This window comes from Saliphagus sp. GCM10025317 (assembly GCF_042663665.1).
Taxonomy (GTDB): Archaea; Halobacteriota; Halobacteria; order Halobacteriales; family Natrialbaceae; genus Natronosalvus.
In genome coordinates, this window is the sequence record NZ_JBHTAQ010000005.1 from 282,583 (window position 1) to 336,442 (window position 53,860).

57 protein-coding genes and 2 tRNA genes (2 of these 59 running past the window's edge) are annotated in these 53,860 nt (G+C 59.9%); 28 read left to right on the top strand and 31 right to left on the bottom strand.

What is annotated here, in order from left to right:
* A protein-coding gene (locus ACFQS4_RS03530) for a pentapeptide repeat-containing protein (protein WP_500192136.1) crosses the window boundary here: on the top strand, positions 1 to 596 show its 3' portion. The gene continues 454 nt to the left of window position 1, outside the view; 596 of the gene's 1,050 nt are visible here — the last part of the coding sequence; the start codon falls outside the window, past its left edge; its stop codon occupies positions 594 to 596.
* Between the two features lie 13 nt (positions 597 to 609).
* Here the strand turns inward: ACFQS4_RS03530 and ACFQS4_RS03535 are convergent, their stop codons facing one another.
* The gene (locus tag ACFQS4_RS03535; RefSeq protein ID WP_497902322.1) at positions 610 to 1,317 is read right to left on the bottom strand and encodes a DUF2270 domain-containing protein; all 708 of its coding nucleotides are present in this window, start codon (positions 1,315 to 1,317) and stop codon (positions 610 to 612) included.
* 352 nt (positions 1,318 to 1,669) lie between these two features.
* Between ACFQS4_RS03535 and ACFQS4_RS03540 the strand changes: the two genes are divergently transcribed.
* Both ACFQS4_RS03540 and ACFQS4_RS03545 read left to right on the top strand, forming a co-directional pair.
* Positions 1,670 to 2,593, top strand: coding sequence for a DMT family transporter (locus ACFQS4_RS03540; protein ID WP_497902323.1), 924 nt, complete (start codon positions 1,670 to 1,672; stop codon positions 2,591 to 2,593).
* Between the two features lie 347 nt (positions 2,594 to 2,940).
* Positions 2,941 to 4,119 (top strand): calcium:cation antiporter family protein, encoded by a 1,179-nt coding sequence (locus ACFQS4_RS03545; RefSeq protein WP_497902324.1) that lies wholly within the window; start codon positions 2,941 to 2,943, stop codon positions 4,117 to 4,119.
* A gap of 369 nt (positions 4,120 to 4,488) precedes the next feature.
* Here the strand turns inward: ACFQS4_RS03545 and ACFQS4_RS03550 are convergent, their stop codons facing one another.
* Positions 4,489 to 4,941 carry a methyltransferase family protein gene (locus ACFQS4_RS03550; protein ID WP_497902325.1) on the bottom strand — a complete coding sequence of 151 codons (453 nt, stop codon included), beginning with the start codon at positions 4,939 to 4,941 and terminating at the stop codon, positions 4,489 to 4,491.
* Positions 4,942 to 5,358: 417 nt separating this feature from the next.
* Between ACFQS4_RS03550 and ACFQS4_RS03555 the strand changes: the two genes are divergently transcribed.
* Positions 5,359 to 5,913 carry an OsmC family protein gene (locus ACFQS4_RS03555; protein WP_497903137.1) on the top strand — a complete coding sequence of 185 codons (555 nt, stop codon included), beginning with the start codon at positions 5,359 to 5,361 and terminating at the stop codon, positions 5,911 to 5,913.
* Positions 5,914 to 6,189: 276 nt separating this feature from the next.
* Here the strand turns inward: ACFQS4_RS03555 and ACFQS4_RS03560 are convergent, their stop codons facing one another.
* From ACFQS4_RS03560 to ACFQS4_RS03570, 3 genes are all read right to left on the bottom strand, one after another.
* On the bottom strand, positions 6,190 to 6,543 hold the full coding sequence (locus ACFQS4_RS03560) for a DUF7344 domain-containing protein (RefSeq protein WP_497902326.1): 354 nt from the start codon (positions 6,541 to 6,543) through the stop codon (positions 6,190 to 6,192).
* A 75-nt stretch (positions 6,544 to 6,618) separates the two neighbouring features.
* Positions 6,619 to 7,284, bottom strand: coding sequence for a helix-turn-helix domain-containing protein (locus ACFQS4_RS03565; RefSeq protein WP_497902327.1), 666 nt, complete (start codon positions 7,282 to 7,284; stop codon positions 6,619 to 6,621).
* Positions 7,285 to 7,600: 316 nt separating this feature from the next.
* Positions 7,601 to 7,870: a DUF7571 family protein gene (locus tag ACFQS4_RS03570; protein ID WP_497902328.1), complete on the bottom strand. Its 270-nt coding sequence runs from the start codon at positions 7,868 to 7,870 to the stop codon at positions 7,601 to 7,603.
* 180 nt (positions 7,871 to 8,050) lie between these two features.
* Here ACFQS4_RS03570 and ACFQS4_RS03575 point away from each other — a divergent pair, with 180 nt between their 5' ends.
* Together ACFQS4_RS03575 and ACFQS4_RS03580 are read left to right on the top strand one after the other, a co-directional pair.
* Positions 8,051 to 8,257, top strand: a complete 207-nt coding sequence (locus ACFQS4_RS03575) for a cold-shock protein (RefSeq protein ID WP_004978121.1) — start codon at positions 8,051 to 8,053, stop codon at positions 8,255 to 8,257.
* Between the two features lie 267 nt (positions 8,258 to 8,524).
* Positions 8,525 to 9,328 (top strand): alpha/beta fold hydrolase, encoded by an 804-nt coding sequence (locus tag ACFQS4_RS03580; RefSeq protein WP_497902329.1) that lies wholly within the window; start codon positions 8,525 to 8,527, stop codon positions 9,326 to 9,328.
* A gap of 153 nt (positions 9,329 to 9,481) precedes the next feature.
* On the opposite strand, the gene ACFQS4_RS03585 is transcribed toward ACFQS4_RS03580, so the two are convergent.
* Positions 9,482 to 10,210 carry a hypothetical protein gene (locus ACFQS4_RS03585; protein WP_497902330.1) on the bottom strand — a complete coding sequence of 243 codons (729 nt, stop codon included), beginning with the start codon at positions 10,208 to 10,210 and terminating at the stop codon, positions 9,482 to 9,484.
* 421 nt (positions 10,211 to 10,631) lie between these two features.
* Here ACFQS4_RS03585 and ACFQS4_RS03590 point away from each other — a divergent pair, with 421 nt between their 5' ends.
* Positions 10,632 to 11,387: a hypothetical protein gene (locus tag ACFQS4_RS03590; protein WP_500192143.1), complete on the top strand. Its 756-nt coding sequence runs from the start codon at positions 10,632 to 10,634 to the stop codon at positions 11,385 to 11,387.
* 422 nt (positions 11,388 to 11,809) lie between these two features.
* On the opposite strand, the gene ACFQS4_RS03595 is transcribed toward ACFQS4_RS03590, so the two are convergent.
* The 4 genes from ACFQS4_RS03595 to ACFQS4_RS03610 all read right to left on the bottom strand — a co-directional run bounded on the left by ACFQS4_RS03595 (position 11,810) and on the right by ACFQS4_RS03610 (position 15,867).
* Positions 11,810 to 12,946, bottom strand: a complete 1,137-nt coding sequence (locus ACFQS4_RS03595) for a flavin-containing monooxygenase (protein ID WP_497902332.1) — start codon at positions 12,944 to 12,946, stop codon at positions 11,810 to 11,812.
* A 158-nt stretch (positions 12,947 to 13,104) separates the two neighbouring features.
* Positions 13,105 to 13,917, bottom strand: coding sequence for a helix-turn-helix transcriptional regulator (locus ACFQS4_RS03600; RefSeq protein ID WP_497902333.1), 813 nt, complete (start codon positions 13,915 to 13,917; stop codon positions 13,105 to 13,107).
* A gap of 383 nt (positions 13,918 to 14,300) precedes the next feature.
* Positions 14,301 to 15,236, bottom strand: coding sequence for an alpha/beta hydrolase (locus ACFQS4_RS03605; RefSeq protein WP_497902334.1), 936 nt, complete (start codon positions 15,234 to 15,236; stop codon positions 14,301 to 14,303).
* 223 nt (positions 15,237 to 15,459) lie between these two features.
* Positions 15,460 to 15,867 carry a VOC family protein gene (locus ACFQS4_RS03610; protein WP_497902335.1) on the bottom strand — a complete coding sequence of 136 codons (408 nt, stop codon included), beginning with the start codon at positions 15,865 to 15,867 and terminating at the stop codon, positions 15,460 to 15,462.
* Positions 15,868 to 16,376: 509 nt separating this feature from the next.
* Between ACFQS4_RS03610 and ACFQS4_RS03615 the strand changes: the two genes are divergently transcribed.
* Complete coding sequence (locus ACFQS4_RS03615; protein WP_497902336.1) at positions 16,377 to 16,595, top strand: hypothetical protein; 219 nt, start codon at positions 16,377 to 16,379, stop codon at positions 16,593 to 16,595.
* A gap of 220 nt (positions 16,596 to 16,815) precedes the next feature.
* Here the strand turns inward: ACFQS4_RS03615 and ACFQS4_RS03620 are convergent, their stop codons facing one another.
* A complete protein-coding gene (locus tag ACFQS4_RS03620; RefSeq protein ID WP_497902337.1) occupies positions 16,816 to 17,430 on the bottom strand; it encodes a class I SAM-dependent methyltransferase in 615 nt (204 codons plus the stop codon).
* A gap of 452 nt (positions 17,431 to 17,882) precedes the next feature.
* On the opposite strand from ACFQS4_RS03620, the gene ACFQS4_RS03625 reads away from it, so the two are divergent.
* Positions 17,883 to 18,440, top strand: coding sequence for a lamin tail domain-containing protein (locus ACFQS4_RS03625; RefSeq protein WP_497902338.1), 558 nt, complete (start codon positions 17,883 to 17,885; stop codon positions 18,438 to 18,440).
* A 332-nt stretch (positions 18,441 to 18,772) separates the two neighbouring features.
* On the opposite strand, the gene ACFQS4_RS03630 is transcribed toward ACFQS4_RS03625, so the two are convergent.
* Both ACFQS4_RS03630 and ACFQS4_RS03635 read right to left on the bottom strand, forming a co-directional pair.
* Entirely contained in the window at positions 18,773 to 19,243 is a 471-nt protein-coding gene (locus tag ACFQS4_RS03630) for a DUF8162 family protein (RefSeq protein ID WP_497902339.1), read from the bottom strand.
* Positions 19,244 to 19,941: 698 nt separating this feature from the next.
* Positions 19,942 to 20,298, bottom strand: a complete 357-nt coding sequence (locus tag ACFQS4_RS03635; protein WP_497902340.1) for a hypothetical protein — start codon at positions 20,296 to 20,298, stop codon at positions 19,942 to 19,944.
* Positions 20,299 to 20,659: 361 nt separating this feature from the next.
* Here ACFQS4_RS03635 and ACFQS4_RS03640 point away from each other — a divergent pair, with 361 nt between their 5' ends.
* Positions 20,660 to 21,571 (top strand): DUF7972 family membrane protein, encoded by a 912-nt coding sequence (locus ACFQS4_RS03640; RefSeq protein WP_497902341.1) that lies wholly within the window; start codon positions 20,660 to 20,662, stop codon positions 21,569 to 21,571.
* A 294-nt stretch (positions 21,572 to 21,865) separates the two neighbouring features.
* Here the strand turns inward: ACFQS4_RS03640 and ACFQS4_RS03645 are convergent, their stop codons facing one another.
* Positions 21,866 to 22,744, bottom strand: coding sequence for a hypothetical protein (locus ACFQS4_RS03645; protein WP_497902342.1), 879 nt, complete (start codon positions 22,742 to 22,744; stop codon positions 21,866 to 21,868).
* Between the two features lie 162 nt (positions 22,745 to 22,906).
* A complete protein-coding gene (locus ACFQS4_RS03650; protein ID WP_497902343.1) occupies positions 22,907 to 23,104 on the bottom strand; it encodes a hypothetical protein in 198 nt (65 codons plus the stop codon).
* 1,056 nt (positions 23,105 to 24,160) lie between these two features.
* Between ACFQS4_RS03650 and ACFQS4_RS03655 the strand changes: the two genes are divergently transcribed.
* Together ACFQS4_RS03655 and ACFQS4_RS03660 are read left to right on the top strand one after the other, a co-directional pair.
* Positions 24,161 to 25,288 carry a tyrosine-type recombinase/integrase gene (locus ACFQS4_RS03655; RefSeq protein ID WP_497902344.1) on the top strand — a complete coding sequence of 376 codons (1,128 nt, stop codon included), beginning with the start codon at positions 24,161 to 24,163 and terminating at the stop codon, positions 25,286 to 25,288.
* 343 nt (positions 25,289 to 25,631) lie between these two features.
* Positions 25,632 to 26,027 carry a DUF7522 family protein gene (locus tag ACFQS4_RS03660; protein ID WP_497902345.1) on the top strand — a complete coding sequence of 132 codons (396 nt, stop codon included), beginning with the start codon at positions 25,632 to 25,634 and terminating at the stop codon, positions 26,025 to 26,027.
* Positions 26,028 to 26,268: 241 nt separating this feature from the next.
* On the opposite strand, the gene ACFQS4_RS03665 is transcribed toward ACFQS4_RS03660, so the two are convergent.
* Positions 26,269 to 26,550, bottom strand: coding sequence for a hypothetical protein (locus tag ACFQS4_RS03665; RefSeq protein WP_497902346.1), 282 nt, complete (start codon positions 26,548 to 26,550; stop codon positions 26,269 to 26,271).
* A 161-nt stretch (positions 26,551 to 26,711) separates the two neighbouring features.
* On the opposite strand from ACFQS4_RS03665, the gene ACFQS4_RS03670 reads away from it, so the two are divergent.
* On the top strand, positions 26,712 to 26,918 hold the full coding sequence (locus ACFQS4_RS03670; RefSeq protein ID WP_254159118.1) for a dodecin family protein: 207 nt from the start codon (positions 26,712 to 26,714) through the stop codon (positions 26,916 to 26,918).
* Between the two features lie 43 nt (positions 26,919 to 26,961).
* Positions 26,962 to 27,543 carry a deoxyuridine 5'-triphosphate nucleotidohydrolase gene (locus tag ACFQS4_RS03675; protein ID WP_497902347.1) on the top strand — a complete coding sequence of 194 codons (582 nt, stop codon included), beginning with the start codon at positions 26,962 to 26,964 and terminating at the stop codon, positions 27,541 to 27,543.
* Between the two features lie 22 nt (positions 27,544 to 27,565).
* On the opposite strand, the gene ACFQS4_RS03680 is transcribed toward ACFQS4_RS03675, so the two are convergent.
* Positions 27,566 to 28,447 carry a hypothetical protein gene (locus tag ACFQS4_RS03680; protein WP_497902348.1) on the bottom strand — a complete coding sequence of 294 codons (882 nt, stop codon included), beginning with the start codon at positions 28,445 to 28,447 and terminating at the stop codon, positions 27,566 to 27,568.
* A gap of 142 nt (positions 28,448 to 28,589) precedes the next feature.
* On the opposite strand from ACFQS4_RS03680, the gene ACFQS4_RS03685 reads away from it, so the two are divergent.
* The 3 genes from ACFQS4_RS03685 (at position 28,590) to ACFQS4_RS03695 (ending at position 30,219) form a co-directional block, all read left to right on the top strand.
* Positions 28,590 to 29,141 (top strand): metal-dependent hydrolase, encoded by a 552-nt coding sequence (locus ACFQS4_RS03685; RefSeq protein WP_497903138.1) that lies wholly within the window; start codon positions 28,590 to 28,592, stop codon positions 29,139 to 29,141.
* A 58-nt stretch (positions 29,142 to 29,199) separates the two neighbouring features.
* Complete coding sequence (locus tag ACFQS4_RS03690) at positions 29,200 to 29,679, top strand: copper resistance protein CopD (protein ID WP_497902349.1); 480 nt, start codon at positions 29,200 to 29,202, stop codon at positions 29,677 to 29,679.
* 105 nt (positions 29,680 to 29,784) lie between these two features.
* Positions 29,785 to 30,219 carry a hypothetical protein gene (locus tag ACFQS4_RS03695; protein ID WP_497902350.1) on the top strand — a complete coding sequence of 145 codons (435 nt, stop codon included), beginning with the start codon at positions 29,785 to 29,787 and terminating at the stop codon, positions 30,217 to 30,219.
* 12 nt (positions 30,220 to 30,231) lie between these two features.
* Here ACFQS4_RS03695 and ACFQS4_RS03700 read toward each other — a convergent pair whose 3' ends face one another.
* The gene (locus ACFQS4_RS03700; protein WP_497902351.1) at positions 30,232 to 31,803 is read right to left on the bottom strand and encodes a Cdc6/Cdc18 family protein; all 1,572 of its coding nucleotides are present in this window, start codon (positions 31,801 to 31,803) and stop codon (positions 30,232 to 30,234) included.
* Between the two features lie 539 nt (positions 31,804 to 32,342).
* Here ACFQS4_RS03700 and ACFQS4_RS03705 point away from each other — a divergent pair.
* Complete coding sequence (locus tag ACFQS4_RS03705; protein WP_497902352.1) at positions 32,343 to 33,140, top strand: alpha/beta fold hydrolase; 798 nt, start codon at positions 32,343 to 32,345, stop codon at positions 33,138 to 33,140.
* An 84-nt stretch (positions 33,141 to 33,224) separates the two neighbouring features.
* On the opposite strand, the gene ACFQS4_RS03710 is transcribed toward ACFQS4_RS03705, so the two are convergent.
* Both ACFQS4_RS03710 and ACFQS4_RS03715 read right to left on the bottom strand, forming a co-directional pair.
* A complete protein-coding gene (locus ACFQS4_RS03710) occupies positions 33,225 to 33,779 on the bottom strand; it encodes an NUDIX domain-containing protein (RefSeq protein ID WP_497902353.1) in 555 nt (184 codons plus the stop codon).
* Between the two features lie 178 nt (positions 33,780 to 33,957).
* On the bottom strand, positions 33,958 to 34,500 hold the full coding sequence (locus tag ACFQS4_RS03715; RefSeq protein ID WP_497902354.1) for a hypothetical protein: 543 nt from the start codon (positions 34,498 to 34,500) through the stop codon (positions 33,958 to 33,960).
* A gap of 358 nt (positions 34,501 to 34,858) precedes the next feature.
* Here ACFQS4_RS03715 and ACFQS4_RS03720 point away from each other — a divergent pair, with 358 nt between their 5' ends.
* Positions 34,859 to 36,178 carry a DUF2238 domain-containing protein gene (locus ACFQS4_RS03720; protein WP_497902355.1) on the top strand — a complete coding sequence of 440 codons (1,320 nt, stop codon included), beginning with the start codon at positions 34,859 to 34,861 and terminating at the stop codon, positions 36,176 to 36,178.
* Between the two features lie 147 nt (positions 36,179 to 36,325).
* Positions 36,326 to 37,831: a PQQ-dependent sugar dehydrogenase gene (locus ACFQS4_RS03725; RefSeq protein WP_497902356.1), complete on the top strand. Its 1,506-nt coding sequence runs from the start codon at positions 36,326 to 36,328 to the stop codon at positions 37,829 to 37,831.
* On the opposite strand, the gene ACFQS4_RS03730 is transcribed toward ACFQS4_RS03725, so the two are convergent.
* Both ACFQS4_RS03730 and ACFQS4_RS03735 read right to left on the bottom strand, forming a co-directional pair.
* Entirely contained in the window at positions 37,743 to 38,261 is a 519-nt protein-coding gene (locus ACFQS4_RS03730; RefSeq protein ID WP_497902357.1) for a metal-dependent hydrolase, read from the bottom strand. The genes ACFQS4_RS03725 and ACFQS4_RS03730 overlap by 89 nt on opposite strands.
* Positions 38,254 to 38,835: an OB-like fold-containing membrane protein gene (locus ACFQS4_RS03735; RefSeq protein ID WP_497902358.1), complete on the bottom strand. Its 582-nt coding sequence runs from the start codon at positions 38,833 to 38,835 to the stop codon at positions 38,254 to 38,256. Before ACFQS4_RS03735 ends, ACFQS4_RS03730 begins: the two co-directional genes overlap by 8 nt.
* A 324-nt stretch (positions 38,836 to 39,159) precedes the next feature.
* On the opposite strand from ACFQS4_RS03735, the gene ACFQS4_RS03740 reads away from it, so the two are divergent.
* Positions 39,160 to 39,612, top strand: coding sequence for an RDD family protein (locus ACFQS4_RS03740; RefSeq protein WP_497902359.1), 453 nt, complete (start codon positions 39,160 to 39,162; stop codon positions 39,610 to 39,612).
* Positions 39,613 to 39,945: 333 nt separating this feature from the next.
* On the opposite strand, the gene ACFQS4_RS03745 is transcribed toward ACFQS4_RS03740, so the two are convergent.
* From ACFQS4_RS03745 to ACFQS4_RS03755, 3 genes are all read right to left on the bottom strand, one after another.
* Positions 39,946 to 40,797 carry a hypothetical protein gene (locus ACFQS4_RS03745; RefSeq protein ID WP_497902360.1) on the bottom strand — a complete coding sequence of 284 codons (852 nt, stop codon included), beginning with the start codon at positions 40,795 to 40,797 and terminating at the stop codon, positions 39,946 to 39,948.
* A 512-nt stretch (positions 40,798 to 41,309) separates the two neighbouring features.
* Positions 41,310 to 42,170 carry an aldo/keto reductase gene (locus tag ACFQS4_RS03750; protein ID WP_497902361.1) on the bottom strand — a complete coding sequence of 287 codons (861 nt, stop codon included), beginning with the start codon at positions 42,168 to 42,170 and terminating at the stop codon, positions 41,310 to 41,312.
* A gap of 282 nt (positions 42,171 to 42,452) precedes the next feature.
* Positions 42,453 to 42,526: transfer RNA gene (locus tag ACFQS4_RS03755), tRNA-Phe, on the bottom strand.
* A gap of 123 nt (positions 42,527 to 42,649) precedes the next feature.
* On the opposite strand from ACFQS4_RS03755, the gene ACFQS4_RS03760 reads away from it, so the two are divergent.
* Together ACFQS4_RS03760 and ACFQS4_RS03765 are read left to right on the top strand one after the other, a co-directional pair.
* Complete coding sequence (locus tag ACFQS4_RS03760) at positions 42,650 to 43,507, top strand: DUF502 domain-containing protein (RefSeq protein WP_497902362.1); 858 nt, start codon at positions 42,650 to 42,652, stop codon at positions 43,505 to 43,507.
* Between the two features lie 450 nt (positions 43,508 to 43,957).
* Positions 43,958 to 44,395, top strand: coding sequence for a DUF7344 domain-containing protein (locus tag ACFQS4_RS03765; protein ID WP_497902363.1), 438 nt, complete (start codon positions 43,958 to 43,960; stop codon positions 44,393 to 44,395).
* Positions 44,396 to 44,836: 441 nt separating this feature from the next.
* On the opposite strand, the gene ACFQS4_RS03770 is transcribed toward ACFQS4_RS03765, so the two are convergent.
* A tRNA-Val gene (locus ACFQS4_RS03770) sits at positions 44,837 to 44,910 on the bottom strand.
* A gap of 63 nt (positions 44,911 to 44,973) precedes the next feature.
* On the opposite strand from ACFQS4_RS03770, the gene ACFQS4_RS03775 reads away from it, so the two are divergent.
* Entirely contained in the window at positions 44,974 to 45,474 is a 501-nt protein-coding gene (locus tag ACFQS4_RS03775) for a DUF192 domain-containing protein (protein WP_497902364.1), read from the top strand.
* Between the two features lie 161 nt (positions 45,475 to 45,635).
* Positions 45,636 to 47,564, top strand: coding sequence for an ABC transporter ATP-binding protein (locus tag ACFQS4_RS03780; protein ID WP_497902365.1), 1,929 nt, complete (start codon positions 45,636 to 45,638; stop codon positions 47,562 to 47,564).
* A 9-nt stretch (positions 47,565 to 47,573) separates the two neighbouring features.
* Here the strand turns inward: ACFQS4_RS03780 and ACFQS4_RS03785 are convergent, their stop codons facing one another.
* Positions 47,574 to 47,918, bottom strand: coding sequence for a DUF5789 family protein (locus ACFQS4_RS03785; RefSeq protein WP_497902366.1), 345 nt, complete (start codon positions 47,916 to 47,918; stop codon positions 47,574 to 47,576).
* Between the two features lie 129 nt (positions 47,919 to 48,047).
* Here ACFQS4_RS03785 and ACFQS4_RS03790 point away from each other — a divergent pair, with 129 nt between their 5' ends.
* Positions 48,048 to 48,785: a creatininase family protein gene (locus ACFQS4_RS03790; RefSeq protein WP_497902367.1), complete on the top strand. Its 738-nt coding sequence runs from the start codon at positions 48,048 to 48,050 to the stop codon at positions 48,783 to 48,785.
* Between the two features lie 58 nt (positions 48,786 to 48,843).
* On the opposite strand, the gene ACFQS4_RS03795 is transcribed toward ACFQS4_RS03790, so the two are convergent.
* The 3 genes from ACFQS4_RS03795 to ACFQS4_RS03805 all read right to left on the bottom strand — a co-directional run bounded on the left by ACFQS4_RS03795 (position 48,844) and on the right by ACFQS4_RS03805 (position 50,669).
* Entirely contained in the window at positions 48,844 to 49,284 is a 441-nt protein-coding gene (locus ACFQS4_RS03795; RefSeq protein ID WP_497902368.1) for a DUF5790 family protein, read from the bottom strand.
* A gap of 269 nt (positions 49,285 to 49,553) precedes the next feature.
* Positions 49,554 to 50,084: a hypothetical protein gene (locus ACFQS4_RS03800; RefSeq protein WP_497902369.1), complete on the bottom strand. Its 531-nt coding sequence runs from the start codon at positions 50,082 to 50,084 to the stop codon at positions 49,554 to 49,556.
* Between the two features lie 207 nt (positions 50,085 to 50,291).
* Complete coding sequence (locus tag ACFQS4_RS03805) at positions 50,292 to 50,669, bottom strand: dihydroneopterin aldolase family protein (RefSeq protein WP_497903139.1); 378 nt, start codon at positions 50,667 to 50,669, stop codon at positions 50,292 to 50,294.
* Between the two features lie 141 nt (positions 50,670 to 50,810).
* On the opposite strand from ACFQS4_RS03805, the gene ACFQS4_RS03810 reads away from it, so the two are divergent.
* Positions 50,811 to 51,650: a PspA/IM30 family protein gene (locus tag ACFQS4_RS03810; protein WP_497902370.1), complete on the top strand. Its 840-nt coding sequence runs from the start codon at positions 50,811 to 50,813 to the stop codon at positions 51,648 to 51,650.
* 276 nt (positions 51,651 to 51,926) lie between these two features.
* Here ACFQS4_RS03810 and ACFQS4_RS03815 read toward each other — a convergent pair whose 3' ends face one another.
* Positions 51,927 to 52,583 carry an FxLYD domain-containing protein gene (locus ACFQS4_RS03815; protein ID WP_497902371.1) on the bottom strand — a complete coding sequence of 219 codons (657 nt, stop codon included), beginning with the start codon at positions 52,581 to 52,583 and terminating at the stop codon, positions 51,927 to 51,929.
* Positions 52,584 to 52,835: 252 nt separating this feature from the next.
* On the opposite strand from ACFQS4_RS03815, the gene ACFQS4_RS03820 reads away from it, so the two are divergent.
* A protein-coding gene (locus ACFQS4_RS03820) for a DUF7972 family membrane protein (RefSeq protein WP_497902372.1) crosses the window boundary here: on the top strand, positions 52,836 to 53,860 show its 5' portion. It continues 40 nt past the right edge of the window; the window shows 1,025 of its 1,065 coding nt (coding positions 1-1,025); it begins with the start codon at positions 52,836 to 52,838; the stop codon falls past the right edge of the window.

Below are 53,860 nucleotides of genomic sequence, written 5' to 3' on the forward strand. Positions count from 1 at the left end.
TGGACCGGAAGACGAGGTTCGGCGAACGCGTCGTCTATGAACAACGGCTCGGCGACGTGGGTGACCGACAGCGCTGGACTGATCTCGTCGAGGCAGCGGCGTGGTCGTACCGTGAACTTCAACAGCTTTTCGACGACAACGCCATCCCGGAGCGATCGCTCCACTATTACCGACAGGAGATGGATCTTCGACGTCGGGTCGCCTGGGCCACAAAAGACTGGGCTCGGGCGTTTACGCTGGCCGGCTCCCACTGGATCATGCGTTACGGGACGAGTCCCTGGCGCGTCGTCGCGAGTTCGCTGGTACTAATACTGGTCTGTGCCCTGCTGTATCCGTTGACGGGGGGTATTCAGGCAGTCGGGGTTAATCAGGCGATCACGTATACGCTTGACGACCCGAGCAGGGCATCGGTCGAAACGATTGTTACAGTGTTTCTTGAGAGCCTCTACTTCAGCATCGTCACGTTCGCGACGTTAGGGTACGGAGATATTCAACCGGTTGGGACCTGGGCAAGGCTTCTGGCTGGATTCGAGTCGCTAACTGGGTCTCTATTAATGGCCCTTCTTGTATTTGTGCTCACACGATCCGTGCGGTGATTTGAAGCGCCAATTACATTTCCTTCCATTCGCCGTACGCGGTTTCGTTGACTTCGCCTTTGGCTCGCCGCTTGCGAGGCCAGACGGCAAGGCCCGCTGCGAACGCATAGACCAAGCCGACGAAACTCAGTACGACCGCTCCTGGGATTCGAGGTAGCGATGCAGCATGTACGAATGCCTGATCAGAGTAGGCACCAATCCGGAAAACCCAGCTGACTAGCATAATGGCTAGTAGTGGAAGGTACACCCGTCGAAGCCTTCGCCCGAGCGCTTCGTGATACGGGATTTTTATCGACGGATTTCGGTAGTCATCGCTCAGTTCCGCCCGCCACCGCGGTCGCTCGACGCCGGCTGACGGGTCAAGCGCGTTCGCGAAGAGATTCTCCTGTAATAGACGGGCGCGTGAGCGCCACACGTCGTAGCTCTGGTAGCGCCGTGCCTCGATGCAGAGAAACACAGTCATCACGAGCATTCCGACGAGCAGAATGGCGTGAGAGGTCCCATCGCTCGAGAACGCGTAGACGAGGATTGCTGCCATAACGGTGACCGCCCAGTTGGTCGTCTCGTCGAGTCGCTCGCGCCAGGTCGTGACGCGCTCAACCTCGCCCCGATAGAGGTGTGCAGCCACCGAGCCGAGGCCGGTGCTCTGGTCGACCATTTCCCGACCGATTTCCCGTTGTTCAGGTGCTTCTGGGTCGAATTCACGGTCCTCTTGAGTCATTGGAACAGATACAGTCAGTGAGGAGATAACGCGCACGCCTACACTAGAGGGTATGATGCGCCTTTTTCGGCGTAAATAGAGAAATGGTGGTCTCTGGTCCTTCTGCAGGGCAAGCACTCCTGCTTTCGTTAACTGATAGCCACCTCTGCTTAGTATACTGATTGATCTGTATCACTACACTAAGCGGCTCTCTCACTGCTGCATTTGCGCTGTGTATCTTGCACGACCCGAATCATCTACCGAGAATCTGTCAAAGAGAGAGATTACTGAATACAGAGGACGAGTTCAGGATCGCTCCACGTTCCCTTCATCGCGCCGACAGGGGTATCTCCTCGGGGAGCATACCGTGCCTATGTCTGCCCAGAGAGCTGCTGGGCTCTTTCTGTTCATGGGGGTGGCGTTCGGCGCCGCCTTCCCGGCGATCAAGGCTGGATTAGCCGACGCGCCGCCACTGCTGTTCGCGGCTCTGCGGTACGACCTGGCGGCGCTGCTGCTGCTCGCCTACGCTGCGTTCGTTCTGCGGGACTGGCGGCCCCACCGGCGCGCCGACTGGCTGGCCGTTCTCGCGGGAGGTGTGCTGTTCTTCGGGTCATCAGGCTTTCTCTACCTCGGTCAGCAGTACACGACCGCCGGCGTCGCGGCGATCATCTACAGTCTCGGCCCCATCCTGACGGTCGTCCTCGCGTGGGTGCTATTGCCCGCCGAGCGTCTCTCCCGACGGGCGCTGGTCGGCGTCCTCATCGGCCTAGTGGGGGTCGTCCTCGTCGTTCGCCCGACTCCTGAAGCGCTGTTCAGCGACGGCTTCCGGGGCAAGCTGCTGGTGTTGACGGCCATCACGGGCGTCACGCTCGGATCGATCGGGATCCGCAAGAGCGGGTCGCACATGCCCGCAGCGACGACTACGGGCCTCTCGCTGGCGCTGGGCGGCGCAGTGCTCCACGTCGGGAGTCTCCTGTCGGGCGAACCCCAGGCGGTCGCCCTCACCCCGACGTTCATCGGATCGTACCTCTACCTCGCGATAGTCGCCACCACGATGGGTTTCGTGGCGTACTTCTCGCTGCTAGACCGGGTCGGGCCCCACCAGGCGAACCTCGTCGTCTATGTCGTCCCCGTCGTCGCCACCATCGTCGGGTGGGCCTGGCTGGGCGAGCACCTGCCTGCGGTCACGTTAGCCGGGTTCTTGGTGATCTTCGGGGGCTTCCTCGTGGTCAAGTGGTCCGAACTGTCCCGGAGCGTCCAGTCCGCCTGGATCAGAGCGCGGGCCCAGCACGCCTGACGCTGATCCGGCCATTCGATAGAGTACCAGTATGTAGGTGATAATGCGGCGGATGAGTGCTGGATACACGCCCTGAGTTCAGCACACACCAAATGAATTGCCCGGCTCCTTTCAGAAACGACGTGAGCGACTCAGAGGATGTATGCAGCACAGCCAGTTCAATTATTTCGCCATCTCTGGGAGGAACCAACCGATACATACGGATGCTTACTTTCGACGCAATCCCTGCACCTGTATACGATAATTATAAAGAATTTCGCCCTCTAAAGAGCGTGCATGTAGACTTTTCCAACGGGAGAGTATACATGCATCTGTAGTTTCATATTCGGGCCCCGCGTGTGTCTCCTATGGATCGAACACGGGTACTAACCACGGGGTTCATCGTACTACTCGCCGTCTGCCTAATCGTCACCCCAGTACTCGCGCAGGAACAGGGCGAAGACGCAGAAGAAGTGGGCGGTATTGAAGGGCTCATCGAGGGCTTCGTCGAAGGTCAAGGACTACTGGGTGCATTACTCGTCCTCGCTGGCGGTGGGATCTTGCTGACGGTTTGCGTCGAGAAACTCATCAGCTATCTCACGCGCACGGCGTTCGGCTTGAAAATCTCGTTGTTCGCCCTCGCGATTCTTTTCACGGGATTCGAATTCGACGATACGATCCTCGCGCTCGTTCTGTCTGGCGGTGGTCTCGAGGGAGCGGCGCTCGGGACGGCGCTCGGAACCGGCTTAGCGATTATCGGCGTAACGCTCGCACTCGCGGCGATCATCAAGCCGTTCCCGGTCGATCTCCCGCCTGATTACGTCGCCCTCTTTGCACTGGCACCCCTTCTGTTACTTCCGTTCGTCCTTGCCGGGACACTGACCCTCGTTCACGGACTCTTACTACTCAGCGCATTTGTCGCGCTCTTCGGCTATATCATCGTCCGCGAATATCAGCGCGACATGCCCGTGTTCCGGAACACCGAACTGGGCAAGGAGATACAGGCCGATGGTGGCATAGCCCTCCCGTCAGCAGTCTCGACAATCCCCGAGGATCGCCTCTTTGGCGGTCGATCTGCCGCGGGCTGGATCTGGCTTGCTCTTTCTATCCTCGCGTTGGCGGGCATCGTAGTGGCGTCGATGATGCTGGAGGCGGGATCGGAAGTCGTGATTGACGGATTCGGCATCGAAGAGACCGTTTTCGGAGCGACCGTGCTAACGGTGATCCTCACCTTCGAGGACGTAATGCTGACGGTCGAACCGGTTCGTCGAGGGGTCCCCGAGATCGGCGTCGGGAACGTTATCGGGAGCGTTCTCTTCTCGGTGACCGCCAACGTGGGGGTGATCATGTTTGTGAGCGATCTCGAAATCTCCCGGTCGGTGCTGACGTTCCACCTGCCGTCGGTAATTCTCATGACGGCACTCGCCGCGTACTTCCTCTATGCGGGCGAACTGAAGCGGTGGCACGGGTATCTACTCGGCGGGCTTTACGTCGCCTATTGGCTGATCGCGATCCTCATATTTGGTGGCGTACCAATTAGCGGGTAGGGTACATCTTCGGTGTTCAGCGGTCGAAGTCAACGCTTCCCATGCTATTCTAGCCACCCTCTTCGAGAGGCCTAAGGCGACTCGATATAGATTGTGAGGCTTCGTTTTATTCGAGGTCACCGCGGTTGATCGCCACGATCACTACTTCGCCTGTACTGATCGATTACCTCTTCGGAGATCGAGTTAAATCTCGTGCTGCATTCGCGCTCTGTATTCAGCAAATCGTGATTGAATTATCGGGGCACTGTCAAAAATAGCGTGCTGAATACAGAGGATGTATGCACCAGTAGTGTTCGCATCTCGACTGCTTCCTCAATTCGCGCCGAAATTGAAGTGGCTATCAGGAAAGTCAGGCAAATCTCGATTTGCTTATAGATACGGGGGAACGCGTCGACGGTACGCACGATATTCCTCGCCGAATTCCTGTTCTAACCACTGCTCCTCCCGATGAGTAGCCCAGTGAGTTATGGCAATCACCGCTGGAAGAAAAAGAGCAATCCACCCGTTGTTCTTGAGCAACGCGAAGCCTGCGTAGAGCATCGTCCACCCAACGTAGATGGGATTTCGGCTGAATGAATACGGACCAGTCGTGACGAGCTGTCGCTCCCCACGACCGATAGTCTTGGCGATCGAATAGAAGGCCCACCCATTGACGAACACCCCCCATCCGATCAGTGCGAGTCCACAAATCCGGGTAATTAACCGATAACGAGTTATTCGCCACGGCCGGCGAGCATGCAGCGCACTCCCCACAACGATCCCAGCAACGTGAGGCTCCGGCAACGGAGTGTACTCCCAATATTGCCGAATAATTTGGTACATCAATCGGTATCCACGTATTCGGTCCGCAAGTCGCTTCCGCCTGCCAGGCCATACGACCCGATATTGGTCACCGGTACTATACAACTGGAGTAGGTTGAGTTCGACCTTTTCGACGATTCGACGTGAAAGATTCGCGCCTTGTATCCTAGCAGAGACTCGACTAACTACTGGACTGTTGTCAGAAGCGACATGCAAGATATAGAGGCTGTATTCATCATTGACTTACTTATTGAGAAAACACAGCGAAAACACTCGGTCATTCGCTGTGGGAAGAAAGGGTTCAACAGGAATACCTGCCCAATCCCTCATATAATATTATCAGTAGTATGGGGCTTTATACGTGCGAGTCATAGTAGTTGTACGCAATTTTACCCAACCTGGCAGGGGGTGAGAAAGTGCAAAGAGAGATACTTCAAAATGTCAATCAATAATGGCGTAGATGTAGAGCAACTCGGCCAAGCAGTCGAAGCAATTACAGCGGAATCAGCGGCCGGCCAATTCAGATTCCGAGCGGAAACCGAATGGACTGATGGCCTGCAGTGTGTCACGTCGATCAACGATTTCGATCAGGCGGGCGAGCAAATTCATACCCAGGAATTCAAAATCGAGGGTGACGAGCCGGAACAAATCCTCGGGAAGCGAGCGGCACCCAACGCGGTGGAACTCCTGCTCGCCGCTCTCGGATCGTGCCTGAGCGTCGGGTATGCAGCGAATGCCGCAGCCATGGGTATCGAACTCAATGAACTCCGGTTCGAGCTTGAAGGAGACGTTGACCTTCGGAGATTCCTCGGTATCTCCGACGATGTCCGTGCCGGGTACAACACAGTGACCTACACAGCGTACATCGACGCTGACGCATCGGATGAGGAACTCGCCGAGCTGCGTGACCGGGTCGAAACCACGTCACCGTTGATGGACAACCTCATGAACGCTGTCCAGGTCGAAACTGATCTGGTCTCGGTACAGGGATGAATATCATGTCAAAATCACTCGATGTTAGCAAACTCGAACGAGAGGTTAAATCCGTCTATTGAGATGTCGCAGAGGCGCCGACCGAAAGGTATCATTTCGAGATGGGCCGCCCGTTGGCGGAACGACTCGGCTATTCATCGGAGGGCCTTGAACGATGACGCCCCACATCGGCAGCCATCTTTCCGTCCGATGACGTGGATGGTGCCATCGAGCAGTCTCCACGCCGAATACACACCTCCACACTCATCACACATCGCCGCCACTTTCTCGCGTTCGTCACTCCCGGCCATAGGAATCGACTGTGAGCAGTTCGTGCAACTGCTCGTGGTGCGAAGCACGCTTTGAGAGCGAGACGACATTCCGGTCTCGATCGTAGCAAACGAGTTGCTCATCCGCTAATTTCGGGATTTGTGCGTGGAAGAGTTCAAGATAGATTCGCGTTACTGCATCCGCCGAAACGTCCGAAGAGGACGACCCCGTCTCTCGAACGGCGACTTCGTTGGCCAGATCAGCCAGCGCCATTGGCTTTTCGGTGGTCGACAGACTGCGGAGGGCGTGCCGACGGTGGCGATTCGCGAGCATCCTCAACACCGTATCAGCAGTTAGATGTGCCTGTTCGCACTCAGACATACTACCAACTACTCTTTCGTTTTGGATAGAGAAGAGGGTTGTATATACCGATCTATTATATATGGCGGGTCTTGGTTAGCTCTCGTCGTCGGGATGACTTACAGTCAGCGTACTCGTAATAAGATTGCGGTGCCCGTCGTGGAAACGCTTCGAGAGTGCCTGTTGTGAAATCTCCATCTGGCCTGCTAAGTCGCTCATTGTCACTGCCTGTGGGACGTCGTAGTACCCCATTTCGAGCCCTGTGACCAGTGTCTCGCGTTGTTTCGAGGTGAGTTCGTACTGGGCGCTCGCCATCGGCTGTTCCTGTTCTTTGAGACTGGTGAGGTCGAACGAGATGCCTCTGTCTTCACAGTAGGCGCGAAATTCGGAGAGTTTGTCCTGATCGTCGAACCGCATTCGAATTTCCCAGTTTTTGTCTCGACCGACCGCGCGGAGGATCGTTGCGCCGATCTCGATGTACGCATAGACGATTGTTTCGATGTTTTCAGTCCACTCAGCCCGATACAGTCTGGCTCCCTCGATCTCGTCGATCGCGGCGATGTTCTGAACGGACTCGTCGTGGTGAAAGGCGTCTTCGAACTCTGCGTGATCACCGCCACTGACCCAGAAGTAGGGCATGACTTGATCTTCGAGCGTGGCGACGACACGTTCAATCTCGACGACCATCTCCGGCGCAGCCGTCAATGAATGGTGCAGAGCGAAATCATCCGATTTGATGGAGAACTCTCCGATGACGCTCATGGGGTGACTGCGGTCCCGAGAGGAATAAGTTCGCGGGCACGAACAACTACCTCGAGCGTGGTAACTGATTCACCTGAGTTGACCGTTCTCCGATTCTCGTGGATCGTCTCTCATGTTGTGCAGCATTCGCGCCCTGTATTCAGCCGATCGTGATCAAACTACCGAGGCGCTGTCAAAAGTGGCGTGCTGAATACAGAGGGTGAGTTCAGCACGACGACTCCATCTCCTTCAGACATTTCCCACCGAACCAACGCTCAGTATGCATACCTATCGAACGATCACCTTGACGAAAATAGTGTTCGAGAGCAACTGCTGTTCAGGTGGACACGTGGCCACACGTCCAACCAGGGTCGTGACCGGTGCGGTCTATGAGATCGGACCGACACGCTGGACAGTAGTCAGGGGTAACGGATTCGCTTCGGGGAACGTACACCGCGCCGTCACACTTCACGCACGCATCCGCGACGATAGTCGCACAATCCGCACAGACGTTGAAGTCGTCAGCCGTGAGGTCGCGCAGGGGTTCGAGTTGTTTATCGAGGAGATACTCGTTGATGACCGTCTGGCAGTTCTGGCACGGTTTCATGGCGATGCATGTTATGCCTTGTGACCACACGGTAAATATCTGCCTCCGAAACCATGCTGACTGCCAGAATCCGAACGAACTGGACGCCGACCGAACCGTTCCACGTCTGTATTAAAACAGAGTCGTGGTACCGCGACGCTCGGAAGTGTTATCAGTTACCGGAGACAATGTTTGTTTGCAATGGCACACGGAAAAGTTGATTTCTTCAACGACACTGGCGGCTACGGTTTCATTTCGACTGACGACGGCGACCTCGACGACGACGAAGACGTTTTCTTCCACATGGAAGATGTCGGCGGAGAGGACCTGACGGAAGGAACTGAGGTAGAGTTCGATATCGAGTCCTCACCGAAGGGGCCTCGCGCGGCGAACGTCGTCCGGCAATAACACCGAGACACACTCGTCGCTCACAGCGGCAAACAATATTCTCGATTTTTCAGACAGTCACACGTCCCAGCTGAGGCTGTCTGTACAGCCCAGAAACACCGACATCAAAAACGTTGCGTGACCGATTCGCGCTTTGTCTCTTACAGAGACACAACGAACCGCCGAACTGCTGTCAGAAATAGCGTGCAAGATACAGAGGATGTATTCACCACCTCTCATTAGCCTGTGGCGTAGGCTTATCATCGAGTGAAGCGTACAATCATCGTTATGCCGTACGTCCAGTGTAACGGGGCAGACCTCTATTACGAGGACCACGGCGAGGGCCAACCGATCATTTTTCTTCACGGCGTGATGTGTGGTCTCAGGTTTTTCGAGCCGCAGTTAGCCAGTCTCTCGAACGAGTACCGCACAGTCGCCGTCGATTTCAGAGGGCATGGCCGATCTGAGAAGACGGAACTCGGACACACAGTCGCACAGTACGCCCGTGATCTTCACACGTTCCTCAAACAGCGAGCCCTCGAAGAAGTTGTCATGGTGGGGTGGTCGATGGGTGCGTTCGTCTCGTGGGACTACGTGAATCAATTCGGCACAGAGCGGATACGGGGACTAGTTGATGTCGATATCGAGGCATCGCGTTTTCAGTGGGATGATTACGACTACGGACTCACCGATTTGGTGGGACTGAAAGATACGCTCGCACTGGTCCAGGAAGATCAGACGAGTTTCATCCAACGCCTCACGGAGCAAGTCTTCTCAAACCCCACCACGGAGATGAGAACGTTGCAGGTCGACGAGACGTCTCGGACTCCGACCCCCATCAAAAGCGCCATCCTGTCCGATGCGCTCACACGTGATTACCGAGCAGTCCTCCCCGAGATTGATGTTCCGATGTTGGTGTGCGCCGGCGGGGACGAAACACGGGGAACGGGAACCGTCGAAGCGGTGAGACACGTCACAGACCTCGTCCCGGACGCCACGTTCGAACTCTTCGAAAACTGTGGCCACTGTCCGCCTATAGAGCAACCCGAGCGGTTCAACCGGGTAGTGAGCCAGTTCATCAACTCACTGTGACCGATACGCGCTCTGTATTCAGCAGACACTTGACGAACTACCGAACTGTTGTCAGAAATAGCGTACGAGATACAGAGGATAATCCAGCGCGACAGCGTTGCCTCTCCCACTTTGAAGTCAGTGAACTAGCCGTTTGGTAGAACGGCGAATTGATCAAAAGCATTCGAGGAGGTCGCCGTCTTCGACTGGATCGGGCGTCTCTTTTACGACCGCTCTCTCATCGCCGAAATACCGTTCATGGAGGCGGACGACTCCGGTCTCATCGACCCCGTAGACTGCCTCGTCGCTGAAATTATCATCACCGACGAAATTCCCGTCGTGTGATCTGTAATTTACGGGTGGAGCGAAACGGATGCCGATGACCGTAATCTCATCGTAGAGCTCAAGAACTCGTGTCGGATCTCCCCAATTGTCAAGGGTCTCTGCTCCAGCACCAATTACTCGGTTCCCGTACTCCGATACGGCCTTATTTTGCTGGTAGGCATCTTCGTACTCGTACACGTACTCCGTCAGCGACTCCTCGTCGAACGTACTCGGTGGCTCCGGATACGGCTTGATACCCACGCTGTGTAACTCGTCGATTTCACCGTTCGGCTTCTCTAACTCGAACGTCTCACAAACATCCCCGGTAGGTTCGGGGCGATCCGCGTTCGCACAGTTGCGACGACCGGCGATCGAGTCTGGATCGGGAAACGGCCCGTTGGTATTGTCATCTATCCACTCCGCTTTCGACGTACAGCCCGGGACAGCGTTCTCATCGGGGGAGTTTTTATCGTCCAAATTGGCTGAATTTTCACCCTGTGGATTGAGGTTGGCGATGCAGCCACCCGTCCCGAGGAGGACACTCACAGCACCCGCAACGAGGAGTTCCCGACGATTCATACTGTATTGTCTGTCAGTACGATAAGGTGTCTTAAATAGATACTCCAACCTCAAGGAGTGATTTGAGCCACAACTAATCGATACGTATCTCACCTATACTGACCGTTCGCTACCCCTCGTAAATTGCGATAGACCCTGCGACGTTCACGCCTTGTTTCTTGCAGAGACCCGACTAACTACCGAACTGTTGCTAGAAGCGTCGTGCAAGATACAGAGAATGTAACCATCACAACGACTGCGTTCTCTGTATTCCCGCTCACTCAAGACAGGCCTGTAGTAGACGATACGATTCTACCAGGGTTTGTACGTAAAACCAGTAACTATTCATTTTTGGCTAATGGAATGGCAATTGTTAACATCCCACATACCCAAGTATTACTCGGCGTTCTCTGCGAACCCCTGCTGGAAACGAGGGGTCGAGATGAACGCGCTGGAGGAGACTATGGCAACAACAAATGAAGGAACAGTCAACCAGTTGACGTCGAACACAGATACGAGTATACGGGTGGGAGGAGCCGGACTTGCGATCGGCGCCCTGCTGTTGGCGGTCGGATTCGCTCTTCACCCACCGCCCTCTCCCGATCCGGCCGAGTTCATGGCGACTATCGCCGACGCGCCGACCCAGTGGGTAGCTGCACACGCAGCAACCGCGATTGCACTTTCCATGTTCACGATAGCAGGATTGATCATGCTGACGGCCGGATCACGGCTCACCCAAACTTGGTGGACGACAACGGCGTGGGCCGTTTTAATCGTGAGTGCACTCTGGGTCACGACGGCCGCCGTAGTCGAGGCAACCGTGATTACCGAGGCCGCCATTGCCGGAGACACGGCAATGTTCGAGGCGTGGTCGAACTTCGCCGAAGCACATAGTGCTGCGTTCCTCTTCTTTGTCCTGGCGATCGCCGTGATCGCCGGCAACGAGGCCCGGAGCGTGTACCAGACGACACCCGGGTGGGCATCGTGGGTCGGTGCCATCGCGGGAGTTACAGCCTTCGGTGGGATGGTCCTCGTGTTCGGACTCGGGATCGCTCTGGGCGGCCTCGTCTGGGTGGTTTCCACGGTCGTGATGAGCCTGTGGCTGGTCTGGTTCGGCGTCACCCTGGCGCGATCCGAGGCCGGCGCGTGGACCATGTCCGAGGAACCAAAAGTCGGCGGACACGGGCCCGTTCACTGAGCACCACCCACGAACTCTCGGTGCTGGTCGATGCTGAATACGCGCCCTGGGCTTTGTATTCAGCGCGGCTGCTAAAACCTATCACCGCGTGAGGGTTTTAACGAGTCCTAATATTCACAAAACCGGCTGACGGCGGGCGTTGAGTGCAATTCACTCTAAATTTGCATGCCTGCATTCAGTAGAGCGCTTCTGGCAGTCCGTTAGTAGATCGCTGATCGCCTGCTGAAAGTAGGGTTACTTGTCTCAATGGACGGGGACTAGTGATTGTTGTCAATAGGCACCGGCGAGCAATCGTGAGGCTCGGCCACTCACCGTTCGGTTCGATCGCGAGACCCCTGCAAGTGTTCAGGGCGAACCCACCGAACCGACCTGTCTGCTCGCGACTCGATTCGGGACCGAAACCGGTCCGACGCCGAACTCGACTACGTCTGCTGTGGAAGTCCGTCCACCGATTCACTGTAGCTCGGACGAGGTGGCTGCCGTGTCCTCGACGTCAGGTGATCGACGGCGTACTCCGCGTCCCGTCCGACGCCGGTGAACAGTCCCGACGTCATCGCGTACAGGAAGAATAGGCCGACGAAGTACAGGCCTGGCTCGTTCGGGACGACGCCGCGTTCGTGGACGGGCTCTTTGGGCTGTTCCTTCCCGTCGAAGATCGGGAGGTCTATCCACGAGAAATCCGGGCGGAAACCGGTGCACCAGATGACGTTCTCGACGTCGAGGACGTCGTCGTCCCCGATGACGGGGAGACCGTCGCGGACGCCGGTCGTTCGAGGCACCCGTTCGACGCCAGCAGCGGCTAAGTCGCTCGGTTTGACCCGGACCAACTGGATGCCCTGGGACAGCATCTTCGGGCGCTTCCGGCGACCGATGGGCGTCCCCGTCGTGAAGATCCGGTGAAAGAGCACGCGCATCACGAACGGGACCCCTAGGTGACGGCCGACCCACGAGTCGATCTGGAACGGTACGTGGCCAACGTCCCGACCCGATAGCCACGTCTCGTGTCCGTCTGCGACATCGAGGGCGATCTCGGCACCGGAGTTGCCCGCCCCGACGACGAGCACGTCCCCGTCCTGGAGCTGATCGGGATTGCGGTACTCGCTCGTGTGCAACTGGACGGTATCGTCGGAGAGTTCCGCCGCGAAATCCGGGACCATCGGGATCTGATAGCTCGCCATTGCCACCACGACGTTGTCCGCCTCGATCCGTCGGTCGCCAGCGCTCACGAGGAATCTATCGCCGCTCCGTTCCAACCCGTCCACGCGGACGCCGAGTTCGACGGGCAGGTCGAACCGCTGAGCGTAGGTCTCCAGGTAGTCGGCCACCTCGTCCTTCGTGGGGAAGGCGTACGGTGAGTCCGGGACGTCCATCCCCGGCAAGCTCGAGTAGCGGGCGGGCGTGAACACCCGGAGGGAATCCCAGCGGGCCCGCCACGCGTCGCCGACGCGATCGCTCGCGTCGAGGATGACGAAGTCCTGGTCGTGCTGCTGCAGGTAGTACCCGGTCGCCAGTCCGGCCTGGCCGCCGCCGATGACGACGGTGTCGTATTGTTCGCTCATGTCTTCATTCCTCAGTAAACGTACGCGCCGGAGGGACGTGATGATGCCGCGTGCAGGATTTCACGCCCTGAAATCTTGGGTAAGCCGGGTGCCTGCGACGCCAGCGGCTCTCGGCTTACCGGTTTGCCAGTCCGATGGTAGTGGTCGTCGCGAGGGCGTCACGACGGCGCAAGGGATCCGAAGGCGGCGGGGTCTACCTGGGTCGCCTCCGCTCGAACCTGCTCGAAGGCCGAGATGGCCCACTCGCGGGCCTCTGGGGCGTCGGTGTCGATGATCGCCGTCAGTGCCCCGGTTTCGACGTCGTGGCAGCAGATGCCGGTCCGGTCGTCCACAATGCCGAGGCCACAGCGATCACCGTCGGGGAGGTGGTCGTGGACGAGGACAGTCGCGTTCTCGCAGGAGGCGATCTCCACGATCCGGTCCGGATTCCAGGCGAACGTCCCCTCCAGGGCCTCGGGCGTGAACACGTACTCGAGTGCCATTCCCTCGAGGACCGCACCGCAGGCCGTCTCGAGGTTGCTCGACTTGAAGACGATGTTGTCGAACCCGCGCAACGACGAGGTCGACGCGATGAGTTGACTGAGACGCTCGACGGGCTCATAGGGGTAACCCGGTCCGGGGTAGGAAATCACCGCGTCGGCGAAGAGGTCGACGGAGAAGTCCGGCATCTCGACCGGCAGCCACTGCCAGACGTCGCGGAGCTTCTCCTCGATCTCCATCGCGTCCCGGAGAGCCAGAAACCGGTCGGCGACGTACTCGCCGAGGGGGGTCAGTCCGTACGTGGAACCGTCTCTAACGAGCCACTTCCGCTCTTCGAAGTCGGCGAGCACCCGCCCGACGGTCGGCGAGGAGGCGCCAGTGGCCTCACACAGCTCTCGACGGTCGGTCGGTCCGTCACGCAACGTTTCGAGGACACCGATTCGGTGGGCCGATACGGCCAAGAACTGGATGTTGTCGATTCTCGCAGTCATAGACTATGTAGGCGGGCGAAGAGCTTAGCGTTTCTACCGTGGGGAGAAACAGGCGACTCTCCATTGGGGGGCCTCGGGAGAATCGAGTGGCGTGTCCTACACCTGCTTCCCGGCCCGCCCCAGTGATGGCGACACATCTCGGTCGCGGTGCTACCGTGGCAGTCGCCATTTGCTGCAATCGCGCTCTGTATGCAGCACCATCTCAGCATGCTATCGTTTTTCTGATAGCTCGAGGCTGCTGAATCCAGAGAATGGGTTCACCACGCCAGTTTCGTTCGGTTCTCGCTGATGGCAGTGAACCAGGCTCAGTATCCTCGCGAATCTATCGCGGTCACCACGTCAATCATCGATACGGAGCACGCTCGGTCGTTCTTGCCGAAGTGTTACTGTATACGCGATCGATCAGGCCGAGGAGACGGTACAAGGTGGCGGTCGAGGAAATCAACCTGGTCGCTGACCACTTCTTCGAACGCATCGCGGAACCCGTCGAAGTGTCCGATAGGGTAGCGACGCAAGTCGCTCTGCGGTGCACGGTCGGCGGCTCGCTCAATCGGCCCGACTGGCGCTATCGTGTCCTCGGTCCCAAGACAGAGTAACAGCGGGCAGCGGACGTTGGATGCCTCGCGTATCGGGCGAATCTCCACGATGGGTTGGCTCGGCTTGGCGAGGAACTCGTTGCGCCAGCGCGAGTCCTCGGCACACACGGCGTCGAATCCGGGCTCCGCCTCCGGCTGCGTCAGCATCGCCGGTGCCCCGGGCGGTCCCGTCACGGCCATCTGGATTGGCCGTCGGCCTACACTGGCGCGGACCGCAGCGGCCATGTACCGCGCGTTGTTGCGTAGGCCGTACTCCCGCGCCAGCGCTAGGCCATCGAGAATCGGGAACATCGAGACAGCCGCCGCCAGCCAGTCGTCGTGCGCCGCGACATGGACGACGTGCCCGCCGGCGAACGAGAATCCCCACACCGCGATCCGGTCGGCGCCGATTCCCTCGAGCGTTCGTGCGAAGTCTACCGCGGCGGCGAGATCGGTGCGCTGGCGCTGGTAGTCGACCAGTTGGCGGGGCTCACCGTCGCTGTCCCCGAGGTGACGGAAGTCGAACGTCAGTGTCGCGATTCCCGCGTCCACGAAGCGTTCGGCGAAGCGGGGCAACCCGTCGCGGCGGGTCAGACTGAAGCCGTTACCCATCACAACACAGGGGGTGACGTCCTCGATGCCGTCAGGACGATACAGCGTGGCAGCGCACTCCTCGTCGTCTGAGCGGAAGCGTAACTCCTCCGAGACGACTTGGCTTACATCCTGCTGTGTTGGATTTGCCATAGTTAGTCCTCCCTATTGCTGTAAATTCGTCGGTACAGCCACCGCACCTCCCGCTTGATACCGACGAATGTTGGAGCCCCATACACCATGAGGGGTGTTAACCTTTCCCACTATCCGACGAGATGTCTACGTTCCCGAAGCAGAGGGTCCGCTTGAATTGCGATGACCGTCGTGCGAGATACAGAGGATGGATGCAGCAAACCAACCCCATTTCGAATACCGTTTATTGTTCTGGCGGTGACTGCACGCAAAAGCCGTTCCCCTCGGGGTCGCGCATAACTGTCCAGGTCTCAGTGTACGGACCAGTGGTTTCGGTCTTGGTTTCTACAATAGACGCGCCGAGTTCAGCGAGTCGTTCGACCTCTCCCTCGCGGTCAGCAGCGTTGAGGTCGAGGTGGATCGGAATATGTTCAGGCGACGAGCGGGGTATTTTCTTGAAAAACAGTCGGGGACCATGCCCCTCCGGATCGATTGCTGCCGCAGCTGCGTTTGGATCGCCACCCTCAGCCTCTATTGCCTCGAGAAGCCCTGGCGGGGCCTCCTGCAGCTCGTAGTCGATTGCTGCGGTCCAAAACGTGGCGAGGCGACCAGGGTCCTCACACGCAAACGTAATGTTGCTGATAGACGCCATGAGCTCTAGACGGCGCGCTCCTCGCTAACTGTTCATGCCGGATGGTTTTGAGGTAAAATCTGTTAGAAACGCTGCAACATTCGCGCTTTGTATTCAACACCAGCTCAGCAGACTTTCGTTTTTCTGGCATCTCGAGGCTGCTGCATACAGAGGATGGATGCAGCACGGTAGCACTGTTTATTTCACACACTCATCCCAGAACCAATCGCCACATACGGCTGCGAACTGAACACCGCATTTGTACCAAAAGGAAGATCGGATGCCACTGAAATAACGTAGGACCGTTGTCCCAAATAACTCCTTAGGCTCCAACCACATTGTGGAGCGGCCGCTGTGCTATAGTGTCCCACGGCATAAAAATGCACGTTCGTAAAGGGATTTCAGCAAACGATCAGTCCGTCCCGACCAGTACCTCTGCAAACATATCAATGGGGAAAGTACTATAAATCTATATGCCAATATGTCGGGCTATGTACTCGATTCCGCTGTCGTACTCTGGTGCACCCGCTATGGATGAGTTGATGATCCTCCTCTTTATTTTTGGTGTATTCGGGGTTGTAATCGGCGGGTGGATCTACCGTGATGCCAGATCGAGAGGAAGTACGTGGGCGTGGCAGTGGGCTGTGGGTGTATTCTTCCTGTTCCTCACAGGGTTCGTACCGGGCTTAGTTGGGCTGGCTATCTACTTCGATAGGCGCAAAGAACAGGTACAGGAGATACCAGTGTAAACAGCCTGTTGTCACCTGTACTGAGCGACCACTGTCTTCGCAAGTTGAGCCAAGCCTCGTTCCACATTCGTATCCTGAGTTCAGCACACACTAAATGAACTACGCGGGTCTTGGCAAAAACGACATGACCGATTCAGAGGTTGCGGTCAGTAACCTCGTTTGTTTCGCCTTCGGGTGGGTGAATACGCTGACAGACAAAGTGCACGCCGGTCACCAACGCTCAGACTCGCTCGACAATCGCGAGTAAACCTGGGAACGAGGTTTCGCGTGTTTCGAACGCTACTTCCCGCGTTTCCAGGACGTTCCACTCTCTTGCAAAGGCGGTGGATACGTCATCAGGAGTGAGCGGGTTCGGTCCTCCATCCTCCGGAGCACCTGCACCAAATCCGACAAGGAACACACGACCCCCCACGGAGACGATATTGGCGAGTTCGCGAGCGTAGTTCTCGCGCTCTTCGCTCTCGAACGCGTGGAACAGACCACTGTCCAGCACGGTATCGAACGTTCCGATGTCGTGGGGAAAGTCCAGTGCATTTGCGACTCGGAACGTCGCATTGAGACCTCGTTCTTCGGCGTTCCTCTGTGCTTGCTCGATTCCCTTTTTAGAGAAATCTATGCCCACAGCTGTGTGTCCCTCGGTTGCTGCCCAGAGTGCATGTATTCCAGTTCCGCATCCAACATCAAGGACGCGACCGGATAATCCGTCACTCCCGACGGCGTTCACGAGAGCTGGCTGTGGCTTGCCAATATCCCAGGGAGGGGCGGTCTCGCTCTCGTATACGCCGTTCCACCACTCCGCTGGACCACCTGTTTCAGAATCCGATTGGTCCGACATGGACTGGTATTCAATTCAACCACAGACAATAATTCTGTTGAAATAAAACGGAGGTGACTGTGTTGCTGTGGGCGTGGACTCCCGTTTCTCAGTCGGACTCATACAGGACTCTCGTTGCTTTGCTAATCACGTCTCTGAGTTAGTCGAACCAACCACTACCCTTCTGCCGGTGTTCAGTACCCGATTCGGGCTATGAGTTCAGCATTGGTTGTTCGAACTACTCGGTTTCTGTCAAGAATGATGTGATCGGCTCAGAGAATGGATACAGCACGACAGTCTTCTTTATTCTTTGAGTCTTACCCTGGTTTAACGGTCGAAATCCACTCACTGAACGGTTTTCCTACCTGATTGTTTAGTGGCCTTTCCAGAGCGATCACGGGAGTATCATTGGTGGGTAAAATAATCACTTGACCTTAGACAGGTGTTTTGCCCATGGTTGATGATGATCGGGTATGAACCGACGTGAACTCCTTGCGTTGAGTTTTGCGGGGATAGCTGTAGGACTCACCGGTTGCCTCAATGCCACTGAGCGGGGTAATTTATCCAATCCGGATGAGAACGAGTCTGAAGATACTGAGAACGGCGACGCAACTGTCGGATTACGTTTTGTCGGCATCTACGCTGATGAAGCAGACCGGGAGTTTATTGACGGTGAGTATATCCTTCTCCAAAACGAATCTGAAAATTCCCTGGATGTGGCAGAATACACTATTGAGTATCCTTCTGATCATACGTATCAGATAGATGAACTCGTGGTTGAGCCGGGTGCACAGCTCGCTCTTTTAAGCCGAAGCGGCGAAAATGCGACTCTGCAGTCAAGTCCACCGGTCTATCTTCGGTATGCAGGATTTGATGAGGGAGTCGCCACATCAGTACTCGATGAGAACGGTACTGTACGCGTGAGAGATACTCAGGAATCTATTGTTATTAGCGCTGACTATGAGAATTTTGGCTGTGATGGTGGTACCGTTACCACTAGATCAGATGACGAGGTCGACTGTCTTCATTAAGAATAGCTGTGTAATTGACTGAAATACTCCTGAGAAGGCTCTCCGTCTAAATACCTGATTTGTCGTCCAGTCCTTCGCCTGTGAAAGACGTAGAATTAGTTGAGTATCAACTGCGAGGAGGAGCAGCGCATTGCTACACGTGGCTGTGGAACCGTAAAAATCCATAAGTGGTGGGTAGACCGGTCTGGTTCTAGACAGTCAGTTCTCGTGTTCACCCGCTATCGGCACATGCCTCTGCCTCGAGAGAACGTCGCGAGAAGTGGCTGATTCGACGGCACGAGACTCTGTAGAAGCCCGGTTTTTCACCTTAGCGCCCCACTTCACCAACTGTTCTACCAGCCGCCTGGAAGCGAGAGCACGATTCCCAGGACGACCAGCGGAATTGCAAAGATCAGCGCGTACCAGAACCCGCCGATGGCCAACAGCGCCCACGTCCCGAGCCCGTAGCCGTTCGGGTCCCAATCGACACCAACGCGCGGCAAGACGAGCGCCCCCAGGATCGGTAGGCCGATCACGTAGGCGACCGACACCAGCAACGTCATCCCGAGGATCGGCGGGCCCCAGATGCCGTTCTCGCCGGCGAGGGCGATCACTACTCCGACACCGACGACGTAGGGCACCGATCCCGCGAGCCCGTACAACGGGTAGGTCACCACAAGTGAATCGAACGGTGGCAGGTGCTCGAAGAGCGAGCGGAAACGACTCGAGGCGAGCAGGGGCGTCCAGGCGACCGTCGCGACGGCGCCGGGGATGAGCAATAGACCGATGGTGAACAGCCAGCCGAGGAGGCGCTCGAGGACCATAGCGGAAAAGGTGAGCAGTGAGGTAACTATCTTCTGGTAAATATTCTGGCCGTATCAGTATCGATCGCCTCGTAGGTCGTATTCCTGCCGTACAGGCCTAACCGATACACAAACATCCTATATCTTGCAAAGACTTGACCAATTATCGGATTATTTTCAGGAACGGTTACAAGAGACGGAAGTTGTATGCAGCATAGCGGAGAGAGTTTATTCCACTCTCTCGGGAGGGGCCAGCCGATACATACGAATGCGTATTGACCAAATGTTATATAGTATCAAACTCCAAGCTGTCACTATGAAAACTTTACTCTCTGTTATCGCTATACTGTTCGTCATCGGTGTAAGTTACTCGTTCGTTCGATTATTCTGGGATGGCGGGATGCCTAATTGGATTGGCTGAGACGCGATGTGAATAACAGTACTAATGTAACGCTTTGCTCTGTACTGAGCGTTTGTGCTCCCGTGTTGAATACTTCTCAGGCAATACGACATTCGCGCTGTGTATGCAGCACCAATTCAACAGACTATCGTGACACTGTCAGTTCGGGGCTGCTACATACAGAGGATGAATTCAGCGAACCAATCTCGTTTGTTTCGATCGATTCGTGCTGAATCAGGCGCACGGTAGCTCCGCATACCGAGCGGCTATTGCACATGAGAACTCAGCCGAAACGGACGGTCAACGTCACCAATGGAGCTTACTCTCCGTCATCAGTCTCGTCCTGCGATTCGGTTACCTTGTCGGATTCCGCCGCCGCCGATGATTGGACCTCATCCATGTCGACCGGCGTATCCAACGCGTCCTCGTTTATGGCATCGTCAAGTGTTCCTCTGTCTTTCACCGCATCGATGCCCTTTTCGTCGACCGTGCGCTTAATCTCCTGTGCGTCGATAGCTGACGTGACGTTATTGGAGTCCGTGGACGATTTGAGAGCGCGCCGCACGACGACGTATCCAGCGAGCGCGACCCCACCCGACGCGACTGCCCCAGGGATGCCATAGCGTTTGTACCCGAACTTCAACGCTTTCTTGCCGATCGTATAAGCACCAATCATGAATCCTGCTTGGAGCGTGAGACGGAAGAGGCTGTTCTCTACTTGAAATCAATGTCTGCGTCAACTACCTCTCCTCTGGGGAGCAATCCAGCCTGCACATCGGGTGGAGACTATCCGTGCCACATTTACGCTCTGTATTCAGCAAGATCTGGTCGAACTACCGAACCACTGTCAAGAGGGCCGTGCTGGATACAGAGCGCGAATGTGGCATTGTCCGAGGAACGATTAACACGGAAGACCAAACGCTCAGTACAGGGGGCACAAGGATCGTTCGTAATCGGAGAATCAAATCCGGATACAGAGAGAAGTGAAGAGAGGCACCACACCTTTTCTGGCTGACCGACGAAGTACCAATCAACGAATGGACGACCGATTCAGTCAATGGCTCCTCCTCTCAGGGAATCGATTCAGCGTCGCGACTGGGATACTCTTCACCATGGCTGTGGTGGTACTTATCCCTCTCTTCTCCCAATTCGCCATCCGCAATCTCACGCCGTTGATCTATATCGCGAGCGCGTTGATCGGGGGAAATATTACGCTCATCACCCTTGTGGTCGCGATCAACCAGGTGATTCTCTCCCAGGAACTGGAGTCACCGGGATCGCTCCGAGACGAGATTGACCAATCAGCCGACTATCGGCAGGCAGCACTCGACCAGCCAGCACCACCGACCGATCCAGTCGACTTTCTGCAACAGCTCCTTCAGCAAACTCAAGAACACGCCGGTTCGCTCGCGGAATTTCTCCCCGACTCGACCAGTGAACCGGATACCCACCTTATCGATGAACTACCGGAGGAATGTGCCCAGATTAGCGAGCAACTCGGGACAGGAACGGATAAGCTCTCTTCGGTGATCGTTCCCCTTCTCGGTATCGAATACGCGACCCACATTCATGAATGTCATCAGCTTGAATCGGCTTACGAGGGGGGTGAGCATGAAAAACTGCTCTCCACGCTCGATGCTTTGAGCGCGGATTTGAAGAATCTCGACATTGCTCGACAATACTTTACGACCGCGTTCATGAAGGAGGAACTCGCGAAGCTCTCTCGCTCGCTTCTGTATGTCGGTGTGCTGGCTATTTCTCTCCCAGTCGCGTTACTCATCCAGCTTGCTACCTTTCCCACGGCAGCTACCCCTATGCCAACGGTATTCGCTTTCATTCTCCTGACGGTTGTGGTTGGTCTCATCCCTCTTGCGCTCCTGATAGCGTTTATCCTCCGGGTAGCAACAGTGGCCCAGCATATTGCGTCAATCACCCCATTTATGACGTAGCAACAACCGCGACTGGGATTGATTTCGCCGCCGTACGGGAGGACGAGTTAGGTGTATCACGCTTACCAAGAGAGAAAACATCAGTTGGTTAATAGCGCAGATTTCGATCAGTAAGCAGCCGTATGTAGCGGTTGGTTCCAGTCTGAGTGCGTGATATAAATAGCACCATCGTGCCGCATCCATCCTCTGTATGCAGCACGACTGCTGAAATCTATCACCTAATGAGGGTTCCAAAAAGGCCAACAGGATAGCAAAACCGTCGCTGGTCTACGGTTGTCTCGTATATGCAAATCATCAAATTGTAAGGGTAAAGCGGTCATCAACCCAGGCGAACCGGTCACGGAGATCCAGAACCAACGAGAGGATCCCGGGAAACATGAATCCGGAGACGTATCCGATAAAGTGGGCGTATACGTTGACGTGAGGGCCAACGTTAACGAGGATCCTGTACGACATGAAGATGAATGTAAAGGTTGTGATGAGCACGAGGAACAGGTTCGTGCTGGACGATACAAGTGCCCCCCAATCACCACGGGTATCCCATAGCATCACCCCGAGCCCGAGAGTGCCGAGGATAACGAGGGCAATTACTGAGATAGAAACCCCAGACCACGAAAAGAGGATGACCGCCAGTTCGAGAGCAACGAGGGCGAGACTATAGTGGATTCGAATAGATGGGCTGACCTCCCTCTGAAAGAATGCGAACAGGAGGATGGGAAAGAGGCCGAGAAATGCCACGACGACACCTGAGAACCCCACCGTTGTCTCAACACCCGTTCCGTGTAGCGTCCACACGGAGTAGTAGGATACAACAAATGGGACAACGGTAATGTAGAAGAAAATTGTAATATACAGCTCGCGCTTCCAATCCGCGAAGATGGCGAGAGGGAGAAGGATAGCCATCAGGAATACGTATGCTTGGAGATTACCACTAAGATGCGAGACGCTACTGTGGATAAAATTCGTCAGATATGCATCCCAAAAAGACGGGGAACCAAGATGCAACGTCCACGATTCTTGAATATTTTGAGGAAGTGTGGCAATCATGAGGAAAACAATTGGAACGAAAACGAAGATAGTGGTTCGCTCTCCAAACGAGGTCTGGCTCTTAGTTCGGTACCAGATCTCTCCAATTAGTTCTTCCCACAAATCCTCCTTAAGCTGCCGTACCATAAGATGATATGTATGTGAAACATTAAAAAGACATTCCTCATATAGGTCGGCCGGGCCGCTTATTCAGGGTACTACTGCGGGTCTCATGTGCCGTGATTATTGCTCATTCAAGCGCATTGAGGCACCTCTCGCAGTTTGAGGAGTCGATGGCGCCAGATTCTGTTACCGCAAGTCGGGGTGAACCCACTCCAGTTCGTTGTGATTGGTCTCGAGCCACGCCCCTGGGCCATCAGGTGCGTCGTAGCTCACCTCAGTGGGCTCGAGAAACCCGGTGCGCGGCAGTTCGTAAACGACGATCGATTGTTGTGTGCGCCAGTTGACCAGCACTTCGCGTCCGCCACTCCGGAGGACGACGACCATTCGTGGTTCAAGATGCTCTCGAGGGTGTAGTTCACCATCGCCCGGACGTCACCGTCTCGGAGACTGAGCAGGCGCTCGCCGAGTTCGTAGCGCAACACACGGCGTTCTACCTCGATCCCAGCTCACGCAACCCACGTTCTGACCCCATACCAGAAGGGGTTGTGACCGCTCCAGATAAGTCTGCATTCGCCCGGAACGGCCGAATATGTGCGGTAAGCTATCCAGCCATCACCCGTTGACCAGACCCTCATCTCGGCGCGGGTAGCGAATTCAATGACATGGGCGGACCGCAGATTAGATTGAGTATCTGATCCACTCTCTCTATATAACGGATAAAATATATTTTTATTATTGAATACCTCTAAAACCTCTCAATCAGGGGTATATAATGCGTACGTGATTAGGTACACATTATGTGGGGTCGGTAATTCAGCGCGACCTTCAAGTACACCCCTCGGTTATAATGTTCGAGAATCAGGGTCAGCAGGAAATGGTTAGGTATACAACAATAGGGCTGCATGCGGGCTCAAATATCCGAACCCGACTCACCCACTACCGTGACGATCACGACCTCGGCAGTATGCATGAGGCCGTGGAGCTGTTACTCGAGGAATCTGGGTACTAACCATGGCTCTGATCACTCATGAGGTATCGGACGACCCGCGCATGAAATGGGGCGTGGTGGAAACACACCCCGCGCAGGGCCGAATCAACGCTATCCCGACCGCCTTCCGACGGACGAGACCGACACCGAGTTGGTGTCATCTATACTCTACAATTCGAGAGAGTATAGCCGTTTCGTCAGTTCGGCGGGTTCGGGATTGACATCCGACCAATGACAACCGATTCGAAAACCCCCAATCCGCACGAAACGACCGCATTCAGTTGCGAACTCTGCCCACGTCCCGCGACAACCACAATCAGCTCAGATGGGTGTGACCCTATGCTGGTGTGTGGGATCCATGCCTCATCTCTCGAGGCTATTTCAGAGCCAGGTGCCTCGAACAGTTGGGACCACCCAAGCCAACAGAGCAGGCCCCAGAATGGGTGGGAGCTATGAGTTCGACTTCAGACAACGCTGAGGCATCCCCGGACGAGCCACCCAGGTACGAAGTCCCCATCGAGGGAACAACGGATGGGGGCGACCGCGTCCCCGACCTCTCTCCGCGGGAAGCCCTTAAGCGATGGCTCAACAAACTCCGAGTGTCCAACCGCGAGTCCACCGTTTCGTCGTACCACTACCGATTGAAACATTTCATCGAGTGGTGTGAGGAGGTGGGCATCTCCGAGATTGGCCAGGTGAACGGGTGGGACATCGAGTCCTACGAAACCACCCGGCGGGAACAGGGGTTAGAGCCGATTTCCCTCAACAACGAGTTGGGGACCCTGAAAAAATTCTTCGAGTACTGCGTTCGGGTGGAACTCGTCGACGAGGGACTCCCAGACAAGGTTGATCCACCGATCGTTCCCGCCGGCGACCAGGTGAGCAAGGTGCGGCTCCACACCGACCGCGCCCACGCATTACTCACCCACTACGAGGCCACCGAGTACGGTTCACGCGCGCATACGTTGCTCGCGCTGGCGTGGTATACCGGCGCACGTTTGGGCGCACTTCGCGGCCTCAATCTCGAGGACTACGACCGAAAGCAACAGTGCCTCGAGTTCGCCCACCGCCCGCGCGAAGAGACCCCACTGAAAAATGGAGCCGATGGTGAACGCATCGTTGGTCTCCCGGAGCAAACGTGTGACGTTGTCGACGCGTACATTCAGAATCACCGCCTCGAAAAGTACGACGACTACGGTCGGCAGCCGTTGCTGACGAGTGAGCAGGGTCGCCCCTCGACGAATGCCGTTCGGGCCTGGATGTACCTGGCCACTGTCCCGTGTCTCCACTCGCCGTGCCCGCACGGAAACAACCCGGACACGTGTGATTTTCTGGATTACTCGGAGGCGAGCAAGTGTCCCTCGTCGCGGAGTCCTCACCAGGTTCGCACTGGCTCGATCACGTGGCAACTCAATCGGAAAATCCCCCCCCCAGAACGCGTCGCCGAACGGGTGAACACCTCGATCGAGGTCCTCCTCCGACATTACGATCAACCGACCAGGATGGAGGAGATGCGCGAGCGTCGCCGGCCATACCTGGGTCGCCTCTCATTCGACGACGAGGGAGGTGATGACCGATGAGGTTGAAACCCGGGCGGTCCCATTTCTGTCGTCGCGAGCAATCTCGCGAGCGACGCCAACGTGAAAAGCCGGATTTGAACAAGGGAGGAGCTCCGCTCCGACCGTGGTTCACAATCCGGGCGGTCCAATCCTCTGAATTCAGATCGAGTCATCACACTCTTACTTTCACCTCCACCAGCGTCGGCCCTCAACCGACCGGGGCGGTATTGGTGGCCCTTCCCGTCAAACTCGTGGCGCCCAGCGAGCCCAGCGGATGCTTCGCCAGGCTAACCCGGAGATGACCTCGAAGTTGTACTCTCTACCACTAGCACTTATAGCGCGAGATGTCGTGTTATATATTACCATGGGCGACGGACTTGAGTCAGCGTTCGCAGATGCAATACTCAGCGTGTGTCGGACGGCAGTCGGGGATGAATTACGAAGTATCACGTATTTCACCGAGGATCAGGTTGAACAAATATACCTCCGGTCTGATCTCGGTCGGACGGCTGATCTCATTGGGTTCGCCGAGTTGGAACGGAACGGCTTTCGAGCGGACGAGCTATACCGAGATACGCAGTTGGGAGAGTACCAGGCCACTGTTCGAATGTTCGAATACGGGTATCTGACACGCGTTATTCACGACCGCTATGGTGCCTGGGTGACGACTGACTCAATGTCGATGGATCGGTTCGAAGAACTCACCACTGCTCTCAAATCGGTCCTGGTAACGCATACGGGTGACACTACTGAGGAGTGAGTGACCCTCCTTATTTCGTCTCGTCGCGAACAAACCCGCGAACGACGCGGCGTAATGAGTCCGAATTTGAAGGAAGGAGAACGTCCGACCCGGCCGTAATTCCCGATGGGTGGTCCTGTCCTCAACCCGCTAGTGCGAGTTCTCCCTTCACCGGACTACAACGCAATCGATCGTGGACCGATGCGACGATCATCACCAGGTGGCGCCCCCTGTGCAACTCCTGTGTCGAGGACGAGTCGCGTCACTCCGTTAGCTCCGCCTCGAGCGAGAGCCACCAGAGGTGCCACCGCCCCTCCACGTACAGGTGCTCGAGCGTTCCGTCCTCGACCATGGCCGATAGCTGTTCGTGCATCTCCTCGACCGGAACCGAATACTGGCCGGCCAGGTACTGCGTGTTGACGACGGGCACAGGTGCGGCCCGGATCGAATCGACGATTGCCTGTGAGGTGACCGGACTGTCGTCGCTGTCGACGGAATCTGAGCCTCCGTCCGCCCGCAGTTGAGGTTCGGTGTCAATTGGCATAAACGAACTACTCCCCCGAGCGTGTTGAATCCGCTACCTAGCTGTCACCGTCGTATCGTCCACCGCCCGCGTCGTCACCTTCCACGGACGAGTCACCTGGCGTGAACGTCATCGCGAGGGCGAGTAGGCATTATCAGTGCGACGGTGGTACGACGGGTGCCATGACAGCAGTCAAAGTCATCCGCGTGATGGGTACGTCAGAGGAGTCCTGGGAAGAAGCCGCTCGAGAAGCGTTCCGTGAGGCGAGTCAGACGGTCGACGACATCTCCGGAATCAACGTCGAAAACTGGACGGCAAACGTCGAGGACGGCGAAATCGTGGAGTACAAGGCGACGACGGAGATCGCGTTCCCGGTCGAGCACTCGTAGTCGGACTCGAGGGGTGCGTCGTCCGCCGACGCCTCGAGGCGAGATGGCCCGTTGGTGTCTAGTCGGCTCGAACGCCGATGGGAGCCGAGCGACCGGCCATCGCGACGCGACACGTTTTTCTCACCGCCACCGCCTCTTCGATACTATGTTCCGTTCTGGCGCGTTCGTCGCCGAGCACGTCTCGCCGGCGATCGACGAACAGGTACAGCCCAACGGCGTCGACCTCACCGTCGACGTCGTCTTCGACCAGCTCGAGCCGGGCCGGATCACCCGTGACGACAAGGAGATCGGTGATCGGGTCGCCCGCCCGCTCGAGGAACTCGAGCGCAAGGACCCCGACAAGTACTACCTGCCGGTCGGTTCCTACATCGTCCGATATGGTGAGCGAATTCGGATCCCGGAGGGACACGTCGGGTTCGTCTACCCGCGTTCGTCGCTCATGCGAAACTCGTGTATGCTCAACACGGCCGTCTGGGACGCGGGCTACGAGGGTCGCGGCGAGGGGCTGTTGCAGGTTCACCACGACGTCGAACTCGAGCGCGGGGCGCGGATCGCCCAGCTCGTCTTCGCACAGGCCGACCACGACGAGACCTACGACGGGAGCTACCAGGGCGAGAATCTCTGATTGAGAGCGTCTTCGGCACCAATCACCGTTTCCTGGTCGTCATTCCGAGCGCGTTTCTCGACATCGCCACCGGCCGACTCATCGCTCGAACCACTTCGTCGGCGGCCGAGCGAACGCGCCCCTGTGCCCGGTGGAGCGGCACCACGGCTCGTTTTCCGGCCTCGGCGGCGACGTCCCAGCTCACTCGCTCGACGAACTCGCCGCGCGAGCGCGCCCACCGGCTCGGGTGTGCGAGGACGTACAGCCGTGGACAGGCACCCGACTCGAGCAGCTCGATGAGATCCTCGGTAGTGTCGATGCGGCCCATAGTCGGGTCGACGACACCCCAGTGGCGACCGGTATCCGAGACGTACGTCGGCTTCCGCGAATCCGTGTCGTCCGTTTCGATCGAGCCGTAGGCGGTCCCGACGAGTCCGTACTGCTCGGGCGGGCGCGCCTCGTCCCACATGTCGGTGTTGAGGTGGGGCGAGAGCGGACTGCCGTGAGAACACGCCGTCGTCACGTCGACGTGGGCGCGAAATTGCTCGAGGTTCCGCTCGAACGCCTCGTAGGCGAGCTTCCGATTTCCCCTCGCCCGTGCGAGGTCCTCGTAGTGGTAGCCGACCTCGTGGCCGAGGTCGACGAGGGTACGCGCGAACTCGGGACTGAACGTCGACGTGCGGAGGTAGTAGGTCGCCTCGATGCCGTACTCGGACTCGAGGTGAGCCATCGACCGGGCGATGCTTGGCCGTCGGTCGACGTCGTGGCGAACGATTGCGCACCGTTCGGGGACCGTCCCCGTCTCGAGGACCGACGCTACGGAGTACGTCTCGTACCCCCGTTCGTTCAGGGTCTGGAGCAGCCGTTCGTACGCATCGAACGTAAAGTCCCGAACGACGAACTGTCCGTCTCCAATGAGGCTCATGTTCTGGCGATACTTTCTTCCCCGTGATAATTATCGACACACTACTCTCACGTCAGGTGAGCGTATGGTCTCCGTTCCGGGCGAACGAGCGGGGCAACGGTGGCCGCCCTTTTTACGCACCGACTCCTTCCGTCCGAGCATGATGGCCACGACCCACGTTTTCGTTGGACTCGCCCTCGTGGCCCCTGCGGCCGTCGCGGTCCCTGAACTCGCGACGCCACTCGCTCTCGGCGCAGTCGTCGGCGGCCTTCTCCCGGACGTCGACCTCGTGTTGACCCACCGGAAGACGTTTCACTTCCCCGTCTTCGGATTCCTCGCCGCCGGTTTGGCCGTCGGACTCGCGGCGGTCGCGCCTTCCGCGATAACGGCGGGTATCGCTGCCAGTATCGTCAGCGCCTGGGTCCACGCCGCCAGCGACGCCCTGGGTGGGGGCCCGGAGATGGACCCTTGGCAGAATCCGAGCGACCGCGCCGTCTATGACCACGCTCGAGGGACGTGGATTCGGCCGCGACGGCTGATCCGGTACGACGGTGCACCGGAGGACGCCCTCCTCGCGACGGTGCTGGCCGTTCCCGCGCTCGTCGCCTTCTCGGGCCCGGTTCGATGGCTAATCGTCGCCAGTGTGGTCGTCTCCCTCGCGTACACGCTCTGCAGACGCCGACTGGTCGACTGGGTCCCGGATTGGATCGAGTGACTGTCCGCGGCGCCGACGAGTCGCAACGCTGATACGCTCGGTCGCCGACCGAGCGAATATGCTCGTGGACATCACCTCCCGGATCGCCCACCTGCTGTTCGCCGCAATCTGGGCCGGGAGCGTCTTCTACGTCGCGTTCGTGGTGTTGCCGCTGGCTCGAGACGGCGCGTTCAACACGACGAAGCCTCTCGAGGGAATCACGACCCGACTCACGACGATCTCGCGCGTGAGCACGGTCGCACTCTTGCTCACTGGCGGGCACCTCGCTGGGACCGGTTACTCGTTCGACGGTGTCGGTAAACCGAGCCTGTTCTCCTCGCCGAACGGGCGACTCGTCGTGCTCATGGTCGTCTGCTGGCTGCTCCTCACTGCGCTGGTCGAGGTGGGTACGAAGCGCCTCGAATCGGGACTCAACGGCAAGAAGCTCCGCGAGCCGGCCCAGCGCGCGCTTCCGCTGTTCCGGGCTGGAGCGGTCGTCGGTCTGCTCTTGCTCGTCATCGGTGGCGTCATCACCTCGGGCGCTGTCTACGTCCTGTAGCACCGTCTACCGCCGTCTATCCCTGATACGGCTTCTTCTAAATATGTCAACCGCGTGAGTTCTTGCCGAAAGATACTTAGTCAGTTACTGTTAGGTAGCTTCATAATGATTAGAGGAAAGGACGTGGCCGTGTCGCTTCTCTTCGTTGGCTCCGCGGCCGCCGCTGGCTATCTCCTTCGATCCGCCGGGAGACGCGACCCCGAAGCCCGGTCGAAGGCCGACGTCGGAGCGCGAATCGTCGACAACGTTCCCCGAAACGCGACCGTCGTCGATAGCTCGAGCCGCCAACTCCGTCGCCTGCCCGGCGTCTCGCGAGCGATTCGTCGCGCGGTCCGTAACGACGCCCGCGAGGAGTGGGAACACGTCACGCTCGAGCGCGACGGCTCCTGGGAAATCGTCGACGCGATTCGCCGTTCGTTCCCGTACTACGATGGGCGCGATGGCGAGTACAACGGCGTCTACGTCAGACACGGCGACCACGTGATCGTCCTCGACGCGATCGGCTGGGCGCGTATCGAAGGGCAAGAACCGGTACAGTAGCGTGAGCCAGTACTAGTTTTCGAAGCGCGCCTGCACGAACGGCTGGACGTCGTCGATGTCGGAGAGTCGAGAGTCCGAAATGAGGACCGCCTCGGTCTCCTCGAGCGGGACCGAGAGGCTAATTTCTTTGGTGCGGCCGTACCGCCCCTTCGAGACGACGACAGCGTTGACGATGCCGAGCATGTCGAGTTCGCTGATGAGGTCGGTGACCCGCCGCTGGGTCAGGATGTCGGCGTCGATCTCGTCGCACAGGCGCTTGTAAATGTTGAACACCTCGCCGGTGTTGATGCTGTGGACGCCGTTTTTCTCGAGGGAGATGATCGCGAAGAGGACGAGTTTGCTCTGGGTCGGGAGGGTGCGGACGACCTCGACGACGCGGTCGAGTTCGATCTTGTCCTGGGCCTGGCGGACGTGTTCCTCGACGATGGTTTCGGCCTGGGAGCGCTCGGCGAGTTCGCCCGCGGTCCGAAGCAAGTCGAGCGCGCGTCGGGCGTCGCCGTGTTCCTGGGCGGCGAAGGCCGCACACAGCGGGATGACGTCCGTCGACAGGGCGTCTCCCTTGAACGCGACCTCCGAGCGGTGCTGGAGGATGTCTCGAAGCTGGTTGGCGTCGTAGGGCGGGAAGACGATTTCCTCTTCCCCGAGACTGGACTTGACGCGGGGGTCGAGGAAGTCCGTGAACTTCAGGTCGTTCGAGATGCCGATGATCGACACTCGCGAGTTGACGAGTTCGGAGTTCATCCGGGAGAGGTTGTAGAGCGTGTCGTCGCCCGACTTCTCGACCAGTTTGTCGATCTCGTCGAGCATGATGACGACGACGCGTTCGGAGTAGTCGACGGCGTCGAAGAAGACACTGTAGACGCGGTCGGTCGGCCAGCCGGTCATCGGAACCTCCTCGAACTCCTCGCGGTCGGCCTCGAGCGAGTCGATCTCCTCGTTCACGTCTTCGATGGAGTCGAACGGTTCGTCCTCGAGGGCTGGTGACGCTTCGTCTCCCGTCTCGCTCGAGTTCTCGTTCGTCCAGTCGACGTCGTCTTCGTCCGTCACGTCGACGCCGTCATCGTTCGTCTCCTCGAGAGCCTCTCGAATCGACTCCAGTTCCTCGATTCGCTCGTCGATTCGCGCCTCGTTCTCCTCGATGAACTTGTTGGCGAGCTGGGCGAGCACGCGGTACTGCGTGTCGGTGACTTCGCAGTTGATGTACTCGACGTCACACGGGACGCTGTACTTCTGGGAGGTGCTCTCGAGTTCCTTGCTGACGAACTTCGCGCTCGCGGTCTTGCCGGTCCCGGTCTTGCCGTAGATCAGAATGTTCGACGGGGTCTCTCCCCGAAGGGCCGCGACGAGAATCGTCGCCATTTTGTTGATCTGGTCGCTTCGATGGGGCAGTTCGTGGGGCGTGTACGACGGTCGCAGCACTTCCTTGTTCTCGAAAATCGGTTCGCCGCTGAGCAGGTCGTCGAACAGCCCCTGATTCGACTCCTCGCCCTCGGTGGCGCTCTCGAGGTCTGCCATGAAGCCAGCCGGCAACTCTCGATCGCCCGAACGGCCCGAATTCGTGGTATCTGATTTCTCGTCTGACATTCGTCGTACGCATACCCCCTCATTTCGTGTGGAGCGCTCGACCCAAAACGGCCTGTAGATGGCATAAATCCCCGATCAAGTGGCGATTTGAGTACAGCGCGTATTCTCCGGCGTCCAGTTGATGCAAACGAACCAAAGGAACACATACCTAATAAACGCTTCCCTTCAATCCAGGTGACGTTCCTCGGCGTGGCACTTTCTGTCTCGACGACCGACACGTGACTAAAATCTCTGACTGCTCTTTTCGGGCAATAAAGGGCTATTTGGGCCGGTTTTGTCTCGACCGTTGCTCCGTGATGTCGACCTCGCTCGATCTCGAGCGACCAGTTCGGATCGATTTTTCGTCTAAATCGATCGCTGATACCCCTTCTTCCCGTGGAACCGACGTTCGGTCCCGGAAGGGTCCTTGGTGAGGCCGTTCGACTGGGACGAATCTCGACCCGGTATCGATCGGACGGCCGACCTTCAATAGCGTCGAGACACCTGTTCGCGTGCCGCCGGTCGGACCGTTTTTCTCGTTGCCACCTATTGGGGTTTCTATGGAGCTTCCCGACGGCTGGTCAACGGGAACTGTTCGGACGAACGGTGTCGACCTCCAGTACTATCGAACCGGCGAGGGCGAGCCGATAGTGCTGGCGCACGGCTTCTACGACACCGGCCGCTGCTGGGAACGGCTCGCGGCGGGGCTCGCCGCCGATGGCTACGAGGTACTCACGTACGACGCGCGCGGTCACGGCCGATCTGACGCGCCCGAAACCGGGTACGGGATCGAGGACCGGGTGGCCGACCTTCGCGGCCTGGTCGACGAACTCGGCCTCGAGCGCCCACTCTTGCTCGGCCACTCCATGGGTGGCTCGACCGTCGCGTGGGCGGCCGCAACCCACCCCGACCTGGCGCGAGCCATCGCCCTGGAGGACCCGGCCGGGATGTACGGCGACCCCGACCTCGGACCGGACGAACGGGCCGCCGTCGTCGAGGAGCGGTGTGCCGAGTGGGCGGCCCAGTCCCTCGAGGAGCGTATGTCGGCGTTCGACGACCGCGACGAATCACTCGCCCGGCGCCTTGCCGTCGCCAGGGCCGAATTCGACCCCCACAGCGCCGAAATCGCCCGTGCCGGGTACCCGCTCCTCGAGGACACGTTCGCGGAGATCACCTGTCCGACGCTGGTGCTGAAGGCCGACGCCGAGACGTCCCGTCGAGTACGCGACCTCGAGGCGGCCGCGGCGCTGTCGAACGGGCGACTGGTCCACGTTCCCGACGCCGGCCACTGCATCTTTCGCGACGAGTACGAGGCGGCATTCGCGGAGCTACGGACGTTTTGTTCCCAGCACGGTTGATCGTCAGTCGTCCAGTTTCGCCGTTCCGTCTCCCCACTTTGCCTCGCTGTCCGCCCTCGCCACCCTGTCTCGTCGTCCGTCCATCTACGACTGGTTCCGGCCCCGGTCCAGGGCCGTCCGCGCACTGTCCACCCACCACCGCAGGTCCCGGTACTCGGTCGGCCAGCTGGTGAGGAGTTCGTCTCGAGCAGCCTCGAGTTCGGCCGGCGTCCAGAACCGGGCGGCGGCCACCTCGTCGTCGGCTCGTGGCGTTCCGTGGACGTCCGCGACGTCGACCGCGTAGACGAGGTACGTCTTGTGGACCGTCTCGAACTTCGCGAACGTCCGAACGTCGAACAACACGAGGTCGTTCGGATCGACGGTGAGTGTCGTCTCCTCCGCCAGTTCTCGAGCCCCCGCTTCGTCCGGATCCTCGTCCGCCTCGACCATGCCACCCGGCGTCCCCCACATGTCGCGCTCCGGGAGGTCGACTTTCACGAGCAGGATCGATTCACCGTCGACGACCGCGACCCGCGAACAGGGGCTGGGGTTGTAGAAGACGTGCTCCCCGCAGGCGGCACAGCGATGGACCGTCGGCGGGTCGACTGGCGTCAGTTCTCCACCGCAGTAGTGACAGAACGTCGGCGGCTCGTTGCCCATACGAACGCGAATGATGGGGTGGCGACAAGAGTGTTTGCCGGACGACGAGCATTTCACCGAGGGGGTTGTCTCGAGCGCCGTACACGGGCGAGAACAATGCGTGGAACGTGACGTGGAACATGAGCACTCTCGTCTCAACTCTGCATCTGTGGTACCCGACCACGCGACACGGGGGGTCTCACTGGTCGGTGGTTCGTCCACCGTCGACGTCAGTCGTCTCCGCGTACCGTTCCACGTTCGCGGCCGTCTGCCGCTGGGCACCGTCGTAGGACGCCCCGAGTGCGATGAGGAAGCCGATAATCGCGGTCACGAGTGCGATCCCGCCGAGGGCGACGACGGCGATCGAGAGCACCGTTCCCGAGAGGGCCTGCGCCGACGTCAGCAAGGAGACGGCCGTCACCACCGCGATCAGTCCGAGCAGCCGACCGAATCGGCCGGTGTCGAATCCCTGGCCTGAGTCACTGTCCCCGACCTCGAAAAGCTCGTTCAGGACGCCGTTGTACTCGTCGCCGGCCGCGACGTTGCCGAGCGAGTGAATCGAGTGGGCGACCCACAACCCGGCGGTGACGTTGAGGAGCGCGACGAACGAAACGAGCCCCACCTGTCCCTCGAGGAACAGGCCAGCCAGGACCGTGTTGACGAACGCGACGACCATGAGCCCGTGAATCGTGACCGAACGGGTGCCGAAGTCCTCGAAGAGCGTGACATGTGCGAGCTTCATGCTCCCTATTGGGGCTCGAGACGGATGGCAGGAGACCCTTACAGTGACAATTTTGACTCCGGAAGATGTCGAGGTGTCCCGTCGAGACGTGGCTGCGAGGATGCCGTCTTCCGCCAGGGTGGGTGCCGCTCGAGGCTCGTTCGGATTTTACTTCAATCGAGACGATCCACCGACGGTGTCCCTCGAGCGGTCGTACGCCCACTTCCTGCAATCAGAGGAACGACGACGCCAGCGCGCCCGGCGATGTCGGTACACCGAACCGATCCGGTACAAACAGCGTAGGCGTACCGAGTCGCCAGACGACCACACATACTATTCCGGATGCGACGTTTTGTCGGTCGGTCACGTACGGAGTGCTATGCAGGAGAATCGATCCGGCGACCCCTCAGAGGCCTCTCGTCGAAACGCGGCGATCGGCTGGCTCGTCGTCGGCCTCCTCGCCGTACTCGCCACCGTTCACGCCCTCGAGTCGTCGTACCGGTGGTTCGTCTTCACGGGACTCGCAATCGTGATCGTCCTCCTGCCCGCCGCGGCGCGCCGGAACCCGTTCGCGATGCCGTCCTGGGAACTGCTGGTACTCGTCGCGATTCCCGTCGTCGACGCGACGGTTCTCGAGGAGACGTTTCTGACGTCGATCGCCACGTACGTCGCCGTCGCCGCCGTCGCGCTCGTGGCCGTCGCCGAAATCGACCGATTCACGGCCGTTCGGATGACTCACACGTTCGCGACTGCACTGGTCGTCCTCACGACGCTCGCGGTCGCCGCGACCTGGAACGTCGTGCTCTGGCTCTCCGACGTTATGCTCGAGACGTCGTACATTCTCACCGGGCGCTCCGAGGACGCGGCCAACCACGCGATGATGATGGACTTCGTCTACGCCGCGGTCGCCGGATTGCTCGCCGGCGTCCTGTTCAATCGATACCCGGTGCAGGCGTCGCCGCTGTCGGGCGATGGGGACTCCTCTGGAGCGCCAGACGACCGCTCGAGCCCCGGTCGTGACGAGGAACCCGACAGCACGCCGTCGCTGATTCGAGGTCGATTCGACGTCCCCGAACGGACGGTCAGGAGCGTGGCCTGGCTCCTCCAGGCGGCCCTGGTTGCCGTTCTCCTCTACGGTCTCTTCGCGCGCGATGTGACGACCATCGCCAACGCGGGCATTGCCCTCGCGATCACCACCCTCCCGGCGATCCTCGAGCGAAACTACCGCACGCCGCTCGAGCCGGAACTCGTGGTCTGGATCACGGGAGCGGTCTTGCTCCACGCGCTCGGATCGGCGGGGCTCTACGGGCTTCTCGGGCAGTGGGACAGCCTGACGCACGCCCTCTCGGCGTCTATCGTCGCCGGCACGGGTTACGCCGTCGTTCGAGCGATCGACCTCCACACGGACTCGGTGTACCTGCCCAATCGGATGCTGTTCGTCTTCATCCTCATCTTCGTCCTGGCGTTCGGCGTCGTCTGGGAACTCATGGAGTTCGCCCTCGGCCTGGTCGGCGGGTGGTCGGGCTACGAGGTGATCCTCGCCCAGCACGGGATCACCGACACGGTCGGGGACCTGTTCTACGACCTCGTCGGCGCCGTCCTCGTCGCTGCCTGGGGGTGGGTGTATCTCACCGATGTCTCGTATCGGCTCGCCGACCGCCTCGAGTCAGGGGGCTCGGGGCGGGAAACGGAACGATGATCGGACCGACCGAAATTGCCCGGCTGTCTCGCGCCGACTTATCTGATCGAAGTCGCTATCAGTCGGATTTGCTAACAGTCAAGTGGCCATTTAGTTCATCGTCTCTCGAATAGGCGTATTTCTCCCTCGAAACCGTACGAACGTTCTATGGGTCCCCTCACTGCCAGACGCGAATTCCTCACGGGTGCAGCCATCTGTGCGGCGACTGGAATCGCCGGATGTGCATCACCGTCCGCTACCGAATCGCCCGGATCGAGCACGACACTCGACGCGACCGCCCAGTTACCGGACGCGCTCGGTCTCCAGACGACGGTCGGTGGACTGGACGCGCCGCTCGCCGTCGCGTTCGTCTCCGGCACCGACCAGCGGTACATCGCCGAGCGCGACGGTCGCGTTCTGCGTCACGGGCCGAGCGGTTTGCAGGACGAGCTCTTTCTCGACCTCCGCGACACGGTCGAGACAGAGGGAGAGAAAGGGTTGCTCGGGATTGCGCTACACCCGGACTTCCCGGACGACCGTCGGCTGTTCGTCCGGTACAGCGCGCCGCTCCGGGAGGGGATGCCCGAGGACTACAGCCACACGTTCGTCCTGGCCGCGTTCGAGGTGACCGAGAACGGGACGCGAGCGCGGAGCGACTCGGAACGATCGATTCTCGAGATTCCGCAGCCGAGAGACCTCCACAACGGCGGCGACCTCGCGTTCGGCCCCGACGGGTATCTCTACGTCTCGGTCGGTGACAGCGGCGAATCCCCCGAGGATGTCTGGTACGACGGTCCAGGCGGCGGGAATGGGCAGGACGTGACCGAGAACTTGCTGGGGAGCGTTCTGCGTCTCGACGTCGATACCCGGACGGGCGATCAGGGCTACGTCGTCCCGGAAGACAACCCGCTCGTCGGACGAGATGGACTCGACGAGCACTACGCGTGGGGATTCCGGAACCCCTGGCGCCTGTCGTTCGACGGGGAGGACCTCTACGTCGCGGACGTCGGCCAGAACCGGTTCGAGGAGGTGAACCTCGTCGAGAAGGGCGGTAACTACGGCTGGAACGTCAAAGAGGGGACCCACTGCTACAAAACGGACGACTGCCCGGATCGAACGCCGGATGACGTCCGGGGCGGCGAACCGCTTCGCGACCCCATCGTCGAATACCACACGAAGGCGACCCGATCAGCGGTGTCTCGGTTGTTGGCGGCTACGTCTACCGCGGGTCGACGCTGCCAGAACTCGACAGACGCTACGTCTTCGGCGATTTCATCCCCGAGGGCCGGTTGTTCGTCGCCGGTCTCCCCGACGACGCCGACACTGACGCCGACGGACTGTGGCCGACCGCCGCCCTCGAGATCGCCGACGCGGAGAAACTCACGCGAGCGCTCTCGTTCGGCCGTGACGAGGACGGCGAGGTATACGTGCTGGGGACGGGATCCGAAGGCGGTGGACTCTTTCGGATCGTCCCGGCCGCGTAATCGGCCTCCCCGCCGGTTTCCTCGGCTCTCGTCGCCTCGAGCCACGCCCGACCCCTCTCACGGCGGCCGACCACGTCTCGAATCGTGCGCGTACCGACACCTCAGTCGGGTGGCGTCTCCGACTCCGAAGCGGCACTGTCGCGGCGCCGACGAACCGCCCACAGGAGTGCAGCACACGACCCGGACGTGAGTGCCGGCCACCGGTCGGTACTCTGATAGAGATCCCCAGACGGAACCCGGTACTCGAGGATCGGCCAGAAGACGGCGTAGGACTGACCCGCCGGAGTGATCAGCAGCAGGTCGAGAACGTGGTGTGAAACGACGCCGACGGCCACCAGCGCGACGGCCCATTTGCGCTGCTCCGGCGTCACTAGCAGGACGAGAAGGCCGGTCACGAGCGCGGATCCGACAAGGGTGTGCAACGGCTCCCACGAAAACGGGAGTCCGAACACGCGCGCGACGAACCCGTCCGAAACGACCAGTTCGATCCGGTTCAGATCCGGGCTCGCGGCGCCGACCATGACGAGCGAGACGTGTGCCGGACGGAGCCGCTCGTATCGAAACGAGAGGAGCGTTCCGATGCTGTACCCGACCAGCAGGTGCGTGAGCAGATCAGCCACGGTGATCACCGTCGTCCCCAACGAGTCGGGCGGTTTGCTCGTGCTCGTGATGGCCGTCCGACGATTGCGCGTCGGACGAGTTTCCTCGCGGTACGAACGCGATCGCCGCCGGGTCGAAACGCCACTGCCGAACGAGTCGGCCAACGATCCAAAGCCCGCCCACCACCGAAACGCTATACAGGTAACCGTTGTCGGACGATTTGCGCGTCACCGCCCGCTCGACCACGAGGGTCGATTCGTCCTCGAGGCGTCCGAACGCGTTCACGCGGTCGTTCACCTCGAGCGGCTCGTCGGCGTCCAGGACCCGGTCGTCGACGTCGACGAGCGTGAAGCGGCCGTGACCGCTGGCGAGCGTCGCGACGACGACCGGGTCGGTTTCGACGACGAAGCCGCCGATAACGACCTGCTCGCCGACGTAGGCCGCCCGGTCCTGGCGCACGTCCATCTGGTCTGGTGACTCACTTTCCAGGAGTTCGTCGGACGTCGTACCCGCTACGAGCAAACAACCGACCAGGAGGGCGAGGAGAACGAGCCCGGCGAGAACGCGACCGGGCTGGCCGTGTAGCTCTGCCATGGTACCCATTTCGCTCGAGCGTCGATAAGTGTCTTCCCTCCGTCCCTCTCAGCGCTTTTCGCAGGATTCGCGACGAGGGGTGAACGGTGGAACGAAACGAGAGGACGGTGGAAACGACGTAACCCCGTTGAAAATACGAACTGAGCAGAACGGCCCAGCGCTATCGATGTGAACCGACCGTATTCCGCCGGGGAGTGAACTTGGTGCGAACGCCATCTCTCGGAACCGGGCGACCCTGGTCGGGCGCTCCGTACCGGTCCGTCTGCATTCTTGAAACCGGGCGCTGCCATAATATTTAAATAATATACGTAGGATCGGTACAGTATGGATAGATATCCATCACCTGATATGAACGAGCGGGTCGGCGTGTTAGACAGACGGTTCGAAGCGCTTCTCATCGATGGGATTCTCGTCGCGGTGATCGTCGGAATCCTCGGCTACGTCGCCGGAACGGTATTTCTCGACGGGCCACTCGGTGGTTTTGGTGGACTCTTGGTCTCCTTACAGTTCGGCGCACCGGTCGTGCTGGTGCTCTATCAAACCTCGTTCGAGGGGTACTTCGGACAGACGATCGGCAAGCGCGCTCGAGGCATCGTCGTCGTCAGAAAAGACGGTACGCGGTGCACGTGGACGGCGGCGGTACTGCGAAATCTTCTGCGAATAATCGACGTCCTTCCAGTGCTTTACGTCGTCGGCGTGATTTCAGCGTACGCGACGGGCGACCACCAGCGTATTGGAGATCTCGCAGCCAAGACAGTCGTCGTCGGGGCCGATTAAGCGCGGTTATCGGCGTGATCGCGCGTCGAACGTAGTCCGCCTCAACCGAGTGTCGAGAGCCACCTTTGGTGATCGTTTTCTTTCTCGACGCAGAACGGAGTTTGCACCTACTCCACCTACCGGGCGAGGATTCTCGAGCGTTGGGAGACCAAGCGGTCTTCGAACCGTGGGTGGGTTCAGATAGCGTCTTCCGTACGCTCGTCAAAAAACTGGTGAGCAAAGCCATGCGCCGCTCGATTCCGGCGGTTTCAGGTTCGCCACCTCCGTCATCGGTCGCGGCGACGGCGTGCGTTCTTCGGTTACCGTCCGATCGTCCGCTCGAGCTAGAATGGATTAGTCGCTGTCGTTGTCGTCGTCATCGCTATCGTCGTCATCGTCGTCTTCGTCTACCTCTTCGCCGCCTTCGATCGTCTCGCCGTCCTCGTCGTAGTCTTCGTTGGCGTCGTCGCTGTCGTCGTCACCGCTATCGTCGCTGTCATCGTCGTCTCCGTCGTCGCTATCGCCACCGGAATCTCCCTCGTCGTCGTCAGGACACTCGTCGCCGATCGTAACCGACACCGAGTACGTCTCGGCCGCACTCTGGCTGTTCACGATAACAGACGCCTCGTAGGTCCCCTCCTCGTCGGGGTTCACGACGCACTCGACCGTGACACAGATCCGGTCGCCCGCCTCGAGCGAGTAGCTGCCGCCGAAGTTGAGCGCGACAGTCTTGCTGTCGTCGGCGGCGATCTCGTCCAGGTCGTCGACGACGCTATCGCCGTTGTGTGTGACGTCTACCTTCGCGTCGTTGACGTTGAACAACCCGACGCCGGTTCCCTCCAGGTCACAGACCAGGTCGTTCAGGGAATCCCCGTCGGTATCGTCGCCGACCGTCACGCGGAACGTGTACGTCGTCGTCGCACCCGGCTTCGAGGAGTCGACGGACAGTGTCGCGTCGCCAGTTGTCGTGTCGTCAGTCGTTTCTTCGTCGCCGTCGCCAGTATCGTCGCTATCGCTATCGCTTTCCTCTTCGTCGACCTCTTCGCCGTCCTCGATCGTCTCGCCGTCCTCGTCGTAATCTTCGTCGGTCTCGTTCTCGTCGTCGCCGTTGATCTGTGCGTTCGTTACGCCGCCGATGGCAGCAATCGTACCCGATGCCGCGAGCGCTTTCAGGACCGTTCGGCGTTGCTTGGGTTCGTCAGTCATGAGTTGTGTTGAACGTAGGGTTCGTCTGTGAGTTCCTGTTTGCCGATACGAGCCGCATCGTCCCCCACATCGTGAGGACGTACCTCTTGCTATCAGATTTTGAGTATTTACTATCGGAGAATTAAGGAATCGACATACCGTTGCACGGCATGAATTTCACTACTTCCCGCTCGTTTTCCGATCTATCAACTGGCCGTATCGCCAATAGAGAGCCGCTCTACGCGGTGTCTCTGATGATTTCATCTCACAAAACGATCCATTATCGAAACTGTCCGTCTCCCCGGCCCGAGAGACCTGACCGAACTCGAGACGTCATCTGTGTCGACCAGCTGGCGCGCGTTCGATTCGAGGGAGTGGCCGGCGGCCCCGTACCCCGCCCCGGCCTCGATGACGTCGTCTTCGGCAACCGACGGCCCGTCACCCAATGGCGGATTTCGGTATCCAGAGACGCGCCAGTCACTGTCGTGGCCGGACGCTCGCCAGCAGCCGTTCCGCCAGAACTCCTCGAGCCCTCAACCGGCCACCTCGGTCAGTCGCTGGATTTCGTCGTCCGCGAGCGAGAGCTGCGAGGCCGCGACGTTCGACTCGACGTGATCCGGGTCCGACGTGCCGGGAATCGGCAGGATGACGTCGGCCCGCTCGAGCAACCACGCCAGTGCGACATGGCGCCGCGTGGCATCGTGCTCGGCCGCGATTTCGTCGAGGAGGTCGCCGTGTGCCTCGAGGTCGTCGCCGTCGATCGGCGCCCACGGGATGAACCCGATGTCGTTCTCGACACAGACCTCGATGACGTCCGCCGACGAGCGGTCGTTCACGTTGTATCGGTTCTGGACGGTGGCGACCTCGACCTGTTCGCGGGCCTGGTCGAGCTGTTCCGTGGAGATGTTACTGAGGCCGACCTCGCGAACGAGCCCCTCGTCTTTGAGTTCGGCGAAGGCCGCCACGGAGTCTTCGAACGGCGTGTCGTCGTCCGGTCGATGGAACTGGTAGAGGTCGATGGCGTCGGCCCTCAGTCGATCGAGCGACGTGAGCACCTGGTTGCGAACGTAATCCGGATCACCGTGGGCGATCCAGTCGCCCTCGCGGTTGCGGAGCAGCCCCGCTTTGGTCGCGACGAGTACGTCGTCGCGGTCGCCGAGTACCTCACCGACGAGTCGCTCGCTGACGCCGGGGCCGTAAGAGTCCGCCGTATCGATGAAGTCGACGCCGCAGTCGACGGCGCGCTGGACGACGTCGCGGGCGGCCTCCTCGTCCGCCGGCGGGCCAATGATGTCGTCGCCGCAGAGACGCATCGCTCCGAACCCGAGGCGGTGGACGGTCGTATCGCCAATCTCGAACGTATCGCTCTCGTTTGCGATCGAGTCACTACTCACGTCGGTGTCTCTGGTCCACGGCGGGATAACCGTTGGGCGGTCATTTGCCGTGTTCTCGGCGCCGGGATTGTGTCATGAACTGCCGAACTCGGGGCTGCTCGAGCGAGAATTGCTTCTGATACGAGTGAAAAAGCCATGCCGCCTCCCGGATTTGAACCGAAGGAAGACGGTCGCTCTCGCTTCGCTCGAGCGCTGCGACTTCCAGGGTTCAAATCCAGTCGGGTCGCACTTCTGCTCCGTACGGACGGCTCGCTACGCTCGCCGTCTTGTGCGTCACAAAAGTGCCGCCTCCCGGATTTGAACCGGGGACAGCTCGATCTTCAGTCGAGTGCTCTCCCAGTCTGAGCTAAGGCGGCTCACTCCTACCTCCGGCGATGATATAAAAAAGGATTTCGAATGCCGCTCGAGCGACGGCGGAGGGAGTTGGATAGCCGTTACGAACGACAACATCTTTCACCGAGCTATTCTTTCGAAACGCAATGGCGATTCCAGACTCGCCCGATGGGGCTCCGGCCTCTCCCAGAGAAGCCGGCAAGTCCCTCTACGAAGGAACGCTCGACGTATTGATGACTGGCATCGCGATCATCGTTCCGCTCGTCATCACTCTCTACGTTTTGCAGATCGTCCTCGAGTTCATCACCAACGCGCTGGTTCCGTTCATCGAACTCCTCCAGTGGTTCGGGATCATCGACTGGTTCCGGCGCACGGAACTCGTCGGTGCGCTCGTCCAGATGGGGCTCTACCCCTATCTCATCGGCTTTCTCACGGAACTAATCACCCTCGCGCTCTTGCTGGGAATCGTCATCGTCGTCGGCTCGATCGGCCGCCACCGCTACGGCGAGCGAGCCATCGAGATGGTCGACCTCGCAATCGCCGCTATTCCCGGGTTCGGAACCGTCTACAAGAGCTTTCGTCGCATGGGCGACGTCATGCTCGACAACGAGGCGGAGAACTTCCAGGAGATCAAACTCGTCCAGTGTTTCGACGACGACATCTACGTGATTGGGTTCGAGACGAGCACGTCGCCGGAGACGATCGCGAACGTGACCGGCCACGACGAGATGGTCACGCTGTTCATCCCACTCGCGCCGAATCCGGTCACCGGCGGGTTCCTGACGCACGTCCCGAAAAGCCGCGTTATGGACATCGACATGACGATTGAGGAGGGCGTCCGGAGCATCCTCACGAGCGGCGTCGCTACTGGTGAATCCGCCAGCGACCCGACCCCGGTTACCATGGGCGACCTCGAGAAGGTCACGGACATCGATCGGCTCCAAGATGCGATTACCACCGACGCCGACTCCGCCGATGCCGACTCCGCCGACGAATCGCGATAACTGATGGCAAAATCGGTGCCACTGCGCTGGTGGTCATCCCCGTATTCGGCGACAATTGCAATGGATCGTCGACGTTCGCCCCCTCTGAGAATCGACGACGTGAGGACGCCGGAGGGACCTGAACACCTTGCACACACAACCCTCGTTCGTAGGTCGAGGGCCGTGGTACGCGCAATAGCAATGCTTGGCACCCTTCGCTCGTTCGTCCGGGAAGCGATTAGCCTCGTCATCGCGATCATCACGTTTCCGCTGCGGTTACTCCGGTCGCTCGTGTAGCGACCGGATCGCTGATGGCCGAACCGGCCAATTTCGTCACCCCACCGCTCGAGCGTTCGACCCCTCGAGTGTCGGTAGAGTCATCGAACCCGATAGTCGACCATTACGCCGGCGTATGTTGGAATTTCGGATATTCAAGACACCCTTTTCAGCGCCGCTCGCTTATGATATGGTATGGAAGCGCTTCCCTCGAGTGAGGCAGACGAGCAGCTCACAGCGGACGTGATTCTCGAGTTGCTCGCCAACCGTCGTCGTCGATACCTCCTCTACGCGCTTCGCGGCCGCACGGAGCCCATCGAGTTATCGAAACTGGCCGAAGAAGTCGCTGGCTGGGAGCACGACGTGCACCCCGACGAGGTCGCGAAAAACGAGTACAAGAGCGTGTACGTCTCGTCGGTTCAGTGCCACGTCCCGAAACTTGCCGACGCCGGTGTGGTTGACCACGACGAGGACAACCACACGGTCATCCTCGCCGACAACTTCGAACAGCTCGAGCCGTATCTCAGGGTGGTGATCAAGGACGAACCCGAGAACTCGCGGCTCCACGACGCGCTCGAGGTCGAACGTGGCGACGGGTTGCTCGGGTCGCTTCGCCAGCGGCTCAAGTCCTGACTGTGCGTGGTTCCGGCGTCCAGAGCGGCCTCTCGAGGGGAGTTCTGGAGTAGGACGTTCTTTCTCGCGCCGCTTCGGTGATTCTCCTGGGCCTGGAGACGAATCGAACTCGAGTCGCTTCGATCCGTTCGTCGCTTTCTCGTGCGTGGTCTCGACGTCCATCCTCTACTCAAGTGACTCCCGGCCGGTAACGGAGATCGCTTACGTGTTGGATTTTGCCGTTGCTCGAGGTGTGCGTTCTCACGGGATGTGTCGTTCGTACCGCCGCACGAAGGTCGTTCTGTGGCTCGCGGTATTGGTGGTCGCTAAGATGGGCTCGAGCGGGTTCGAACAACGCGAAGACGGTCGCTCTCGCGTTCGCTCGAGCGCTGCGACTTCTCTCGTTCGAACCGCCCTCCCGTCACAATCCTGCTGCGAACAATCCGTGAGCAGCAGGAGTAGTGGGCTCGGGCGGGTTCGAACCACCGACCTCGGCCTTGTAAAGGCCGCGTCATAACCAGCTAGACCACGAGCCCGTATCCGACCAGAGCGGGCCCGTGCGAATAACCTTTACTTTCTCGAGTCGAAGACGAATCCGAATGCGACAGTCCTACAGGCGCGTCTGGTCTGCGCTCGTCGTCGTGGTCGTCGTGCTCGCGGTCGGCTACGGGCTCGTCCAGCTCTCGATTCTCCCCGCGCCGTGGACACACGACAGCGGCGACGTGCGCGTCGTGGACGAGGACGGGACTACCAAACTCGCCGTCGACGTCGAGGTGGCCGACACCTACGAACAGCGCTACACCGGCCTCAGCGAACACGATTCCCTCGAGAACAGCACGGGAATGCTGTTCGTCTACAGCGACGAGGACGACCGCACCTTCGTCATGCGCGAGATGGACTTCGACATCGACATCATCTTCATCGGGGCCGACCGCGAGATCACTGCAATTCACCACGCTCGAGCGCCAGAGGCCGGCGAGGACGGCGAGGACCTCCGGTACTCCGGCGAGGCGAAGTGGGTCCTCGAAGTTCCACGAGGAACGGCCAACGAGTCGAATCTCGAGGTCGGTGACGAGGTCGAGATCGACCTCGAGGACTGACGCGCTCGCGTTTTCGACACGCAAAATCGGCGGTAACGAAGGATTGCCTCGAACGTGAACGCTGTCTTCCGGCAACACGTTCCGGAGCTAACTGGTTGCGGCCGGGATATATTTCGATTCGTAGGCAACGTTTATTGCTGACCGTCCACTCAGCCAGTGCAATGAGTAGTGCTGATTGGGATGAAGACGACCCGTTCGAGGAACAACGGGAGAAGATCGACAATCCCATGCAACGTCTGGTGTTCGAGTATGGCCGGCCGTACTGGTTCTCAGTTACGTCCGGGATTACCGCGAGCGTTTTCGCCCGTTTGCTCGATCTGATTCCACCGATTTTGCTCGGACTGGCGATCGACGCGATATTTCTGCAGGACCGCCCCTTCAACCTACGGTTCGTTCCGAGCGAGTGGTTGCCGACCGAACAGGCCGATCAGTTCACCCTGACGGTCGTCATTATTGCGCTCTCGTTTACGATCGGCGCGGCGTTTCACTGGCTTCGCAACTGGGGGTTCAACGCGTTCGCACAGGACATCCAGCACGACGTGCGAACGGACACCTACGACAAGATGCAGCGTCTCGACATGGAGTTCTTCGCCGACAAGCAAACCGGCGAGATGATGTCCATTCTCTCGAACGACGTCAACCAGCTCGAGCGATTTCTCAACGACGGGCTCAACTCGGCGTTCCGGCTCGGGGTGATGGTCCTCGGAATCGCTGCGGTGCTGCTGACGATCAATCCGCAACTGGCCCTCGTCTCGATGGCCCCCGTGCCCCTGATCGCCGTCTTCACGTACATCTTCGTCAAGAAGATCCAGCCGAAGTACGCCGCGGTGCGCTCGAGCGTCGGGGAGGTCAACTCTCGCCTCGAGAACAACCTCGGGGGCATCCAGGTGATCAAGGCCGACAATACCGAGAACTACGAATCTGGGCGCGTCGAGGACGTCTCCCGGAAGTACTACGACACGAACTGGGGGGCGATTACCATCCGGATCAAGTTCTTCCCCGGTCTCCAGATTATCTCGGGTATCGGGTTCGTTCTGACGTTCCTCGTGGGCGGTTACTGGGTATTCAACGGCGCGCCGGGCCCCTTCTCCGGAGAACTCGGCGTCGGCGAGTTCGCGACGTTCATCCTGCTCACCCAGCAGCTCGTCTGGCCGATGGCCCAGTTCGGACAGATCATCAACATGTACCAGCGCGCGGAGGCGTCCGCCGAACGCATCTTCGGGCTGATGGACGAACAGGGGCGCATCGAGACCGACGTCCACGCGCCCGACCTCGAGATCGACGAGGGCCGCGTCGAGTACGACGACGTGACGTTCAGCTACGGCGATGAGGAGGTCATCGTGGACGACATCTCGTTCGACGTCCCTGGCGGCGAGACCATCGCTCTCGTTGGTCCGACCGGGGCCGGGAAGTCGACCGTCCTCAAACTCCTGTTGCGCCTCCACGACGTCGACGACGGGGCCATCCGGATCGACGGCCAGGACATCCGCGAGGTCTCCCTTCCCAGCTTACGCCAGTCGATGGGGTACGTCGGCCAGCAGTCGTACCTCTTCTACGGGACCGTCGAGGAGAACGTCACCTACGGAACCTTCGACGCCAGCGAGGAGGAGATCGTCGAGGCCGCGAAAGCTGCCGAGGCACACGACTTCATCCAGAACCTGCCCGACGGCTACGATACGATGGTCGGCGAGCGTGGCGTCAAACTCTCCGGCGGGCAGCGCCAGCGGCTGTGTATCGCGCGAGCGATCCTCAAAGATCCCGAGATCCTCATCCTGGACGAGGCGACGAGCGACGTCGACACCGAGACCGAGATGCTCATCCAGCGGTCGATCGATCACCTCACGGAAGAGCGGACGACATTCGCCATCGCTCACCGCCTCTCGACGATCAAGGACGCCGACCAGATCGTCGTCCTCGAGGGCGGCGAAATCGTCGAACGGGGTTCCCACGACGAGTTGATCGAAAATGACGGACTGTACGCCCACCTCTGGGGCGTGCAGGCGGGAGAGATCGACGAACTCCCCCAGGAGTTCATCGAGCGTGCCCAGAAGCGGACGGCACGGACGCAGGCGCGTCGCGGCGGGGATTGAGCGGTCGCGTTAGAAGGATTCGTCTTCGGACTGGACGTCCTCACCAGAGGGGTTGTCCTTCTGTCGCTCCTCGCCGGGCGCCGGGGGCGTCCGGTCGCTGTAATTTTTCCGTCCGATCGCCTCGTCGCCGACCATGTTCATGACGGCCTGTTCGACCTCCTCGTAGGACTGGTACTCGTCCTCGTTCAGCGGTTCGATGAGTTCCTCGAGCGTCGCAGTCTCCTCGCCCATCTCGAGTTCGACGTCTCCGTGATTCTCGAGCAGTTCGTCCTGTGAAACGGGGTAGTCGTGGTCCTTGAGTTCGTCTTGGAGCGCCCCCAGTTCGATGCCGAGTTCGCGGGAATCTTCGCTCATGGGTGACTGTCCACCACCGTGCGGGAAACCAGTTTTCCCTGCCATCGCGTGGTTCGTTGAAGGGCTGGTGGGAGAGCGCGATGCGTACGTTGCGGTGGCTACAAGGCCCGACCGCTCCTCGTGGCGACCATGCACCTCGAGGAGGCCACCTGGACCGACGTTGCCGACTGCGAGACCGACCTTGTCGTCCTCCCGGTCGGAAGCACTGAACAGCACGGCCCCCACGCGCCGCTCGGGACGGACGTATTCACTGCCGAAGCCGTCGCAGACGCTGCACTCGAGCGAATCGACCGGGAAGTGATCCGGGCACCGGCGATTCCGGTCGGCGTCGCCGAGGAGCACCGCCACTTCCCGGGGACGATGTGGGTATCGCCCGACACCTTCCGGGCGTACGTTCGTGAGTCCGTCGCGAGCCTCGCCCACCACGGGTTCGACCGCGTCGTGATCGTGAACGGCCACGGCGGGAACGTCGACGCGCTGCGAGAGGTCGCGGCGACGATCACCCGCCACGACGACGCGTACGCGGTCCCGTTCACCTGGTTCGAGGCCGTGGGCGAGCACGCGAGCGAGATGGGTCACGGCGGGCCCCTGGAGACGGCGCTCTTGCGCCAGTGCTATCCCGACCTCGTCCGCGAGGACCGACTCGAGGACGCGAAGGCTGGCGCCGCCGAGCGCTGGGGCGAATGGGTTAGTTACGCGAACCTGGCGGTCGATTCGGCTGAGTTCACCGAGAACGGGGTCGTCGGCGATCCGACGGCGGGCGACGAAAAACTGGGCGCGGAACTGCTCGAGTTAGCCACGGCGGCCCTCGAGCGATTGCTCGAGGCGGTTGCGGAGCGGGACGTGTCGGGTCCCGACCGACGGTAGCGTCGGTAGTAGCTGTCGAGTTTCGAGGTTCGGGTTTCGGACGTGGACTGGTGTCGGGTTATTCGTCGTCTTCTTCTGCTTCGTCCTCGTCTTCGTCGTCAGCCTCCTCGCTCCCCGCATCCTCGAGCGTTCCCCGAAGCGCCGGAATCGTCGCCGTGAGTTCGCCGACCTGATCGCCTGCGTCGGTGATGTTCTCGAGGGCCTCCTCAAGGTCGGCGATCTCTTCCTCGAGGTCGTCGGCATCCTCGAACGCGTCGGCGCGTTCGCCCATCGTGTACCACTTCTTGGCGTCGCGGAGGTGGTCCTCGGCGTCGCCGACGTCGAGGGCGGACTTGAGGCCGTTGAGCACGCCGAGGACGTTCTCGGCGTCGGTCTCCCAGATATCCTCGGCGTCGGGGAGGGCGTCCCAGGCGTCCGCGAGGGAGGATTCGACGTCCGAGCGCATCTCGGAGGCGGCTTCCCCGAACAGTTCGTCGTCGTCCAGTGAGGCTTGGCTCATGGCGCCCACTTCACGGGCACCGGGGTTAAAAGATAGCCCGAAAGTGAAAGTGAACATCCGGTGAACGAGGGCTCTCGAGGGAAAATGGCGTCCCGGTTTCGAAACGGTTGACACCGGCGTCGATACCCGGGGTGGGTCGTGCGGTTAGTTGGGGTGGCTCTGCGATCGGCCGGGTGGTACGTGCAGTTGACCGGGGTGGCTCGTGCGATTGGCCGGTATGGCACGTCAGATCGGCCGTCGTGACGCCGATACTGAGCCGCCTCGAGACGCTACGATGACTCGAGGCCCGACCGCTCGTCGTGCGAACCGACCAGTTTCGTCGCGAAGAGGTCGGCCGCCGGCTCGAACGAACCGTAGAGGACGACCGCGAGGGCGACGAGCAGCGGCAGCGCCAGGAGGAGGAAGACCACGTCGTACAGCCACCCGAACCCACCCAGCAGCGGCGTGACCGCCGCGGCCAGTCCTCGATGGGCGACGAGGACGGCCGCGAGGACGGTCGCGACCCGGGTTACGGACGCGACGCGCTCGGCGACCTCGGGAGCGTCCTGCAGTCCCGTCTTCACGAGATCGGCCAGCGCCGGGGCGAGCAACAGGAGGAGCCCGACGACGGCGAGCGTCGCGATGGCGCTCACGAGGGCGGCGACGGTGAGCGGGGTCCCGGGGACGAGCCAGCCCGCACCTGGCAACAGCGTCGCTACCCACAGCACGACGACCACCGCGGCCGAGGCGAGTCCCAGCTTCGTCACTCGCTGCACCATTCGCGGGTCGAGCGTCGAACGACCGAATTCGTCTGGATACATGACTGCAGTCGATGGCGACCACGGTGTGGGTAAAAAACGCCGACCATCGTCCGCGGGGTTCGCGACCGTTCTCCTCGTTTGGGACCGTTCACAGGATTTAACGGGTCTATAGCGATCGGACGCGTTATCTGTTCATCGACTCGAGGTGCGTCCGCTCGAAACGTATTGAGCCGAGGCCCATCCGCTCGAAATGCGCCGACTCGAGACTCACCGACGCACCGACTCGAGGGCCATCAACGGGTAGCCGTCCTCCATTGCCATCCTGGTGACGACTTCGACGCCCTCGTAGGCGACGTCGATTTCGACCTCGAGGAACCGACCCGTGAGTTCCGTGTATTCGGCGGCTCCCTCCTCGAGCGCGGCCTCGAGGGTGTCCCTCTGCACGTCAACGGTCACGTCGGTGCAGTGGGGCTGGTTCTCGATCGCTTCCTCCATCGCTCGCGCGAGGCTGTCGGCGCTCTCGAGGCTGATGGGCGTGCCGGCGAACTGGTGGTAGAGCGAGCCGAACTTGATGCCGGCCTCGAAGCAGGCCTGCTGGGCGTCCGTTGGGGCCGTGCTCTGGCTGTCGGATTCGTCGGTGGGCATAGGTCCACTTTCGCTTCCGGACTCGTGGTCGTTGCGGTCCGCGACGACGAGCGGAGCGCCGTAATTGGCGACTCTCTCGAGATTCACACGAAGAGTAACCGATGTGAAGTTTTTAAGAGTCGGGAGCGACACGTAGTACGTATGGGTATCCTCTCTCGGACGTCGTACATCATCCGGTCGAAGCTCAACGCGATCCTCGACCGCTCGGAGGATCCGACGCAGACGCTCGATTACTCCTACGAACAGATGCGCGACCAGCTCCAGCAGGTCAAACGCGGCATCGCCGACCTGACGACGCAGAAAAAGCGCCTCGAGATGCAGAAACGCCGCCTCGAGGAGAACGTCGAGAAACACAACGGGCAGGCTCGAACGGCGGTCCAGCAGGGCCGTGAGGACCTCGCTCGGAAGGCCCTCGAGAAAAAGAAGGCCAAGATGAACCAGATCGAGGAACTCGAGCGCCAGGTCTCGGACCTGCAGAACCAGCAGGACCGGCTGATCGAGCAGAAAGACGAACTCCAGGGGCGCATCGAGGAGTTCCGCACGAAGAAGGAGACGATGAAGGCCCGGTACGAGGCCGCCGAGGCGAGTTCCACGGTCTCGGAGGCGATGACCGCCACGGGAGAGGAGTTCGAGGACGTCGGCCGGGCGATCGAGCGCGCCGAGGAGAAGACCGAGGACATGGAGGCTCGTGCCGCCGCGATGGACGAACTCCACGAGTCGGGCGCGTTCGAGGACGTCCTCTCGGACAAGGACAGCATCGACCGCGAACTCGAGTCCCTGTCGACCGACAGCGGCGTCGACGCCGAACTCGAGACGCTCAAGGCCGAGATGGGCGGCGAGGAGGCGACGGAATCCGAGGCGGACACAGCGGACCTGGAGGCGGAGGTCGAAACCGAAACTGAGGCCGACGCCGAGGCCGACGTGAACGACGCCGAGGTCGAATCGGAACTGGCCGAACTCAAAGAAGAAGAGGAGAACTGATCGCGAGCGCCGTTCCTCGAGTTGCCTGGTCGCGTTGACTGGCTCCGATCGAGTTGTTTCGAGTTCGCCCGGATACCAACGGCGGTTGCGGAGTCGAGGGACCGGGCGCCGGTACTGCTACATAGTCGTCGTGTTCGCCTCGAGCGAGCGCCACAACCCTCGAGCGAGGGTCGTAAATAGACGCTCGCGTAGCGAGCGAGGAAGCGTTCTCGGCGGTGGCGTGGAACGTACCGAGAGCGAAGCGGCGGGCGACAGAGCGTACGGCCGCTCCCCTCGTCAGGTGGGCGTCCCGAGCGCGGCAATGTCGTACGCCGCGATGTCAGCTGGTGACACGAGGACGTACGCGGTAAACGCCCACGTGTCGCCGGCATCGAGGTCGCTCGTGTGCTTGAAGTAGGTGCCGAGCAGGTTGTCGGCGTCGTCGTAGACCCGGACGCGGATCTCGACGAGTGCCAGCCGATCGTTACCCGCGTTCTCGAGCGTTCCCTGGACGGTCGAGCCCTGGTAACCGTCTTCCAGGACGAACTCGTGATCGACGAGGGTGATCGCGTCGAGCGGCGAGACGCCATCGGCGGGGCCGTCGTCGGCGAGTGCCGCGGCGGCGGTCATTTCCTCGGCCGTTCGACCCTCGCCGTCCACGTCGACGGGGACGCGCTCCGTCTCCGCTCCCTGCTCGTCGTCCGCCCCGCCGTAGGACGGGGTCGTTCCCGTTCCGAGGCACCCGGCGATCGCCAGTCCGCCGACCGATCCGACGGCAGCGAGGGCCTCACGGCGGGTCGTCAAGGATTCGGGCGCCTCCCTTCCTCCGGTCGGTGGGTCCCGCCAGTCCGGGTGCTGGCCGTGCGATCGCTCGTCGTCTGGACTGTCCGTGCTATACGTGCTCCTCGCCGACGTCGAGTTCGTTCGCTCTCCGTCCTGGTCGCTAGTCGCCATCGCACGTTTCACGTCGATGCCAACCGGGTTTAGTCTGTGGCATGCACCTGAACGGGTGTAGACCTCAGGACGACCTCGACTGGCGCTCGAGGCGATTCCCAGATGGGTGCCGCCAGTCCCCCGAGATCACGTTTGCGGGCATCGATCACTCACATAGCTCTCGAGGCGGAAGCCCACGGCTTTAGCCGTCGATCGATCACGACATCCGTTTGCAACGACGACGCTTTTGCTCGTGGCCGGTGAACGCCGACTATGGTCGGTGACGAGACGAGCACAGCCGACGAGGCATCGGCCTCGAGACGACGCCCGAACGTTTTCGACCGCTTCCAGCGATGGGTGCTCGTGGACGGCGACCGGCTGCTCGTCGCCGCGTGTATTTCGGTCGGCACGTTCGTGTTCTTTCTGGGACTGGACTGGCTTGGCGTCATCTCGTTCGCCAATGCCAACTCGATCACCCGACTGGCCAGCGGGATGGTCGCCGGGACGTTCTCGCTGGTCACGCTCGTCGTCTCGATCAACCAGCTGATCCTCTCACAGGAGTTTACGTCCGCCGGAGCGGCGGAGGACAGACTCGAGGGCGTCGAATCTTTCAGGTCCGAGGTCGCGAAGACGATCGGTGATCCGGTCGCCCCGGCGTCGCCGGCTCGCATTCTCGAGGAACTGTTCGCGTCCATTCACGAGGGAGCGACTGCCCTCGAGGACGAGACGGACACCCTCGAAGGCGATACCCAGGAGGACGTTCGGCGACACGTCCGAGCCGTCGAATCGAGCACGGAACGCGCCCTGGAAATTCTCTCGGGGCCGGGTACCGAAACGTTCGACGCGGTGTCGGTCGCCGTAAAGTACGACGTCTCGAGACACCTCTACACTGCCAAGCGACTCGGGCAACGTCACGAGGGAGCGCTCTCGCGACCGGCTCGAGAGGCTCTCGACCAGATCGTTGCGGATCTCGAGTTGTTCACGGTCGCCCGCGAACACATCAAAACGACGTACCTTCAACGAGAGCTGACCCGCTTTTCACAGCTCACGATCCTGACCGGGGTTCCGGCGATCACGTCGGCGTTGTTGATCGGGTTTCTGTACGCCGGTCGGACGGGGGCGGTCATCGCCTTGCCAGCGCTTCCGTGGGTGGTGAGCGGCCTCCTCGCCGTGGTCTTCGTGCCGCTCGCGTTGCTGACGACGTACATTCTTCGGACGGCGACGATCACGCGGCGGACGGTCTCTATCGGACCGCTGGTTCTCGAGTCCGAGTCGGAATCGACGCCGGATCGACGTGC

Excerpts from the sequence above, each read along its gene's own strand:
- ACFQS4_RS03535 (WP_497902322.1), bottom strand. The coding sequence starts at position 1,317 with ATGACTCAAGAGGACCGTGAATTCGACCCAGAAGCACCTGAACAACGG.
- ACFQS4_RS03540 (WP_497902323.1), top strand. The coding sequence starts at position 1,670 with ATGTCTGCCCAGAGAGCTGCTGGGCTCTTTCTGTTCATGGGGGTGGCG.
- ACFQS4_RS03545 (WP_497902324.1), top strand. The coding sequence starts at position 2,941 with ATGGATCGAACACGGGTACTAACCACGGGGTTCATCGTACTACTCGCC.
- ACFQS4_RS03550 (WP_497902325.1), bottom strand. The coding sequence starts at position 4,941 with ATGTACCAAATTATTCGGCAATATTGGGAGTACACTCCGTTGCCGGAG.
- ACFQS4_RS03555 (WP_497903137.1), top strand. The coding sequence starts at position 5,359 with ATGTCAATCAATAATGGCGTAGATGTAGAGCAACTCGGCCAAGCAGTC.
- ACFQS4_RS03560 (WP_497902326.1), bottom strand. The coding sequence starts at position 6,543 with ATGTCTGAGTGCGAACAGGCACATCTAACTGCTGATACGGTGTTGAGG.
- ACFQS4_RS03565 (WP_497902327.1), bottom strand. The coding sequence starts at position 7,284 with ATGAGCGTCATCGGAGAGTTCTCCATCAAATCGGATGATTTCGCTCTG.
- ACFQS4_RS03570 (WP_497902328.1), bottom strand. The coding sequence starts at position 7,870 with ATGAAACCGTGCCAGAACTGCCAGACGGTCATCAACGAGTATCTCCTC.
- ACFQS4_RS03575 (WP_004978121.1), top strand. The coding sequence starts at position 8,051 with ATGGCACACGGAAAAGTTGATTTCTTCAACGACACTGGCGGCTACGGT.
- ACFQS4_RS03580 (WP_497902329.1), top strand. The coding sequence starts at position 8,525 with ATGCCGTACGTCCAGTGTAACGGGGCAGACCTCTATTACGAGGACCAC.
- ACFQS4_RS03585 (WP_497902330.1), bottom strand. The coding sequence starts at position 10,210 with ATGAATCGTCGGGAACTCCTCGTTGCGGGTGCTGTGAGTGTCCTCCTC.
- ACFQS4_RS03590 (WP_500192143.1), top strand. The coding sequence starts at position 10,632 with ATGAACGCGCTGGAGGAGACTATGGCAACAACAAATGAAGGAACAGTC.
- ACFQS4_RS03595 (WP_497902332.1), bottom strand. The coding sequence starts at position 12,946 with ATGAGCGAACAATACGACACCGTCGTCATCGGCGGCGGCCAGGCCGGA.
- ACFQS4_RS03600 (WP_497902333.1), bottom strand. The coding sequence starts at position 13,917 with ATGACTGCGAGAATCGACAACATCCAGTTCTTGGCCGTATCGGCCCAC.
- ACFQS4_RS03605 (WP_497902334.1), bottom strand. The coding sequence starts at position 15,236 with ATGGCAAATCCAACACAGCAGGATGTAAGCCAAGTCGTCTCGGAGGAG.
- ACFQS4_RS03610 (WP_497902335.1), bottom strand. The coding sequence starts at position 15,867 with ATGGCGTCTATCAGCAACATTACGTTTGCGTGTGAGGACCCTGGTCGC.
- ACFQS4_RS03615 (WP_497902336.1), top strand. The coding sequence starts at position 16,377 with ATGGATGAGTTGATGATCCTCCTCTTTATTTTTGGTGTATTCGGGGTT.
- ACFQS4_RS03620 (WP_497902337.1), bottom strand. The coding sequence starts at position 17,430 with ATGTCGGACCAATCGGATTCTGAAACAGGTGGTCCAGCGGAGTGGTGG.
- ACFQS4_RS03625 (WP_497902338.1), top strand. The coding sequence starts at position 17,883 with ATGAACCGACGTGAACTCCTTGCGTTGAGTTTTGCGGGGATAGCTGTA.
- ACFQS4_RS03630 (WP_497902339.1), bottom strand. The coding sequence starts at position 19,243 with ATGGTCCTCGAGCGCCTCCTCGGCTGGCTGTTCACCATCGGTCTATTG.
- ACFQS4_RS03635 (WP_497902340.1), bottom strand. The coding sequence starts at position 20,298 with ATGATTGGTGCTTATACGATCGGCAAGAAAGCGTTGAAGTTCGGGTAC.
- ACFQS4_RS03640 (WP_497902341.1), top strand. The coding sequence starts at position 20,660 with ATGGACGACCGATTCAGTCAATGGCTCCTCCTCTCAGGGAATCGATTC.
- ACFQS4_RS03645 (WP_497902342.1), bottom strand. The coding sequence starts at position 22,744 with ATGGTACGGCAGCTTAAGGAGGATTTGTGGGAAGAACTAATTGGAGAG.
- ACFQS4_RS03650 (WP_497902343.1), bottom strand. The coding sequence starts at position 23,104 with ATGGTCGTCGTCCTCCGGAGTGGCGGACGCGAAGTGCTGGTCAACTGG.
- ACFQS4_RS03655 (WP_497902344.1), top strand. The coding sequence starts at position 24,161 with ATGAGTTCGACTTCAGACAACGCTGAGGCATCCCCGGACGAGCCACCC.
- ACFQS4_RS03660 (WP_497902345.1), top strand. The coding sequence starts at position 25,632 with ATGGGCGACGGACTTGAGTCAGCGTTCGCAGATGCAATACTCAGCGTG.
- ACFQS4_RS03665 (WP_497902346.1), bottom strand. The coding sequence starts at position 26,550 with ATGCCAATTGACACCGAACCTCAACTGCGGGCGGACGGAGGCTCAGAT.
- ACFQS4_RS03670 (WP_254159118.1), top strand. The coding sequence starts at position 26,712 with ATGACAGCAGTCAAAGTCATCCGCGTGATGGGTACGTCAGAGGAGTCC.
- ACFQS4_RS03675 (WP_497902347.1), top strand. The coding sequence starts at position 26,962 with ATGGCCCGTTGGTGTCTAGTCGGCTCGAACGCCGATGGGAGCCGAGCG.
- ACFQS4_RS03680 (WP_497902348.1), bottom strand. The coding sequence starts at position 28,447 with ATGAGCCTCATTGGAGACGGACAGTTCGTCGTTCGGGACTTTACGTTC.
- ACFQS4_RS03685 (WP_497903138.1), top strand. The coding sequence starts at position 28,590 with ATGGCCACGACCCACGTTTTCGTTGGACTCGCCCTCGTGGCCCCTGCG.
- ACFQS4_RS03690 (WP_497902349.1), top strand. The coding sequence starts at position 29,200 with ATGCTCGTGGACATCACCTCCCGGATCGCCCACCTGCTGTTCGCCGCA.
- ACFQS4_RS03695 (WP_497902350.1), top strand. The coding sequence starts at position 29,785 with ATGATTAGAGGAAAGGACGTGGCCGTGTCGCTTCTCTTCGTTGGCTCC.
- ACFQS4_RS03700 (WP_497902351.1), bottom strand. The coding sequence starts at position 31,803 with ATGTCAGACGAGAAATCAGATACCACGAATTCGGGCCGTTCGGGCGAT.
- ACFQS4_RS03705 (WP_497902352.1), top strand. The coding sequence starts at position 32,343 with ATGGAGCTTCCCGACGGCTGGTCAACGGGAACTGTTCGGACGAACGGT.
- ACFQS4_RS03710 (WP_497902353.1), bottom strand. The coding sequence starts at position 33,779 with ATGGGCAACGAGCCGCCGACGTTCTGTCACTACTGCGGTGGAGAACTG.
- ACFQS4_RS03715 (WP_497902354.1), bottom strand. The coding sequence starts at position 34,500 with ATGAAGCTCGCACATGTCACGCTCTTCGAGGACTTCGGCACCCGTTCG.
- ACFQS4_RS03720 (WP_497902355.1), top strand. The coding sequence starts at position 34,859 with ATGCAGGAGAATCGATCCGGCGACCCCTCAGAGGCCTCTCGTCGAAAC.
- ACFQS4_RS03725 (WP_497902356.1), top strand. The coding sequence starts at position 36,326 with ATGGGTCCCCTCACTGCCAGACGCGAATTCCTCACGGGTGCAGCCATC.
- ACFQS4_RS03735 (WP_497902358.1), bottom strand. The coding sequence starts at position 38,835 with ATGGCAGAGCTACACGGCCAGCCCGGTCGCGTTCTCGCCGGGCTCGTT.
- ACFQS4_RS03740 (WP_497902359.1), top strand. The coding sequence starts at position 39,160 with ATGGATAGATATCCATCACCTGATATGAACGAGCGGGTCGGCGTGTTA.
- ACFQS4_RS03745 (WP_497902360.1), bottom strand. The coding sequence starts at position 40,797 with ATGACTGACGAACCCAAGCAACGCCGAACGGTCCTGAAAGCGCTCGCG.
- ACFQS4_RS03760 (WP_497902362.1), top strand. The coding sequence starts at position 42,650 with ATGGCGATTCCAGACTCGCCCGATGGGGCTCCGGCCTCTCCCAGAGAA.
- ACFQS4_RS03765 (WP_497902363.1), top strand. The coding sequence starts at position 43,958 with ATGGAAGCGCTTCCCTCGAGTGAGGCAGACGAGCAGCTCACAGCGGAC.
- ACFQS4_RS03775 (WP_497902364.1), top strand. The coding sequence starts at position 44,974 with ATGCGACAGTCCTACAGGCGCGTCTGGTCTGCGCTCGTCGTCGTGGTC.
- ACFQS4_RS03780 (WP_497902365.1), top strand. The coding sequence starts at position 45,636 with ATGAGTAGTGCTGATTGGGATGAAGACGACCCGTTCGAGGAACAACGG.
- ACFQS4_RS03785 (WP_497902366.1), bottom strand. The coding sequence starts at position 47,918 with ATGAGCGAAGATTCCCGCGAACTCGGCATCGAACTGGGGGCGCTCCAA.
- ACFQS4_RS03790 (WP_497902367.1), top strand. The coding sequence starts at position 48,048 with ATGCACCTCGAGGAGGCCACCTGGACCGACGTTGCCGACTGCGAGACC.
- ACFQS4_RS03795 (WP_497902368.1), bottom strand. The coding sequence starts at position 49,284 with ATGAGCCAAGCCTCACTGGACGACGACGAACTGTTCGGGGAAGCCGCC.
- ACFQS4_RS03800 (WP_497902369.1), bottom strand. The coding sequence starts at position 50,084 with ATGTATCCAGACGAATTCGGTCGTTCGACGCTCGACCCGCGAATGGTG.
- ACFQS4_RS03805 (WP_497903139.1), bottom strand. The coding sequence starts at position 50,669 with ATGCCCACCGACGAATCCGACAGCCAGAGCACGGCCCCAACGGACGCC.
- ACFQS4_RS03810 (WP_497902370.1), top strand. The coding sequence starts at position 50,811 with ATGGGTATCCTCTCTCGGACGTCGTACATCATCCGGTCGAAGCTCAAC.
- ACFQS4_RS03815 (WP_497902371.1), bottom strand. The coding sequence starts at position 52,583 with ATGGCGACTAGCGACCAGGACGGAGAGCGAACGAACTCGACGTCGGCG.